Source organism: Herbaspirillum sp. Her3 (assembly GCF_057961275.1).
The window spans coordinates 685,893-742,444 of record NZ_CM176328.1 but is presented as its reverse complement, the minus strand read 5'-3'; the positions used below and the strand labels follow the sequence as shown (position 1 = coordinate 742,444).

The following is a 56,552-nucleotide window of genomic DNA, read 5'->3' as shown; positions in this document are numbered from 1 at the left end:
GCGCAACTCTCCGAAATATTCACCGCCCTGTGCGTCAAGCTGGCCGGCGACCTGGAGCGCAAGGGCTATGTCGGACGCACCATCGGCATCAAGCTCAAGTACGCCGATTTCCGTGGCGTCACGCGCGACATGACGCTGCCCTCGCCCACCGGCGACGCTGCCACCATCCGCCAGGCCGCAGGCGAATGCCTCAAGCGCGTGCCGCTGGAAAAGAAGCTGCGCCTGCTGGGCGTGCGGGTCGGTGCGCTGTCCAGAAAGGATGAGCTTGCCGTTACGGCACCGGCGCTGCAGGCGGAGCTGCCTTTTGCTGACTGACATGTTTTGTGCGTTTCGTCGAGCCCGCGCCACAAGAGAAAATTTAGACGCAAGCATGGACAATCCGACATCGCTTGCCAGGGAACGGGCGTGTAAAATCTCCCCCTTTCCCTCTTTCCCTGCTCCGGAAGCCTATGTGGTTCAAGAATCTCCAGATCTACCGTCTGCCCGCACCGTGGGCGATCACCGCCGACGAACTCGAATCCCATCTCGCACCGCAGGCCTTCACCGCCTGCTCCAGCCTGGACATGCAGAGCCAGGGCTGGGTGCCGCCGCGCAACAATGAAAAACTGGTGCACGTGGTCAACCGCCAGTTGCTGATGAAGCTCGACACCGAAAAGAAACTGCTGCCTTCTACCGTCATCAACCAGGTCACCAAGGCCCGCGCTGCCGAGCTGGAAGAACAGCAAGGTTTCCCGCCGGGCCGCAAACAGACCAAGGAACTGAAGGAGCAGGTCACCGATGAGCTGCTCCCTCGCGCCTTCTCGGTGGTGCGCAGCACCTGGGTGTGGATCGATCCGGTCAATGGCTGGCTGCTGGTCGATGCCGGCTCGCCCTCCAAGGCCGAGGAAGTGTTGAAGCTGCTGTTCAAGGCCATCCCCAAGTTCCCGCTGGAGACCTTGCGCACCGTGATGTCGCCGGCTGCCGCCATGACCGACTGGCTGGCCAGCGACGAAGCGCCCAACGGCTTCACCGTGGACCAGGATACCGAACTGCGCTCCACCGCCGAAAGCAAAGCCACCGTGCGCTACGTGCGCCACACGCTGGAAGCCGAAGACATCCGCCGCCACATCGAAGCCGGCAAGCAGTGCACGCGCCTGGCGCTGACCTGGGCGGACAAGGTGTCCTTCGTGCTGACCGAGAACCTCTCGGTCAAGCGCATCGCGCCGCTGGACGTGCTCAAGGAAGATAGCGAAATCGCCGGCAAGAATGACGACGAGCGCTTCGATGGCGACTTCATGCTGATGGCGGGTGAGCTGGCCAAGCTGCTCTCCGCGCTGGTCGATGCACTGGGAGGCCAACTGAAGGAAAACGACGGAACGCTGGCGCAGGCAGCCTGAGCGGCAGGCCGCGTTTCTCGCAGCATGACGACGGGAGCCCACGGGCTCCCGTTTTTCATGGGCGCAACACTGATAATGGATCAGTGATCCTGGCAGGAAGGCGCGACCAGCACGTTTTCCAGCGGCAGCATCGCGTGCTCCAGCGTCGCGGCCAGCCGCGCATTGGAAACGCCATCGCGCGCACCCAGCGCCATCCCGTTGAGAAAGCTGGTATAGAAATCTCCCAGGGCCGTGACGTCGGCATCGGCGCGGATCTCCCCTTCACGCTGGGCCTGCAGCAGGCGTGCGCGGATTTCATTGCGGCGCTTGTGGCGGCGTTGCGAGAGGGCATCAGTGAGCTCGCTGTTCTCGGAGGAACAGTTGATGGCTGCAATCACCACCATGCATCCTTTTCCTGCCGGCATGCCCGGTACGGTTGTCTTGCCCGAATACATGCGCACGCTGGCGCGCAGCATGGCGTAGAGGTCTTCGCGGATGCCCTTGCCGGCCTGCAACAGCCGCAGCGGTTCGGCGCTGATGGTGCGCGAATAGAGCTCCACGGCTTCCCGGAAAAGCGCATCCTTGTCACCAAAGGCAGCATAGAGGCTGGGTGCCTTCACGCCGATGGTCTCGGTCAGGTCGGCCAGGGTGGTGCCCTCAAAGCCCTTGCTCCAGAACAATTGCAGGGCCTGGTGCAGCGCCTGTTCACGGTCGAAGCTGCGCGGCCGTCCGCGGGTTTTTATCATCGGTATCCTTTGCGGGGTATTACCCCTGGCGGTAATGGTATTGCCTGGCAGTGTAGTTTATTTTAGCAATGGTTACAAAAATAAATCGCCAGCCCTTGAAGTTTGGCAATGACATTCCTATTATCTAAGGCTCGCTACATAAATAAACGGTGGCGAGCAATATCATTAATCAAACATTAACCCGGCAGTACTGAACCCAGCATTTGACGGCACCCATCGAAAGGACATGCCATGAGCCGCAAGACCCGAATAGAAAACTACCGCAACATCGGTATCAGCGCGCATATCGACGCGGGCAAGACCACGACCACCGAGCGCATTCTTTTTTATACGGGTGTGAACCACAAGATCGGTGAAGTGCATAACGGTGCGGCCACCATGGACTGGATGGAGCAGGAGCAGGAACGCGGCATCACCATCACCTCGGCCGCCACCACGGCCTTCTGGAAGGGCATGGCCGGCAATTACCCCGAGCATCGCATCAACATCATCGACACCCCGGGCCACGTGGATTTCACCATCGAGGTGGAACGGTCCATGCGCGTGCTCGATGGCGCGGTGATGGTGTATGACTCGGTGGGCGGCGTGCAGCCGCAGTCCGAGACCGTCTGGCGCCAGGCCAACAAGTACAAGGTGCCGCGCATCGCCTTCGTCAACAAGATGGACCGCATCGGCGCGGACTTCTTCCGCGTGCAGAAGCAGATCGAGGAACGCCTGAAAGGCAAAGCCGTTCCCATCCAGATTCCGGTGGGTGCGGAAGACCATTTCTCGGGCGTGATCGATCTGGTCAAGATGAAAGCCATCATCTGGGACGAGGCCAGCCAGGGCGTGCTGTTCAAGTACGAAGACATCCCGCTGGAGCTGGAGGACACCGCACGCCAGTGGCGCGACCATATGGTCGAGCAGGCCGCCGAGGCCAATGAGGAACTGCTGGAGAAATATCTCTCCGGCAATCCCCTGACCGAAGACGACATCAAGCGCGGCCTGCGCCTGCGCACGGTGGCCAACGAGATCGTGCCGATGCTGGCCGGCAGCGCCTTCAAGAACAAGGGCGTGCAGGCCATGCTGGATGCGGTGATCGATTACCTGCCCTCGCCCGTCGACGTGCCGGCCATTGCCGGGCATGGCGAAGATGACAGCGAGATCGAGCGCCATCCCTCGGACGAGGAACCGTTCTCGGCGCTGGCCTTCAAGATCATGACCGATCCCTTCGTGGGGCAGCTGACCTTCTTCCGCGTGTATTCCGGCATCGTCAATTCGGGCGATACGGTCTACAACCCGGTCAAGGGCAAGAAGGAACGCCTGGGCCGCATCCTGCAGATGCACGCCAACGAGCGCAAGGAAATCAAGGAAGTGTTTGCGGGTGACATCGCCGCCGCCGTGGGCCTGAAGGACGTGACCACCGGCGACACGCTGTCGGACCCGGAACATCCCATCATCCTGGAGCGCATGATCTTCCCCGAGCCGGTGATCTCGCAGGCGGTGGAACCGAAGACCAAGGCCGACCAGGAAAAGATGGGCATCGCCCTGAACCGCCTGGCGCAGGAAGATCCGTCCTTCCGCGTGCATACCGACGAGGAATCGGGCCAGACCATCATGTCGGGCATGGGCGAGCTGCACCTGGAAATTTTGGTGGACCGGATGAAGCGCGAGTTCAACGTCGAGGCCACGGTGGGCAAGCCGCAGGTGGCTTATCGCGAGGCGATCCGCAAGGCGGTGGAAGATGTCGAGGGCAAGTTCGTCAAACAGTCCGGTGGACGCGGGCAGTACGGCCACGTGGTCATCAAGCTGGAACCGCAACCGGCCGGCAAGGGCTATGAATTCGTCGATGCCATCAAGGGTGGCGTGGTCCCGCGCGAATTCATCCCGGCGGTTGACAAGGGTATCCAGGAATCGCTGAAAGCGGGCGTGCTGGCGGGTTATCCGGTGGTGGACGTGAAGGCCACGCTGACCTTCGGTTCGTACCACGACGTCGACTCCAACGAGAACGCCTTCCGCATGGCCGGCTCGATCGCCTTCAAGGAAGCGATGAAGCGCGCCGGTCCGATGCTGCTGGAGCCGATGATGCAGGTCGAGGTGGAAACGCCCGAGGAATTCATGGGCAACGTGATGGGCGACCTGTCATCACGGCGCGGGATGGTGCAGGGCATGGAAGACATGGTGGGCGGCGGCAAGCTGGTGCGTGCTGAAGTCCCGTTGTCGGAAATGTTCGGCTACTCGACCACGCTGCGCTCACTCTCGCAGGGGCGTGCGACGTACTCGATGGAGTTCAAGCACTATGCCGAGGCGCCGCGGCAGGTGGTGGAGCAGTTGTCGGGGAGCAAGGCGAAGAGCTGATTGGACAGGCGGCAAGAGGGCTGCGAACTTGCTGGCCTGATCAACCTGAAACCGTTCGGACTGAGTAGGCCCGTTAGGGCCGTATCGAAGACGCGCTGACGGTGCGCCCCGTCGGCGAGCTCAGGACAGGCTTCGATACGCGGCGATGCCGCTACCCAGGACGAACGGCAGTAAAAGCGCAAAAACAAAAACGCCCCATTCTTTCGAATGAGGCGTTTTATCTGGCGGAGCGGACGGGGCTCTCTCTCTTACACAAGCGCAGGCGGCTCCCTCCACTCCGCAGTTTTTGCTTCGCAAAAACAAAAATGCCCCGTTCTTGCGAACGGGGCATTTTATCTGGCGGAGCGGACGGGGCTCTCCTACACAAGCGCAGGCCGCGGAATCGCTTGCAAGCGATTCCCTTCTCGCCCCGCCGGGAGCCGCGCAGGCGGCTCCCTCCACTCCGCAGTTTTTGCTTCGCAAAAACAAAAATGCCCCGTTCTTGCGAACGGGGCATTTTATCTGGCGGAGCGGACGGGGCTCGAACCCGCGACCCCCGGCGTGACAGGCCGGTATTCTAACCAACTGAACTACCACTCCTAAAACCGTCTCAGCTGTCGTTGCTTGCTGAAAGATCGCTATTATAGGAGAGGCTTTTTAAAAAAGCCAGGCCTTTTTTAGAAAATTGCGAAATATTTTACGAGCAGGCCTTATGCCTTGAACTTGCCCTCGAATGCCAGCTTCGAGAGCGGTTCGCGCGGGCTCGGGACTTCGCGGGCCTGCAGGCCTTCCGGCAGGATGGACTTGTCGCCCAGCTTGCCCACCACCACCATGGCTTCCACCGAGAATTCGGCCGGCACGTTCAACTCGGTACGAGCGCGGTCCTTGTCGAAACCGGCCATGCCGTGCGCATGCCAGCCGGACAGCGACGCCTGCAGCGCCAGGTAGCCCCAGGCCGAGCCAGTGTCGAAGGAGTGGGTCGGCGCAGGAACGGCTTCCGTGGCGCCCGGAGGAACCATCACGGTACGCGACAGCACCACGATCAGCGCGGACGCATTGGCGCACCAGCTACGGTTGAATTCGTTCAACAGACCCAGCAGGCTTTCCCAGGCCGGGGTGCCACGGCGGGCGTAGACGAAGCGCCAGGGCTGCGCATTGTAGGCCGAGGGCGCCCAGCGGGCGGCTTCCAGGAAAGTCAGGACGGTTTCTTCGGAGATCTCGGCACCGTTGTAGGCGCGCGGGGACCAGCGGTTCAGGAATTGCGGATCAATGGGATAGTCGGCATTGCGCGGATTGGCGGACATGTTCTTTTTCCTGTGAAGAGAGTTGAAGGGATGAATTCAGGCAGCAGGCATATTAGCAGCGCCGTCCCTTTGCTGCAGAGCCTGGACAAAACGGTATGGACATAAAAAAACCCGCGCACCTTGCGGTGGCGGGTTAAATCCAATTCTCAGGGGTGATGAATTGGAGGGGGAGGAACTTCAGAATAACGATGCCCCTTCGCCCCCTCCAACCTTTTTACATGCTGTAACACTCGTTGCAATTGTGCAGTGGAATGTGGGGAAGCTGTCAGGAAGCGCTTCCCGCCTCCTTGATCAGCTCGCCCTACTTGCCGATACAAAACCGCGAAAAAATCACCCCCAGCAAATCATCCGGCGTGAACTTGCCGGTGATGCTGGACAAACGTTCCTGCGCCAGACGCAGCTCTTCCGCAAACAGATCCAGCGCATGCTCGCCGGCCTCGTTGTCCAGCGCCGCATGCGCGGCCGCTTGGGCCAGATGCTCATCAGCTGCCTTGAGCGCCAGCAGATGGCGCTCACGCGCGAGGTAGCGCGACTCCACCGTCTGCTGCCAGCCCGCAATGCGCAGCAGCTCGGCGCGCAGCAAGTCCACGCCCTGCCCTTCGGCCGCCGACAGATAGACGTGGGTGGCGTCGTGCATCTTGTCCACCGCCGGCTTGTGGCCGGAGCGGTCGATCTTGTTCCAGATGCGGATGATGGGTACGCCTTCAGGAAAGCGCGCGGTGATCTTCTCATCTTCCAGCGTAGGGCCACGGTCAGCGTCCAGCATGTGCAGGATCACGTCGGCCTTGGCCACCTCGGCCCAGGTGCGCTCGATGCCGATGCGCTCGACCTCATCCGGGCCGCTGCCATCTTCGCCGGCTTCGCGGATACCGGCCGTGTCGATGATGTTGAGCGGCATGCCTTCGATCTGGATGGTCTGCGTTACCTTGTCGCGCGTGGTGCCGGCGATGGGCGTGACGATGGCCACGTCGGAGCCGGCCAGCACGTTCAGCAGCGAAGACTTGCCCACATTGGGCTTGCCGGCCAGTACCGCATTCAAGCCATCCCGCAACAAGGCGCCCTGGGCCGCATGCTTGAAGACGTCTTCCAGCGTGGCGCGGATGGTGGCCAGCTGGCCACGGGCATCGCTCTGCTTCAGGAAATCAATCTCTTCCTCGGGAAAATCCAGCGTCGCTTCCACCAGCATGCGCAAGCGCGTGACCTGATCCACCAGTTCGTGGATCACTTTGGAGAAGGCGCCCGAGAGCGATTCGGAGGCCGACTTGGCCGCTGCCTCGGTGGTCGCTTCGATCAGGTCGGCCACGGCCTCGGCCTGGGCCAGATCGATCTTGTCGTTGAGGAAGGCGCGCTGGGTGAATTCGCCCGGCTCGGCCAGGCGCAGGCCGATCTCGCCGCCGGCCTGCACGCAGCGCGCCAGCAGCATCTGCATCACCACCGGGCCGCCGTGGCCCTGCAGTTCGAGCACGTCCTCGCCCGTATAGGAATGCGGCGCCGGGAAATGGATCGCCAGGCCCTGGTCGATGGCGCTGCCGTCTTCATTGAGGAAGGGCAGATAAGTGGCATGGCGCGGCGCCAGGCTGTCGCGGCCGCACACGGCGCGGATCACCGGTGCCAGGTTCTTGCCGGAGATGCGGACCACGCCGATGCCGCCGCGGCCGGGTGCGGTAGCGATGGCGGCAATGGGAGAAGAATCGAAAGTCATCTGCGAATACTTGTTGTTGTGTTGAGGTGAGCCCGCCGCTGCATCCCCCTCGGAGCAGCGGCGTAAAGCCATGTTAAACCTGCTTGCGCTGTACGACCGAAAAAAAACCCGTGGATTCCACGGGTTTTTCTCTTGATGGGCTGCAAGAACCGGCTTACTTGGTCTTGCCGCTCTCGATGTTGCGGGTGATCACCCATTGCTGCGCGATCGACAGGATGTTGTTGGTCACCCAGTACAGCACCAGGCCGGACGGGAAGAAGAAGAACATGAACGAGAACACCAGCGGCATGAACATCATCACCTTGGCCTGCACCGGATCCGGCGGGGTCGGGTTCAGCTTGGTCTGCAGGAACATCGACGCCGCCATGATGATCGGCAACAGGCCGATAGGCATGTTGAAGTAGGGGATGGTGCCGAACAGACGGTCAGGCGCGGTCAGGTCATGCACCCAGCCCAGCCACGGCGCGCCGCGCATTTCCACCGATGCCAGCAGCACCGAGTACAGCGAGATGAACACCGGAATCTGGATCACGATGGGCAGGCAGCCGCCCAGCGGGTTGATCTTCTCGGTCTTGTAGAGCGCCATCATCTCGCGGTTCATGGCCTGCGGATCCGCCTTGTGGCGTTCGCGGATGGCCTGCATCTTGGGCGAGACCGCCTTCATCTTGGCCATGCTGCGATAGCTGGCGGCCGACAGCGGGAAGAACACCAGCTTGATCAGCACGGTCAGCAGGATGATGGTCCAGCCCCAGTTGCCCACCAGGTTGTGGATGTGGGTCATCAGCCAGAAGATCGGCTCGGCGATCACGGTCAGGTGGCCGTAGTCGCGCACCAGGTCCAGGCCCGGGGCAATCGCCTGCAGGGTCTTGGAGATGGTCGGGCCGGAATACAGCTGGCTGTCCATGGTCACGCTGGCGTTGGGGGCCACGGTACCCAGCGGCAGGATGGAACCGACCGCGTACAGGTTGTCGCCGACCTTCTTGCTGAAGATGTCGCGCTGCGCGTTCTCGGGCGGGATGAAGGCCGAGACGAAGTAGTGCTGCACCATGGCGATCCAGCCATTGTCCGCCTTGTTGACGTGCTGCTGCTTGCCATTGGCGATCTTCTCGAAGTCCAGCTTCTCGAAGTGCTCGGCGTTGCTGTAGACCGCAGGACCGGTGAAGGTGCTGTAGAAGTGCGATTCGCCGCCCGGCTTGTTGCCGTCGCGCACCAGTTGCAGGTACAGCGAAGGATTGATGGCCGCGCCCGTGGTGTTGGTCACGGTGTGCTTGACGTCGATGAGGTAGCTGTCGCGCTTGAAGGTGTAGGTCTTGGTCAGCTTCACGCCACCTTCCTCGGCCACCAGCACCAACTGCACTTCATTGCCGTTGTCCAGCGAACGCGGGCCCGGCTGTGCGGTGAAGATGGTCTTGTGGTTGGGGAAGGGACCGCCGATCAGGCCCGATTCGGCCAGGTACATGTGGCCGGGTTCGGAATCGAACAGCACCACGTTCTTGGTGGGGTCCACCACGTCGGGTTGCTTCAACAGTTCCAGGCGCTTCAACTCACCGCCCACGGTATCGATGCTGGCCTTGACCAGGTCGGTGGTAATGGTGATGGTTTCACCCTTGGTGGCGGCAGCCACGTCAGCACCGGGGACGGCACCAGGTGCCGGTGCCGGCGTGCCGGCCTGCGGCACCGGGGAGCCGGTCGGGCTGGCGGTCGGTGCGGCCGGATTGGCGGCGGCTTGCTCCTGAGTCGGGGTGGCCGACGGGAAGAACATCGACTGATGTCCGTTATGGCGCATCCAGCCATCCCAGAGCAGCAGCAGGGAGAAGGAGAATACAACCCACAGGACGGTACGTTTGATATCCATATGCGTATTGATGAGTTCAGGAGTGGCTGCAACCGTCAGCGGCCACAGGGGGAGACATCCGCGCCACCGAAGCCGGTAGCGCAGTGGTCGGGGAATCGGGAACGGCAGTCGACGAAGACGGACCTCTTGCCTCTGCCTCGGCCTGCGCACGTGCCTCGGCCGAGCCCGGCACGAAGTCCAGGCCACCGGCATGCCAGGGATGGCACTTGCACAGGCGCTTGCCGGCCAGGAGGCTGCCCTTGAGCGCGCCATGCAGACGCACGGCCTCGGCAGCATAGTCGGAACAGCTGGGATAGAAACGGCAATTCTGCCCCAGGAAAGGGCTCACTCCCAGCTTGTAGGCACGTAACAGCAGGAGCAAAGGCGTCTTCATCACTTCCTGTTTCCTGGCTATTTCCTGGCGAACGCGGGGGCGCTCGGCAGGAAGGCGAACAATTGCGTCAGTTCAGCCCGTAGCAGGGCCTTGACGGCCGCGCTGCGGGCGGGATCTTTCCTGGTGTTGACCGGGCGCGACAGGCGCACGATGCAGTCCACGGCAGGCAGTTCAGCCTGGCGAAACAGCTCGCGCGTGGCCCGCTTGATCGTGTTGCGGGTGACCGCACGCGGTGCCAGCCGCTTGGCCGCCACGACGCCCAGACGGGCCTGCGACAGACTGTTGCGGCGTGCGTACAACACGAAATGCTCGGTACGATACACGGGGCGCAAACGAAAAACGGATGAAAACTCATCCGTTTTAACGATTCGCCGATCGCGTGGGAAGTCGCCTGCTTGACGTGCTGGAAGCGGTGAACGGACGTCCGTCACACGAAACGGCAGCGCAAAGCCCCGGCTTAAACTGCAGCCAGACGCTTGCGGCCCTTGGCGCGACGGGCGTTGATCACGGCACGGCCGCCACGGGTGGCCATACGGGCACGGAAACCATGGGTACGCTTGCGACGCACGACGGAAGGTTGGTAAGTACGTTTCATGTTGGACTCGCTAAGTTGGGCTGCCTTGGAGCAAACAGCAAAAATAAATCGGAATTCTGGAACCGCTTTCGGTGTGCCTGTTCCGCATCACCGATGCCCTGCCGCCCACCAAGCCGGCAGCCCCTGCATCGCTGACACCATTAACTCTGTTGGCCTCTGCCGCCTCCCGGTGGCTACCTGGGTAATCGACCGGTGGGCAACTGAAACAGCACTGCGACGGCACCGCGCGCAATTCTTCAGATGGTGAACCCTGAATTAGACTGCATTTTCTACTTAGCTGTCAATGACTTATGCGCTTTTGCACCCTCCCCGGCGCGCCCGACGGCCGGGTTCGGCCCCGCAGCGTGGCGGAATTGCAAAAATGCCCGGAAACAGGCCCTATGAAGTTGCTTGCAGGAAATCACCCCGGATTCAACACAAGCCTTCAGCTCATGCACATCCCTCATGAACAAAACGGGGACAGCCCATGCGCGCCGCGCATGAACAAATCTGTAAATCATCTAAAGCATTTTTGCAGCGCCGCTGAACGTCCTTGCACGCCAGCCGGGATGAGGCGGATCAGCAACAGAGAGGCAGCCCAATCGCCCCCGTTACAAAAAAGATGCTTCGCGCTGGCTGCACCCTGCAATATGTCAACCATGGCTGGCACGATTCCAGCTATAAGGGGATATGAAGCAAAGAGATCGGTGCGAGGGAAATGCGAATTGCACCGGCAGGAGGAGAACGGCAGCATCGGCAGGACCAGCCTTCCTGGCCTGCTCAACCGCCCTGCAGGCATTGTCCGCCTGTTTTCTCCCGCCGGCTATCAGGGTTTTCACGATGGCGCGCTGCGCGAAAATAGCGCACCGTGAGGTCAACCGCTGAAGCAATCCGCACATTGAAAGAGCATGAAGTGAAACTCTCTTTGCGTCTGCCTGCGCAGGCCAAGGATCAAGACTTCACCCCAATGGGCGGGAAAGCGCAAAAAAATCCTGGCTCTGATGAACAAAGCTGCACTAGAGGGATCATCAAGCACAGACAAAAAAAGGAATAGAATAAAACCACGATGTGAAAACATCTTCACATCGTGCTGTAGAAGCTACGGCTTTCAAAGAACACACCGGCAATGACGCAGTACAGAGTCACCGACGCGTTCTTCGATAACCGCAGATGGCAAGTCCAGACATATGAATCTGTTTCGTACTTTTTTGAGAGCGACGGAGGTGGTATGGATATCTACAGCAGCTTTGCAAGCCGGTTCGACAAGACCAGAGAAGAAGAATTATCGCTTGAAGAGTATCTGAATCTTTGCAAGAACGACCCGGCAGTCTATGCATCGGCTGCCGAACGGATGCTGATGGCCATCGGCGAGCCGGAGAAGGTCGATACCCGGGAAGATCCGCGCCTCTCGCGCATCTTTGCCAACAAGGTCATCAAGGTCTATCCCGCCTTCAAGGAATTCTATGGCGCGGAAGAAGTGATCGAGCAGGTTGTTTCGTATTTCCGCCATGCCGCGCAAGGCCTGGAAGAGAAGAAGCAGATCCTCTACCTGCTGGGTCCGGTCGGTGGCGGCAAGTCCTCCATCGCCGAACGTCTCAAGCAGTTGATGGAGCAGGTGCCCTTCTATTCCATCAAGGGTTCGCCGGTCAACGAATCCCCGCTGGGCCTGTTTGATTACGACGAAGACGGCCCCATCCTCGAAGAGCAGTACGGCATCCCGCGCCGCTATCTCAAACCCATCCTGAGCCCCTGGGCGGTCAAGCGCCTGCACGAGTACAACGGCGATATCCGCCAGTTCCGTGTGGTCAAGCGCTATCCGTCCATCCTGCGCCAGATCGGCATTTCCAAGACTGAGCCGGGCGATGAAAACAACCAGGACATCTCCACGTTGGTGGGCAAGGTCGATATCCGCAAGCTGGAACAATATTCGCAGGACGATGCCGACGCCTACAGCTATTCGGGCGGCCTGTGCCTGTCCAACCAGGGCCTGCTGGAATTCGTGGAAATGTTCAAGGCGCCCATCAAGGTGCTGCACCCGCTGTTGACGGCCACGCAGGAAGGTAACTTCAAGGGCACCGAAGGTTTTGGTGCGATCCCCTTCGATGGCGTCATCCTGGCCCACTCCAACGAATCGGAATGGAAGGCCTTCCGCAACAACAAGAACAATGAAGCGCTGCTGGACCGCATCTTCATCGTCAAGGTGCCTTACTGCCTGCGCGTATCCGAAGAAATCAAGATTTACGAAAAGCTGATCCGCAGCTCTTCGCTGGGCAAGGCGACATGCGCCCCCGGCACGCTGAAGATGATGGCGCAGTTCTCGGTACTGACGCGCCTGAAGGAACCGGAAAACTCCAGCCTCTTCTCCAAGATGCAGGTCTATGATGGCGAGAACCTGAAGGATACCGACCCCAAGGCCAAGTCCTATCAGGAGTATCGAGACTATGCCGGCGTCGATGAAGGCATGAACGGTATCTCCACGCGCTTCGCCTTCAAGATCCTTTCGCGCGTGTTCAACTTTGATACCACCGAGGTAGCGGCCAATCCGGTGCACCTGATGTACGTGCTGGAGCAGCAGATCGAGCGCGAGCAGTTCCCGCAGGAAGTCGAGCAGAAATATCTCTCCTTCGTGAAGGACACGCTGGCCTCGCGCTATGCCGAATTCATCGGCAAGGAAATCCAGACGGCCTATCTGGAGTCGTATTCGGAATATGGCCAGAACGTCTTCGACCGTTACGTCACCTATGCCGACTTCTGGATCCAGGACCAGGAATACCGCGATCACGATACCGGCGAGAGCTTCGACCGCGCGGCCCTGAATGCGGAACTGGAAAAGATCGAGAAGCCGGCCGGCATCAGCAATCCCAAGGACTTCCGCAACGAGATCGTCAACTTCGTGCTGCGTGCGCGGGTCAACAACGGTGGCAAGAATCCGCTGTGGACCAGCTATGAAAAACTGCGCGTGGTGATCGAGAAGAAGATGTTCTCCAACACCGAAGACCTGTTGCCGGTGATTTCCTTCAACGCCAAGGGCTCCACCGAAGAAATGCAGAAACACGAAGACTTCGTCAACCGCATGGTCAGCAAGGGCTACACGCCCAAGCAGGTACGCCTGCTGTGCGAATGGTACCTGCGCGTGCGCAAGTCCTCGTAAGCGCCGCTGTTGCGCATCGCCCGCTGCATGCGTGGCGATGCGCGCGGCGACCCTTCGGCGCCGTGCGCCTGGCGCACCGCCGACCACTAGCAGGAGAACCGAGTGCTGCATCAGATCATCGACCGCAGGCTGGCTGGCAAGAACAAGAGCATCGCCAACAGGGAGCGCTTCCTGCGGCGCTTCAAGGGGCATATCCAACGTTCGGTGGCGGACGCCGTGCGCGACCGCAGCATTACCGACCTGGAAAAATCGAAGAGCATCAGCATCCCGCGCAAGGATGTCTCTGAGCCCTTCTTCCATCACGGCAAGGGCGGCAAGCGCGAAGCCGTGCATCCGGGCAACCAGGATTATCTGCAGGGTGACCGCATCCCGCGCCAGAACGGGGGCAGCGGCGGCGGTGGCGGCAGCAGTGCCAGCAATGACGGCGAAGGCCAGGACGATTTCACCTTCGAACTGACCCGCGAAGAATTCATGCATTACTTCTTCGAGGATCTGGAACTGCCGCGCCTGGTGGAAACCAACCTGCTGCAGGTCCCCAACTGGAAGAACCAGCGCGCCGGTTATTCGGTCGACGGTTCGCCCAACAACATCGACGTGGTGCGCTCGCTGCGTTCCTCCCTGGGCCGCCGCATCGCCCTGGGCGGGCCGCTGCAGCGGCAGCTCGATGCGGCCGAAGAAGCGCTGGCCGAGATGAAGCGCAAGCCCGGGGAGCACAGCGCCGATATCCCGCTGCTGGAAGAAGAGGTGAAGCACCTGCGCGCCCGCATCCTGCGCATCCCCTTCATCGATCCCTTCGACCTGCGCTATGTGAACCGGGTGCGCCAGCCGCAACCGTCCAGCCGCGCGGTGATGTTCTGCGTCATGGACGTGTCGGGCTCGATGGATGAGCAGCGCAAGGATTTGTCCAAGCGCTTCTTCATCCTGCTCTATCTGTTCCTGACACGTAACTACGAACACATCGAAGTGGTCTTCATCCGCCATCACACGCGCGCCGATGAGGTCGATGAAAACACCTTCTTCCATTCGCAGGAAAGCGGCGGTACCGTGGTCTCCAGCGCCCTGGAGCTGATGCACGACATCATCACCAAGCGCTATTCGCCCAGCGAATGGAACATCTATGGCGCACAGGCCTCGGACGGCGACAACTGGAACGACGACTCCCCCAAGTGCCGCGAACTGCTGGAGTCCGCCATCCTGCCGCTGACGCGCTACTTCGCCTACATCCAGGTGGCCGAGCCGGAACAGAACCTGTGGACCGAGTACATGCAGCTGATCGAATCGCATCCGCACTTCGCCATGAAGAAGGTGCAATCGGCCGCCGAGATCTACCCGGTCTTCCGCGAACTCTTTGAAAAGCAGGTGCACGCATGAACAGCCGCTTCAAGCATGACCCGCTGCCTTGCCCCTCGGACTGGAGCTTCGAGCTCATCGAGCGCTACAACGAGGAAATCGCACGCGTAGCCAAGGGTTACGAGCTGGACATCTACCCCATCCAGCTGGAGATCATCTCGGCCGAACAGATGATGGACGCCTATGCCTCGCACGGCATGCCGGTCAATTACCGGCACTGGTCCTACGGCAAGCATTTCATGCTGACCGAGCGCGACTACAAGCGCGGACAGATGGGCCTGGCCTATGAGATCGTCATCAATTCGGACCCCTGCATCGCCTACCTGATGGAAGAGAACACGATGACCATGCAGGCGCTGGTCATCGCGCACGCGGCCTATGGTCACAACTCCTTCTTCAAGGGCAACTATCTGTTCCAGCTGTGGACCGATGCCAGCGCCATCATCGATTACCTGGTGTATGCGCGCAATTACATCGCCGAGTGCGAGGAACGGCACGGCTTTGAACGCGTGGAGGAATTGCTGGACTCCTGCCACGCGCTGATGAATTACGGCGTGGACCGCTACAAGCGCCCGCAACGCCTCTCGCTGGCGCAGGAAAAGGCGCGCCAGCGCGAACGCGAAGCCTACATGCAATCGCAGGTCAACGAACTGTGGCGCACCTTGCCGGCCAAGAAGGAAACGGCGGCCGCCGCCGTGGAAGGCCGCTTCCCGTCCGAGCCGCAGGAGAACCTGCTGTATTTCGCGGAGAAGAATGCGCCCCTGCTAGAGCCGTGGGAACGCGAGGTCATCCGCATCGTGCGCAAGGTCGGCCAGTATTTCTATCCACAGCGCCAGACCCAGGTGATGAATGAGGGCTGGGCCACCTTCTGGCATTACACGCTGTTGAACACGCTCTATGACCAGGGCCGCCTGACGGATGGCTTCATGATGGAATTCCTGCATTCGCACAGCAATGTGGTGTTCCAGCCGCCCATCACCAAACCGTATTACAACGGCATCAATCCATATGCACTGGGCTTCTCGATGATGAGCGACATCCGTCGCATCTGCGAGAACCCCAGCGACGAAGACCGCGAGTGGTTCCCTGACATTGCCGGACGCAACTGGCTCGACACCCTGCAATACGTGATGCGCAACTACAAGGACGAGAGCTTCATCGCGCAATATCTCTCGCCCAAGCTCATGCGCGACATGCGCATGTTCGCCGTGCTGGATGATGAGGCCCGCAGCGAGATCGAGGTCTCGGCCATCCACAACGAGCGCGGTTTCCAGTACGTGCGCCAGGCGCTGTCACGGCAGTACGACATCAACCATCGCGAACCCAACATCCAGGTCTGGTCGGTCAACACGCGCGGCAACCGCAGCCTGACGCTGCGCCACTTCCGCAGCGATGGCCGCTCGCTGGGCGACAGTACCAATGAAGTGCTGCGCCACATGGCGCGGCTGTGGCAGTTCGACGTCTATCTCGAAAGCGTGGACGACAACGGCTACATCGTGCAGCGCTATGAATGCGTGGCCGAGAACCGGTATGCGCTGCGTTCATGACTGAAATCCGTCAGGAGTGAAGATGCCCGCTGCCCCTGCCACCCCGCGCCCGCCGATCTCGGCACTGACCATTCCGCTGTTTCCGCTGGCCAGCACGCTCTTTCCGGAAGGGCGGCTGCCGCTGCAGATCTTCGAGGTGCGCTACCTGGACATGATCCGCAAGTGCATCGCCGAGGGCAGCAGCTTTGGCGTGGTGGCGCTGACGGATGGATCGGAAGTGCGGCGGCCCGGCCAGACCGAGCGCTTCGTCGGTGTGGGCACGGTGGCGCGCATCCAGGAATGGAGCACGCCCTCCCCTGGCCTCATGCGCATTGCCTGCCTGGGTGGCGAGCGTTTTCGCATCCTGCAGGCCGAGCAGCAGAAGCATGGACTGTGGACGGCACAGGTTGAAATGATGGAAGCCGACCACGCCGTCGCGGTGCCCGATGAATTGCGCAATACCGCACAGGCACTGGAGAACCTGCTGCAATCGGTGCTGCGCCAGGGCTTGCCGGACAGCGAAGTGCCCATTGCCGCGCCTTACCGGCTGGATGACTGCGGCTGGGTCGCCAACCGCTGGGCCGAGATGATGCCAATTTCCGTGAACCTCAAGCAGAGCCTGCTGGCGCTGGACAATCCGCTGCTGCGGCTGGAGCTGGTGCAGGATGCGCTGGATGAATTGGGGTGGTTGAAATAGTTAGTGTTTGCTGTAGAAAAACTTAGTTTTCCGTTTTCCGATTCTTAATTCTTAGTTCTTAAATATGGAAATAGCGGACTGCCGGTTCATCTCCCCCCGTTCAGACTGAGTAGCGGCGCAGCCGCGTATCGAAGACGCACTGCCCGTGCTGCGCCTTCGATACGGCCCTGGCGGGCCTACTCGGTCCGAACGGGAGTCTGAAATCCCCAACTCTTCAATCTTCACGGCGACACGCCGCTGATCCCCGCCTCGGCCAGCAAGGCCGCCATGCCTGACCAGAAGATCTGGATCCCGATACACAGCAGGATGAAGGCCGACAGCCGCAACACCACCATGGTGCCCAGTCGGCCCATCAGGTTGACCAGCTTGTGGGCATAGTTGTAGCAGAGAAAGATCACCAGCGCGGTCAGTGCAGCGCCCAGTGCGGCGCTGCCCACCGAGATCACCCAATCCAGCAGGCGCGTGGGCGTGTTGGCGCCCAGGGTGATGGAGGCGGCGATGGTGCCGGGACCGACGGTCAGGGGAAAGCTCATCGGGTAGAAACTGCGCGCCTTGATTTCTTCATCGGGCAGGTCTTCGTCATAGGACTTGGCCACCTGGGTGGGAATGGCGCTGTCCTGGCTGTTGTCGTTCAACAGCTTCCAGCCCGAGACCGCCACCAGCAGGCCACCGCCCACACGCACGATGGGCAGCGAAATGCCGAAGAAGGTCAGCACGTGCGAACCGATGAAGATCGCCGCCACCAGCATGAACCAGCAATTGATGGCGACCTGGCGCGCGATGCGCTTTTCGGTGCTGCGGCTGACGTTGCCCAGGAGGTTGGCGAACACCGGCGCGATGCCCAGGGGATTGAGGATGGGCAGCAGCGTGACCGGGATCAGCAGGACGGCCTTGAGAAAGAGGATGAACATGGCGCAATCGGAAAAAACGGCATTGAGGGTGTGACCCGGCAGCGTAGCGGAAAGCTGCTGCGCTGCCAACCACGGGCGTCTGCACACGATGCGGCGCGGATCGAGCAGGCAACAGCCTCAACCAACGTGATACAGGTGTACTTGCCGGAACCCCAGCCGCTCCTTGTGCCGAGCAATCTTCTGCAGCATCAGCAGCCCCTCTTCATGCCCGGCCACCACCACGCGGCGCACCGCGCTGCGGCCTTCGATGCCATCCCAGGCCTGGGTGAGCACCCAGTCGCCCAGCAGGTCCTGCACCAGGTCCACCGTGAAGATGGCGCGTGTCTTGCCGTCGGTGAAGTGCAGGCGCGTGGCCACGGTCACGGGCAGTGCATGGGTGACGTGGTCAGCGGAATCGATCATGGCTAAAGCAAGGCTACGGAACGGCGGGCGTGGATGATAGCAGGACGGCTGGGGAATACAAGGACAAGCAGCAAAGGGCTGAAACAACCGTCCGGCACAGGCCGGACGGTCATTGCGCAAATCATTTACAGATTCGGCGCCAGCCAGCGTTCCACCTCTTCCTTGGGCACATGACGGCGCTCTGCCATGTCGGCCACCTGGTCTTCGCCGATCTTGCCGACCACGAAGTACTTCGATTGCGGATGGGCGAAGTAGAAGCCCGACACCGAAGCACCGGGGAACATGGCATAGGATTCGGTGAGCTGCATGCCGATCTCGTCGCATTGCATGACGCGGAAGGCGTCGGCCTTCACGGTGTGCTCGGGGCAGGCCGGATAGCCGGGTGCAGGGCGGATGCCAAGGTATTTTTCCTTGATGAGATCGGCACTGCTCAGGTTCTCGTCAGCCGCATAGCCCCAGAGGTCCTTGCGCACGCGCTCATGCAGGTATTCGGCGAAGGCTTCGGCCAGACGGTCGGCCAGGGCCTTGAGCATGATGGACGAGTAATCGTCATGCGCATCTTCGAAGCGCTTCTCGTATTTCTCGATACCGAGGCCGGCGGTCACGGCAAACATGCCGATGTAATCCTGCACGCCCGACTCCTTGGGCGCGATGAAGTCCGACAGGCACTGGTTGGGACGGGCCACGCCATCGACCACCGGCTTTTCGGTCTGCTGGCGCAGGCCGTAATAGGTGAAGGCGACCTGGCTGCGGCTGTCGTCGGTGTAGATCTCGATGTCGTCGTCGTTGACGGTATTGGCCGGCAAGAGCGAGATGACGCCATTGGCGGTGAGCCAACGGCCGTCGATGATCTTTTTCAGCATCGCCTGGGCTTCCTGGAAGACCTTGGTGGCGGCTTCGCCCACGACTTCATCGGTGAGGATGGCGGGGTAAGGGCCGGCCAGGTCCCAGGTCTGGAAGAACGGGCCCCAGTCGATGTAGTTGGCCAGCAAACCCAGGTCCACATTCTTGAACAGGCGGCGACCGATGAACTTGGGCCTGACCGGGGCGAATTCCAGCTTGGTCTTGTTGGCGCGGGCTGCCGCCAGCGATAGCATGGGCGCGGCCTTCTTGCTGGCGTGCTGTTCGCGGATGCGTTCGTAGTCGGCGTTCAGTTCAGCCACGTACTGGGTCTTCTGCTCGTCGGCCAGCAGCGATTGCGCCACCGACACGGCACGCGAGGCGTCCGGCACATAGACCACCGGGCCCTCGTAGTTGGGGGCGATCTTCACCGCAGTGTGGGCGCGCGAGGTCGTCGCACCACCGATCATCAGCGGCATCTTCAGACCCGCGAAATACGGATCGCGCTGCATCTCCTTGGCGACGTAGGCCATCTCTTCCAGCGACGGGGTGATCAGACCCGACAAGCCGATGATGTCGGCCTTCTCTTCCTTGGCCTTGGCCAGGATCTCGGCGCAGGGCACCATCACGCCCATGTTGACCACTTCGAAGTTGTTGCACTGGAGGACCACGGTGACGATGTTCTTGCCGATGTCGTGGACGTCGCCCTTGACGGTGGCAATGACGATCTTGCCCTTGGGCTTGGCGACTTCGCCGGTGGCGATTTCAAGCTGGCGCTTCTCTTCTTCGATGAAGGGGATCAGGTGCGCCACCGCCTGCTTCATCACACGGGCCGACTTGACCACCTGCGGCAGGAACATCTTGCCCTGGCCGAACAGGTCACCGACCACGTTCATGCCATCCATCAGCGGACCTTCGATCACGTGGATGGGACGGCCGCCATCGGCGGCGACCTGCTGGCGTACCTCTTCGGTGTCTTCCACGATCCATTGCGTGATGCCGTGCACCAGCGCATGCGAGAGGCGCTTGGCGACCGGCAGGTTGCGCCATTCCAGGGTGGCTTCTTCCTTCTTGTCGCCAGCCTTCAACGTGGCGGCGTATTCGATCATGCGCTCGGTGGCGTCTTCGCGGCGGTTCAGCACCACGTCTTCCACGCGCTCGCGCAGCTCGGCCGGCAGGTCGTCATACACGCCGATCATGCCGGCATTGACGATGCCCATGGTCATGCCGGCCTTGATGGCGTGATACAGGAAAACGGTATGGATCGCTTCACGCGCCGGATCATTGCCCCGGAAGCTGAAGGAGACGTTGGAGACACCGCCGCTGATCTTGGCGTAGGGCAGGTTCTGGTGGATCCAGCGGGTGGCTTCGATGAAGTCGACCGCGTAGTTGTTGTGTTCTTCGATGCCGGTTGCGACCGCGAAGATGTTGGGGTCGAAGATGATGTCTTCGGGCGGGAAGTCCAGCTTGTCCACCAGCAGGCGATAGGCGCGTTCGCAGATCTCGATCTTGCGCGCAAAGGTATCGGCCTGGCCCACTTCGTCGAAGGCCATGACGATGACGGCGGCGCCATAGCGGCGGCACAGCTTGGCTTCGCGCAGGAATTTCTCTTCGCCTTCCTTCATCGAGATGGAGTTGACGATGGACTTGCCCTGCACGCACTTCAGGCCCGCTTCGATCACCTCCCATTTGGAAGAGTCGATCATGATGGGCACGCGCGCAATGTCGGGTTCCGAGGCGATCAGGTTGAGGAAGCGCGTCATGGCGGCGACCGAATCGAGCATCGCTTCATCCATGTTGATGTCGATGATCTGCGCACCGTTCTCGACCTGCTGGCGCGCAACCGCCAGGGCTTCGTCGTACTGTTCGTTGAGGATCAGGCGGGCGAAGGCCTTGGAACCGGTGACGTTGGTGCGCTCACCGACGTTCACATACAGCGAATCGTCATTGATGGTGAAGGGCTCCAGGCCCGACAGGCGCATCTCGTGGGTCGGCTCCGGCACCTTGCGCGGCGCGATCCTGGCGACCGTCTCGGCAATCGCCTTGATGTGCGGCGGCGTGGTGCCGCAGCAGCCGCCGGCGACGTTGACGAAACCGCTCTCGGCGAATTCCTTCAACAGTGCCGAGGTGACGTCCGGGGTTTCATCAAAGCCGGTGTCGCTCATCGGATTGGGCAAGCCGGCGTTCGGGTAGATGCAGACGAAGGTGTCGGCGATCTTGGACAGCTCTTCCGCATAAGGACGCATCAGGGCCGCGCCCAGTGCGCAGTTCAGGCCCACGGTCAGCGGGCGGGCGTGGCGGATCGAATTCCAGAAGGCGGTCACGGTCTGCCCCGAGAGGATGCGGCCGGAGGCATCCGTCACGGTGCCGGAGATCATGATGGGCAGACGCTTGCCGCTTTCCTCGAAGAAGGTATCGATGGCGAAGAGCGCGGCCTTGCAGTTGAGCGTGTCGAAGATGGTCTCGACCAGCAGCACGTCGGCACCGCCTTCGACCAGGGCGCGGGTCTGCTCCAGGTAGGCCGCCACCAGTTGATCGAAGGTGACGTTGCGGGCGGCCGGGTCGTTGACGTCCGGCGAGATGGAGGCGGTCTTGGGGGTGGGGCCGAGGGCGCCGGCCACGAAGCGCGGCTTGTCCGGGGTCGAGTACTTGTCGCAGGCGGCGCGTGCCAGACGGGCCGACTCCAGGTTCATCTCGTAGACCAGATGCGCCATGTGGTAGTCGTCCTGGGCCACGCTGGTGGCGCCGAAGGTATTGGTCTCGATCAGGTCGGCACCAGCGGCCAGGTATTGCTCGTGGATTTCCTGGATGACGTGCGGCTGGGTCAGCGAGAGCAGTTCATTGTTGCCCTTGACGAAGAGCTCCTTGCCGGGAACGCTGAAGTCGGCGAAACGCTGGCCGCGATAATCCTCTTCAGTCAGCTTGTAGCGCTGGATCATGGTGCCCATGGCGCCATCGAGGATGAGGATGCGCTGCGACATCAGGTCGCGCAGCAGCAATTCGGTCTGGCACAGTTCGTTCGGCTTCATCTGGCGTTTTTCTCTGGTTACGGCAACAATGCAGAGCCTGCCCCCGCGCACAAGCGCGCTGCGGATAAAAAAACCGGCCAGGAAAGGACCGGTTCAGCAGGCAAAAAGTGATCCCGATTATACGCCAAAGCACCCTCCCGCCGCCTCCGGGGAGGCTTTGCGGGCAGGGCTTCGTTGCAAACCGTTAACTATTTACACAGATGCCAGATCAACAGCCCATCCTCATCCTGACCGCCCTGGAAAGTGAACTCAATGCCGCTGCTGCGCCGGCGGGCGTGCAGGTAGTCTATTGCGGCGTCGGCAAGGTCAATGCCGCGCTGCATACGACACAGGCCATCCTGACCCATCGCCCGCGCGCAATCATCAATTTCGGCACGGCCGGCAAGATCGATCCCCTGCATGATGGCTTGCTGGAAGTGGCCGCCGTGCTCCAGCGCGACATGGATGCGATGCCGCTGGCACCGCGTGGCGTGACGCCGCTGATGGACCCGCTGCAGCAGCCGGCCCGGCTGGAATCGGGCTATCCGGGCGTACTCTGCGGCACCGGCGACAGCTTCGTGACGGCGGCCGATGACTGGCTGCTGGAACAGAAGGTGGATCTGGTGGATATGGAATTGTTTGCCATCGCCCGTGTCTGCAGCCACTTCGGCGTGCCGTGGCGCGCCTTCAAGTTCATCACCGATGGCGCCAATGACGACGCTGCCGATGACTGGCAGGCACGGGTGCACCTGGGCGAGGAATTGTTCTGGCGGCATCTGCCGCACGTGCTCAAGCAGGTCGGCTGAGGCAGATCGGCGCGGAACGGCTCAGTCCAGCCGTCCGCCTTCCATCGGAAAACCCTTCAGGAATTCCGCCGCCGGCAGACGCTTGCCGCCGGGCTTTTGCAGCTCGGTCAGCAGCAGCGCGCCTTCGCCGCAGGCCACCACGATGCCGGCCTGGGCATCGGCCGACAAGACCTGGCCGGGTGTGCCCTGCTGCGCCACGCTGACCGGACGCGCCTGCCACAGCTTGACCACGGTGTCGCCAAAGCGGCCGGTGGCGCCGGGGAAGGGATTGAAGGCGCGGATGCGGCGCGCCAGCTGCACGGCGCTCTGGCTGAAGTCCAGCGCAGCCTCTTCCTTGGCGATCTTGGCGGCATAGTTGGCACCCTCTTCCGGCTGAGGTGTCGCGGGCAAGGCGCCACGCTCCAGCTTCTCCAGCGCTTCCACGATCATCCTGCCGCCCAGCGCGGCCAGCTTGTCATGCAGGCTGCCGGTGGTGTCATCCTCAGCGATGGGCAGGCTTTCGATCAACATCATGGGGCCGGTGTCGAGGCCCTCTTCCATCTGCATGATGGTGATGCCGGTCTCGCTGTCGCCCGCCTCGATGGCGCGATGGATGGGCGCGGCGCCGCGCCAGCGCGGCAGCAGCGATCCGTGGATGTTGATGCAGCCGTAGCGCGGAATGTCGAGCACGCTGCGCGGCAGGATCAGGCCATAGGCGGCCACCACCATCACGTCATGCGGGGTCGATTGCAGCAGGGCATGGGCCTCCTGTGCCACCTCCGGATACTTGCCGTTCAGGCGCAGCGAGACTGGCTGTGCCACCGGGGTGCCGTGCTTGATCGCGCACTGCTTTACGGGCGACGCCTGCAGCTGCATGCCGCGTCCGGCCGGGCGGTCGGGCTGGGTCAGCACCAGGGTGATCTCGTGACCGGCGGCGTAGAGCGCTTCGAGCGCGACGGCGGCGAATTCCGGCGTGCCGGCAAAAATGATCTTCATGAAAAACTCCAGGGACGGCCACGGCCGCCAGATTTACGGATTGCGTTTCTTGTGCGGGGCGCGGGCGAAAGCCATATCGTACAGCCAGTTCGGCAACAGCCTCAGCAGCTTGGCCACCACGCCCATCTGCCAGGGAATGACGCGATAGCTCACGCCCTCGGCAATGCTCTGTACGGCGCACTCGGCAAAGCGCTCCACCGGCATCAGGAAGGGCATGGGATAGGTGTTCACGCGGGTCATCGGGGTATCGATGTAGCCGGGCGCGATGGTCACGACCTTGATGCCGCTGCCGTGCAATTCCACCCGCAGCGATTCGCAATAGCTGATGACGGCGGCCTTGGAAGCGCTGTAGGCGCCCGCCCCCGGCAGGCCGCGAATGCCCGCCACGCTGCCGATGCCGACCAGGCGGCAGCGGCGGCGCTGGTCCTCGGGCGCTGCCTTCATGCGCGCCACGAAGGGCGTGAAGGTGGCAAAGGTGGCCGTGACGTTGACGGCCAGGATGCGTTCGAAGGCGGCCAGGTCTTCCTGGTATTCGGTCAGCGTGCCCTGCGAGATGCCGGCATTGGCGATGACCACATCGGCCCCGCCGAATTCGGCCAGGAAGGACGCGGCGGCAGCGGCCAGCGCCGCATGGTCGGTCACGTCGAGGGCATAGACGCGGTGGCGCTCAGGATGCGGCAGGCTGGCGCGCAAGGCTTCCAGCTCGGCGCTGCGGCGTGCCACCAGGCCCAGGCTGGCGCCACGGCGGGCGTAGGCATGGGCCAGGGCCATGCCGATACCGCTGGAGGCTCCGGTCAGGAAGACGCGTTCCTGTGCTGTAACGGCGGGAAGGTTGGCCATGCCTGCTCCTGGGGCGATATGAAAGTGTGTAAACGGCAGGGTTCAAATGACAACGGTCCGCGGCCTTGCGGACGCGGACCGTGCAAAACGGGTGAAGCTTATTTCTTTTTGGCGATGGTGCTGCCAGCAGCCTTCTCGGCGGCGACCTTGGCCACCAGGTGATCCATCACCTGCAGGGCGGCGGCTTGCTGCATTGATTCCGGCTGGTTGGCCAGGGCCACGCCGACCACGGCCGGCGAGGTGACGTAGCGGCCATCGATGGCGATCATCGGCACGCCATCGACCTTGTAGGCTTCCTGCAACTGGGCGGCACGGCGCACCTTGGTCTGCACGCCGAAGGAATTGTACAGGTCGAGGAATTTCTGCTTGTCCAGGCCGATCTTCTCGATGTAGGCCAGGATGGTCTTGTCGGTATTGATGCGCTGGTTTTCCACGTGGATGGCGTGGAAGATCTTGGGCGACAGTTCTTCGGCCTTGCCCATGGCTTCCAGCGTGTAGTAGAGCTTCTGCTGCGGCACGAAGCTGTCGCGGAAGGCCACCGGCACCTTCTTGAAGTTGATCTTGTCACCCTGCTTCTTGACCCAGGCGGTCAGCGTCGGATCCCAGGCCGCGCAGTGCGGGCAGTCGAACCAGAAGAATTCGGTCACTTCGACCTTGTTGCCGGAATCGGTCGGCTGGGCCTGCTCCAGCACGCGGTAGTCGCTGCCCACTTGCGGATTGGCCGGGGAGGCCGAGGCGCCGACGCTGGCGGTGAAAGCCAGCACGCCGAAGCTGACCGCAGCCAGCAGCTTTTGATGGAAACGCATGGTATTACCCTCTCTGATGGATAGTCGGTGGAATCGGCCGGTGGCCGTTCCAGGCCCGTCGTGCCGGTCGGTTATCCCCTGCCGCCGGCATCCACGGTGCGATCTGGTTTATTTGGGGATGCGCACGATGGCGGCATCGACCCCGTTATCGGACAACTTGCTGCGCGTGCGGTTCATGGCATCGGCATGCTCGAAGGGACCGATGCGCACGCGGTAGAGCACACCGCTGTCGGCAGTGCGCTCGGTGACCTTGGCCTCGAAGCCCAGCAGGGCCAGCTTGGCGCGGGCACTTTCGGCATCGGCCTGGTCGCGGAAGGCGCCGGTCTGCAGGAAGTAGGTCCACTTGTCATCGTTGGTGTCGCTCTTGGAGGCCGAGGCCGGCGGCGTGGCGGCCGATGGCTTGGCGTCAGCCGTCCTGGTCTCGGACTTCGACGGTGCCGGGGTGGCCGAAGCCGCCGGGGCGCTGGCCTGCGGGGCCGGTGCAGTCGGCGGCACCGGCTGCGCTGCAGCCGTATTGGGCGGCACCGGTGTCTGCGACTGCTGCTGGTCACGCGCAGCGTCGCGGGCAATGTCGCGATTACCGTAGAGCGGACGGTTGGGGTCGGCCGCCTGGGCCGGGGTCGGGTCGGCGCGCTCGGGGCGTGCCACCTTGTTGACGAAGGGGATGGGCGACTTGGTGATCATCAGTGCCACACCCACGGCGATCCCCAGGCCGACGATCAAACCCAGGATCAGGCCGAGCAGCGTACCGCCGGCCTGCTTGTGATATTTCGCGTTCAACGGTTTCACGTTTCTCTTTAGCTGCTTGTTTTAGCTTGTTTTACATTCTGGCCGGAGCCGACACGCCCAACAGTGCCAGGCCGTTGCGCAGCACCTGGCGGGTGGCGGACAACAGCGCCAGGCGTGCGGACCTGGTTGGGACATCATCGACCAGCACGCGTTCCGCATTGTAGTAGCTATGCAGTTCGCCTGCCAGATCGCGCAGGTAGAAGGCGACCTGGTGCGGTCCCAGCTCTTGCAGGGCGTGCGCCAGCATGTCCGGATACTCGGCCAGCTTGGCCAGGAGCGACGCTTCGCGCGGGGCGGTCAGCAGCGACAGGTCAGCCGTGGTCTTGAGCGCCTCTTCATCCACGCCCGACTTGCCCAGCACGGTGCAGATGCGGGCATGCGCATACTGGACGTAGTAGACGGGGTTTTCGTCGGACTGCGCCAGGGCCAGGTCGACGTCGAAGACGAACTCGGTATCGGCCTTGCGCGAGATCAGGAAGAAGCGCACCGCATCGCGGCCGCGCGTCAAGTCACGTTCCTGGCCTTCGACCGGCTCGCCGGCCGACCATTCGATCAGGTCGCGCAGGGTGACGTAGGAACCGGCGCGCTTGGAAATCTTGACCTCTTCGCCATTGCGCATGACGGTGACCATCTTGTGCAGCACGTAGTCGGGATAACCCTGGGGGATGCCCACGCCAGCGGCTTGCAGGCCGGCGCGCACGCGCGCGATGGTGCCGTGGTGGTCGCTGCCCTGAATATTGATGACCTTGCCGTAGCCGCGTTGCCACTTGTTGATGTGATAGGCGACGTCGGGCACGAAGTAGGTATAGGTGCCGTCGGTCTTCTTCATGACGCGATCCTTGTCGTCGCCATAGTCGGTGGTGCGCAGCCACAGCGCGCCATCCTGCTCGTAGGTCTTGCCGGCAGCGACCAGCGCGTCCACGGCGGCGGCCACCTTGCCGTCGGCGTAGAGCGAGGATTCGAGATAGTAATTGTCGAACTTCACGCCGAAGGCCTGCAGGTCCAGGTCCTGCTCGTGGCGCAGGTAGGCCACGGCAAAGCGGCGGATCGATTCGATGTCTTCGACGTCGCCGCTGCCGGTGACGGGTTCGCCATCGCTGGCCGAGACGGTCTTCTTGTCGAGGAAGTCGCGTGCGATGTCGGCGATGTAGTCGCCGTTGTAGGCCGACTCGGGCCACTCGGCGTCACCCGGCTTGAAGCCGCGCGCGCGCGCCTGCACCGAGGTGGCCAGCGTGGCGATCTGTACGCCGGCATCGTTGTAGTAGAACTCGCGCAGCACGTCGTAGCCCTGTGCTTCCAGCAGCGACGAGAGCGCATCGCCCAGCGCGCCCTGGCGGCCATGGCCCACGTGCAGCGGGCCGGTGGGGTTGGCGGAGACGAACTCGACCAGCACCTTCTGGCCGGCACCGGCCGTGCCACGGCCGAAGGCCTCGCCCTGCTCGTGGATCACCTTGACCACGGCCTGCTTGGCGGCAGCGGCCACGCGCAGGTTGATGAAGCCCGGACCGGCGATCTCGACGGATTCCACCAGGCCTTCGCGCGCCGGGTCGGCCATGACGGCGGCCACGATGGCTTGGGCCAGTTCACGCGGATTCTTTTTCAGCGGCTTGGCCAGCTGCATGGCGATGTTGCAGGCGACGTCGCCGTGCGAGGCGTCGCGCGGACGCTCCAGGGTGATGGTCGGCGTCAGGCCGCTATCAGCCAGCAGCGGCTGCAAGGCGGACGAGAACAGGTCGGAGATGCGTTGTTTCTGTTGTGCGAGCATGGGAATGAGGGGTAAAGCGGAAGCGGCCGAGGCGCTGGTCTGGCAGGCTGCGCCGCGCGGAGGGATCGCTTGCAATTGGTTGAGCAGCCGAGATTATACCGGCTAGGCGGACCATGTTGACTGCCCGAGCAAGCAGCTTGCATGCGGGCAAGCTCTCTGCTTCTGAAAGATGCCTCAATCACAACAAACCTGTTTCCTCAAATTTGGCAGAAAACTTCACCCCCACTTTCACGATCAGCCCGGGGGCCGCCTGCTGCAGCCCTGCCTTCATATATCGACCGGATCGACCTCCAGCGACCAGCGGGCGCGGGTTTTCAGCTGCCGCAGTGCGGCCAGCCATTGCTTGAGGAAGCCCTGCAGGGCCGGCCGGGACGGGCACTCGATGAGCAACTGCGCGCGCTCGACGTTGGCCACCCGCATCAGGGTCATCGGGATGGGTTCGTTGATGGTGATGGCGGGCGCCTCCAGCAGGGTGGCGGCTTCCTTCAGGAAGGCCAGGGCCGTCTCCAGCTCGCGTGCCTCGGCGCGCAGCAGCGCCTGGTACATGAAGGGCGGGAAATGGGCCTGGCGGCGCTCCTCCAGCAGGTCGCCGGCAAAGCCGTCGTAGTCATGGCGCATCACCGCCTGGTACAGCGGATGATGCGGATAGCGGGTCTGGATCAGCACCTCGCCCGAGCTGCCATCGGCCGACAGCCCGGCCCGTCCGGCGCGGCCGGCCACCTGCATGAGCTGTGCGAAGAGCCGTTCGCTGGCGCGGTAATCGTGCGAGAACAGCGCGGTATCGGGATTGAGCACACCGACCAGGGTGAGCTTTTTGAAGTCATGCCCCTTGGCCACCATCTGGGTGCCGACCAGGATATCCACCTCGCCCCGGTGCACGCTGTCGAAGGCGCTCTGGGCCGAGCCCTTCAGGCGGGTCGAATCGGCATCGATGCGCAGCACGCGGGCGCCGGGGAAGATCGCCTGCAAGCCCTCTTCGACCCGCTGGGTGCCGCGTCCCAGCGGTTGCAGGTCGACGTTGCCGCAGGTCGGGCAGGCGCGCGGGATGGCCAGTTCCAGGCTGCAATGGTGGCAGCGCAGGCGCCGCTCGGGACGGTGCACCACCATGAAGGCATCGCAGCGCATGCAGTTGCTGATCCAGCCGCAGGCATCGCAGGCCAGCACCGGGGCATAGCCGCGGCGGTTGAGGAACAGCAGCGACTGCTCGCCCTGCTCCAGGCGCTTGCGCACGGCCGCGACCAGGCCGGCGGTGAGGCCATCGACGGGCTTGTCGCGCTCCATGTCGATCACCTTGACGGTGGGCAGCACCGCCTGCTCGGCCGCGCGCTGGCGCAGTTCCAGCCGGCGGTAGCGGCCGGCCTGGGCGTGGTGCCAGGTTTCCAGCGAAGGCGTGGCCGAGCCCAGCACCACCGGAATGCCGAGCTGGTGCGCGCGCCACACGGCCAGGTCGCGGGCGGAATAACGCAAGCCTTCCTGCTGCTTGTAGGAGGGATCGTGCTCCTCGTCGATGACGATGAGCTTGAGCGCAGGCAGCGAAGACAGGATCGCCAGCCGCGTGCCCAGCACGATGTGGGCCTGGCCCAGGTGCGCGGCCAGCCAGTTGCGGGCGCGCTCGCCCTCGGCCAGGCCGCTGTGCAGCGCCACCACGTTCAGATGCGGGAAGCGCGCGCGGATGTTGCCTTCCAGCTGCGGGGTCAGGTTGATTTCCGGCACCAGCACCAGGATCTGCGCCGGGGCCGCATCTGCGGGCGCGGCGGGCTGTGCCGCCGCCTCGTCGGCCGCGCGGCGCAGGATGGCGGCGGCGGCTTGCAGGTAGACCTCGGTCTTGCCGCTGCCGGTCACGCCGTACAGCAGCAGCGGCGCAAAGCCGCGCGCACCGGCAATGGCATCCACGGCCTGCTGCTGGGCCGGGTTCAGGGGCGGCGCCGCGCCCAGTTGCAGCGGGTCCGGTGCGGCCAACGGTTCAGTCCCGGCCACCTCGACGGGGCTGGCGTCTTCCCCGGCGCGGGCCTTGCGCCTGGCCTTGGTCTTCTTGGGCGCGGCCAGGCGGCCCAGGGCCTTGAGCGCCTTGTCCAGCGCCACCGTGGTCAGCGCGCGCAGGTTCTTGGGCAGGCCGGGCAGCATCACCTCGCCCAGCGGGCGCTGGTAGTAGTCGGCGGCGAAGCAGCACAGTGCCAGCCAGTGCGCCGACATCGGCGGCAACTGGTGGCGCACCGCAATGACGTCCTTGATCTTGTCGGCCTGCAGGTCGGTCTGCTCCGCATGGCCGACCACCACGCCCACGGCTTCGCGACGGCCGAACGGCACCACCACCAGCTGACCGATGGCCGGCATGGGCTCCTCCGGCGTGGCAGCCTGCCAGCGGTAATCGAAGACGGTATGCAGGGGCGTATCGAGCGCCACCTGGAGCAGACGTTGTTCCACGAACTTAATGTAAATCCTGAAAAACCCGGCTAAGCCTCGGTTTCATCGTCATTTTTGGACCTATCCACATGGTTTGTGGATAACTTTGGGGACAAGTACCTCTTGACATGGCCCCGCGCAGTCTGGCTGCGGCTTGCGATGCGCTGCCCAAATGAAGGGCAAAAAATTAGCCTATTGAAATCAATGACTTACAAAGACGATCTCAAGCAGGAAAAATATTTTTACATAGAATCTTTGCGCATGTGCCAAATGCATCCTGTGTGCATAAGTCCTCGCCCGGAGACCACGGCCCGGGCGTTTGTCAAGCCTTGACCGACAAAAATTTGTCGACTTTGACCGGCAGTAAGTCGCCTCGCTGTCCTACAAACTTAAAGTAAACCTTCAAAGATTTCGATAAGCGGCGGTTTTGTAAACGCTTTTGGGTCTTATGCACAGCGCTTGTGGATAACTTTGTTGACAAGTGGGTCTTGACAAGTGCGAAGCCCTCGGCCAGTGCGGTTTCCAGCCATATCGAGCTTGACCGGTCAAAAAATAAACCCAACAAAATCAATGACTTGTGCGGCGCAAGCTTCACAAACCTTCATATTCCAATAAATTTGATTCTCAGTTGGAAAATGCGCCGAGATGTGCATAAGTCCCGGCCCAATGGCAAGGATGTGCATATGGAATTGCCCATCCGCACAAATACGAACAGATAGCGACAGATACGCGCATGTTCAATTACGCAGGGACCGGCTGATTTCATGCACCGCCTGGGCCAGGGTGGCCACCGCCTCGGGCGGGGTGTGCTGGGAGATGCCATGGCCCAGGTTGAACACGTGGCCGCTGCCGGGGCCAGGGCGGCCGAAGGACTCCAGCAGCTTGCGCACTTCGGCCTGGATGGCCTGATCGCCCGCGAAGAGCACATTGGGGTCGAGGTTGCCCTGCAGGGCCACCTTGTCGCCCACACGGCGCCGCGCTTCGCCCAGGTTGACGGTCCAGTCCAGGCCCACGGCGTCGGCGCCGATGGCGGCGATCTGTTCCAGCCACAGGCCGCCGCCCTTGGTGAAGACGATCACCGGGATCTGCTGGCCATCCTGCTGGCGCTGCAACTGGCTCACCACCTGCTGCATGTAAGCCAGCGAGAATTGCTGGTAGATGCCATCGGCCAGGGCACCGCCCCAGGTGTCGAAGATCATCACGGCCTGGGCACCGGCAGCGATCTGGGCGTTCAGGTAGGCGGCCACGGCATCGGCATTGATCTTGAGGATGTGATGCATCAGGTCCGGGCGGCGATAGAGCAGGCTCTTGACCAGGCGGAAATCATCCGAGCCGCCGCCTTCGACCATGTAGCAGGCCAGCGTCCACGGGCTGCCGGAGAAGCCGATCAGCGGCACCCGGCCGTCGAGCTCGCGGCGGATCTGGGTGACGGCCTTGAAGACGTAATCCAGCTTGCCCAGGTCGGGCGCCTGCAGCGCCTGGATGGCGGCCTCGTCGCGCAGGGGACGCTCGAACTTGGGGCCTTCGCCATCGGCGAAATACAGGCCCAGGCCCATGGCGTCAGGTACGGTGAGGATGTCCGAGAACAGGATGGCGGCGTCCAGCGGATAGCGTTCCAGCGGCTGCAGCGTGACCTCGGTGGCGTAGTCGGGGTTGGTGGCCAGGCCCATGAAGGAGCCGGCGCGGGCGCGCGTGGCGCGGTATTCCGGCAGGTAGCGGCCGGCCTGGCGCATCAGCCACAGCGGCGTGTACTCGGTGGGCTGGCGCAGCAGTGCACGCAGGAAGGTATCGTTTTTGAGCGGAGCGAAGGTGGACATGGAAGAAGAAGAGGGCATGGTCGGCCTGCAATGCGGTCTGACGACAATCCGGCATTATCTCATCCTCCGCGCATGGCTTTCCGGCTAATTGTCATGAACGGCGCGCACCAATATTGATGTAGGTCGTGGCACACGTTTTGCTATGATCTGGCGGCTGCCACCAGCCGGTCCTTCGCATCGACAAGAAGGGACCGAATCCCACGCTCAACACCATCCACGAGGAGGCTCCATGAAGTCCATCATCCGCACCGCCCTGCTGGCGGGCCTGGCGGCCCTGTCACTTGTCCTGTCGCTGTCGGCCGCCCGCGCCGACGAGGCCGTCCCCGCATCGCGCCTGGACCAGGTGCTCAAGTCCGGCAAGCTGCGCATCTGCATGACCGGCGACTACAAGCCGTTCACCTACTATCGCCCCGACCAGACCTTCGAGGGCATGGACGTGGAGCTCGGCCAGTCGCTGGCCAAGTCGCTGGGCGTGGAAGCGCAGTTCATCAAGACCACCTGGAGCACCCTGATGAACGACTTCATCGCCCAGTGCGACGTCGGCATGGGCGGCATCTCCGTCACCCTGGACCGCGCCCGCAAGGCGGCCTTCTCCGAGACCGTGATGGTCGATGGCAAGGCGCCCATCATCCGCTGTGCCGACAAGGACAAGTTCCGCAGCTTCGACATGATCGACCAGCCCGGCACCCGCGCCATCGTCAACCCGGGCGGCACCAACGAACGCTTTGCCCGTTCCGGCTACAAGCACGCCACGCTGCTGCTGCATCCCGACAACGTGACCATCTTCCAGCAGATCATCGATGGCAAGGCCGACGTGATGGTGACCGATGCCAGCGAAACCCTGTGGCAATCCAAGATGCATCCGGAACTGTGCCCGGTGCAGCCGGACCAGCCGCTGCAGTTCGCCGAGAAGGCTTACCTGCTGCCGCGTGGCGACGTCGCCTTCAAGGCTTACGTGGATACCTGGCTGCACCTGGCCAAGGCCACCGGCGAATACCAGCGCATCTTCGACAAGTGGCTGAAGTAAGCTGAGGGCGCGCTGCCCCGGCCTGTGCCTCAATCGAACTTGAGTTCCTTCAGTTCAGGCTTGGGATCGGGGAAGCGCAGTTTGAGCTTTTGCAGGGTCTCCAGGATCACATTGGCCACCAGCAGGTTGCGATGGGTCTTGGAGTCGGCCGGCACCACATACCAGGGTGCATGTAGCGTGCTGGTCTGGCGCAGCACCTCCTGGTAACGCAGCTGATAGGCATCCCAGAACTTGCGCTCGGCCAGGTCCTGGGGGTCAAATTTCCAGTGCTTGTTGGGATCGTCGATGCGCGATTGCAGGCGTGACTTCTGCTCGGCCTTGGAGATGTGCAGGAAGAATTTCAGCACCACGGTCCCGGTTTCCCACAGCATGCGTTCAAAGTCGTTGATCTGGCGATAGCGACGCTTGCATTCCTTGTCATCGATCCAGTCATGCACGCGTGTGATGAGCACGTCCTCGTAGTGACTGCGGTTGAATACCGCGATCTCCCCCGCCACCGGTACCTGCGCATGCACGCGCCACAGGTAGTCGTGCGCCAGCTCGATGGCGGTCGGCCCCTTGAAGTTGGCCACGCGGATGCCCTGCGGATTGACGGCTGCGAAGACGTCATTGACGGTGCCATCCTTGCCGCTGGTATCCATGCCCTGCAGGATCACCAGCACCTTGTGCTTGTGGCCGGCGTAGAGCATCTGCTGCTGCAGGCCGATCTCTGCGGCCAGGCGCTGCACGGTGGCGCGGTCGGTTTCCTTGTTGCCGCTGGAGAGTGGTTTGGTCGAGGCGTCGCTTTCCTTGAGGACGAACTTGGGATGGACCATGAATTGCGGGCCGGTTTTCTTTGCCATGCTGTCTCGCTTTTTTCGTTATAAATGATTTCCGGATTTCACCGCCCCGACATTACAACACGCCATGCGACTGCCCCATGGCATGTTCGATCTTGATGCACTTGTCCATGACCACCTTCAGCCCGGCTGCACGCGCACGGACGGCGGCCTCTTCGTGAACGATGTCGAGCTGCATCCACACGCATTCGGCGCCGATGGCGATGGCCTCATCGACGACGGGCGGGATGTCGGCCGACTTGCGGAAGCAATCGACGATGGCGATGCGCAGGCCTTCCTGGGCCAATGCCGCGCTGGCCTCCTGCAGGCTGGCATGGCAGTGCTCGCCGAGGATGGTCTGGCCGGCGTACATGGGATTGACGGCGACGATGCGGTATCCCGCTGACTGCATATAGGCGGCCACGTCAAAGCTGGCACGCTCGGGGCGGTTGGACAGGCCCACCACGGCAATGATGGGCTTGCCATGCTGACGCGCTGTGGTCGAAGAGGGCGATGCGGAAGATGCGGGTGCAGCTGACGACATGGGGGCTCCTGTCCGGCTGGATTGAGATGAGGCTAATGCTATAAATGATTTGGCGGGACAGAATTGGTTCTGTCCTTCACGTCCGCGCACTTTACCCGAGGATGAAAGTTGCCGCAGCGCCAGTATGCGCGACATGTGGGCAAACTTGATGCAGGTTAATTCATACGGGCTGGAAGCCGCCAGATCTGGTCAGCCTTGGCGCCGCAGACGGGCCCCGGATCTGCAAGGAGGAACTCATTACGCGCATCAGAGGAACTGTGCGCACATGAAAAAAGGCAGCCGAAGCTGCCTTTCATCTACTGCTGTACTGCTGTGCTGCCGTGCCGGAGCGCTCTTCGCCGGGAAGAACGCTACCAGCGATCAGCGCTTCTGACGCAACTTCTGGATCGCGGCCAGCTGTGCCACAGCGGCGGCCAGTTCGGCCTGGGCTGCAGCGTGGTCGATCTTGGAGTCGCGGTTGACCAGCGCTTCCTCGGCCAGACGCTTGGCTTCGGCGGCCTTGGCTTCGTCCAGGTCGGCACCACGGATGGCGGTGTCGGCCAGCACGGTCACGGCGTCGGGCTGCACTTCCAGGAGGCCACCGGCCACGAACACGAATTCCTCGTGCGCCTGACCCGAGACCTTGATACGGACAGCACCTGGCTTGATGCGCGTGATCAGCGGGGTGTGACGGGGATAGATACCCAGCTCACCCGCTTCGCCCGGCAACGCGACGAATTCTGCCTCGCCGGAGAAGATTTCCTCTTCCGCCGAGACCACGTCCACGTGAATAGTATGTGCCATGTCGTTTCCTAGTCGATTGACCGCCCCTGCGAACAGGGGCGGCGCCAATGAATCAATGATTACTTACCTGCCATGGCTGCATCCGGTTGTGCACCGCATGCCGTCCACGGCATGGTCAGTCTTAGTTGATCTTCTTGGCCTTTTCGATTGCTTCGTCGATGGTACCGACCATGTAGAACGCTTGTTCCGGCAGGTGGTCCAGTTCGCCGCTGGCGATCATCTTGAAGCCCTTGATCGTGTCCTTGAGCGAAACGTACTTGCCCGGGGAACCGGTGAACACTTCGGCGACGTGGAAGGGCTGCGACAGGAAACGCTGCATCTTGCGAGCGCGTGCGACGATCAGCTTGTCTTCCGGTGCCAGTTCGTCCATGCCCAGAATCGCGATGATGTCACGCAGTTCCTTGTAGCGCTGCAGGGTGCCCTGAACAGCGCGTGCGGTCTCGTAGTGTTCCTGGCCGACCACTTGCGGGTCCAGCTGGCGCGAGGTCGAGTCCAGCGGATCGACGGCGGGGTAGATACCCAGCGAGGCGATGTCACGCGACAGAACGACGGTCGAGTCCAGGTGGGCGAAGGTGGTTGCCGGCGACGGGTCGGTCAAGTCATCCGCAGGGACGTACACGGCCTGGATCGAGGTGATCGAGCCAGTCTTGGTCGAGGTGATACGCTCTTGCAGGCGGCCCATTTCTTCGGCCAGCGTCGGCTGGTAGCCCACGGCGGACGGCATACGGCCCAGCAGTGCGGACACTTCGGTACCGGCCAGGGTGTAACGGTAGATGTTGTCGACGAAGAACAACACGTCCTTGCCTTCGTCACGGAAACCTTCCGCGATGGTCAGGCCGGTCAGCGCCACGCGCAGACGGTTGCCCGGCGGTTCGTTCATCTGGCCGTAGACCATGGCGACCTTGGAATTGGTCGGGTTTTCCAGGTCCACCACCTTGGCTTCTGCCATTTCATGGTAGAAGTCGTTACCTTCACGGGTACGCTCACCAACACCGGCGAACACGGACAGACCGCTGTGCGCCTTGGCGATGTTGTTGATCAGTTCCATCATGTTCACGGTCTTGCCCACACCGGCGCCACCGAACAGACCGACCTTACCACCCTTGGCGAACGGGCACACCAGGTCAATCACCTTGATGCCGGTTTCCAGCAGCTCTTGCGAGGGCGACAGTTCGTCGTACGCGGGAGCCTTGCGGTGGATCGAAGCGGTTTGCTCGTGCGAGACCGGACCGCATTCGTCGATCGGGTTGCCCAGCACGTCCATGATGCGACCCAGGGTCGCGGTACCGACAGGCACCGTGATGGGCTTGCCGGTGTTCGAGATGGTCAGGCCGCGGCGCAGACCGTCCGACGAACCGAGCGCAATGGTACGAACCACGCCGTCGCCCAGCTGTTGCTGGACTTCCAGGGTCAGATCCGAACCTTCCAATTTCAAGGCATCGTAAACCTTGGGCATCGCATCGCGCGGAAACTCCACGTCCACCACAGCGCCGATACACTGAACGATTTTGCCATCAGCCATTTTCGTTCCTTCAATAGATAAAATTTAAATTCTGTTTCGCTACGCTACGCCAGCTGATCAGCCGACCGCAGCCGCACCGGCGACGATTTCCGACAGCTCTTTGGTAATGGCGGCCTGGCGAGTCTTGTTGTAGACCAACTTCAACTCACCGATCACGCTACCTGCGTTGTCGCTGGCGGCCTTCATCGCGACCATGCGCGCCGATTGCTCGGAGGCCATGTTCTCGGCGACGGCTTGATAGATCAGCGCTTCGACGTAACGCACCAGCAGTTCGTCCACCACGGATTGCACATCGGGCTCATAGATGTAGTCCCAGGAGTGCGCACCCTCGTCAGCCTTGAGCTTGTCGCTGGTCAGCGGCAGCAGTTGCTGCAGGGTGGCTTCCTGCTTCATCGTGTTGATGAACTTGGTGTACACCAGGTACACCGCGTCCAACTTGCCTTCCTGGAAAGCGTCGAGCAGCACCTTGACGGGGCCGATCAGCTTTTCCAGGTGCGGCGTATCACCCAGTTGCGTCACGTTGGCGGCCACACGGGCGCCGATGCGATTCAGAAAACCCAAACCCTTGTTGCCAATGGCGACGGTTTCGATGGCCTTGCCCTGGCCTTCCAATTCACGGAACTTGTTGGTCAACAGACGCAGCGAGTTGGTGTTCATGCCGCCGCACAGACCCTTGTCGGTCGTGACGACGATGAAACCAACGCGCTTGGCCGTGTCTTGCTGGACCATGAACGGGTGCACGTACTCCGGATTGGCCTGCGACAGGTTGGCCGCAATGTTGCGGATCTTGTCGCTGTACGGGCGGGCTGCGTGCATCCGGTCCTGCGCCTTGCGCATTTTGGATGCCGCGACCATTTCCATCGCCTTGGTGATCTTCTTCGTATTTTCTACGCTCTTGATCTTGCCACGTATCTCTTTACCTGTAGCCATGAGTAAGACTCCTTATAGCTTCAGTAAGAATTAGTACGCGCCGGATTTCTTGAAGTCAGCGATGGCGGCTGCCAGGGCTGCCTCAGCATCCTTATCCAGTTGCTTGGTGTCTTCGATCTTCTTCAACAGCTCAGCGTGGCTGGTCTTCATGAAGTTGTGCAGAGCCGACTCGAAGGCCAGGATCTTCTTCACTTCGACGTCATCCATGTAGCCCTTGTTGACGGCGAACAGGGTGACGGCCATGATCGAGATCGATTGCGGGGTGTACTGAGCCTGCTTCAACAGTTCGGTCACGCGCGCACCGCGGTCCAGCTGCTTGCGGGTGGCTTCGTCCAGGTCGGAAGCGAACTGCGCGAACGCAGCCAGTTCACGGTACTGTGCCAGGTCGGTACGGATACCGCCGGACAGGCCCTTGATGACCTTGGTCTGGGCAGCGCCACCGACGCGCGACACCGAGATACCCGCGTTGATCGCAGGACGGATACCGGCGTTGAACAGCGAAGTTTCCAGGAAGATCTGGCCGTCGGTGATCGAGATTACGTTGGTCGGAACGAAGGCCGACACGTCACCTGCCTGGGTTTCGATGATCGGCAGTGCGGTCAGGGAACCGGTCTGGCCCTTGACTTCGCCGTTGGTGAACTTCTCGACGTAGTCGGCGTTCACGCGGGCTGCACGTTCCAGCAGGCGGCTGTGCAGGTAGAACACGTCGCCAGGATAGGCTTCACGGCCCGGCGGACGGCGCAGCAGCAGCGAGACCTGACGGTAAGCCACGGCTTGCTTGGACAGATCGTCATAGACGATCAGGGCGTCTTGACCGCGATCGCGGAAGTATTCGCCCATGGCGCAACCCGAGTAGGCCGACACGTATTGCATCGCTGCCGATTCGGAGGCGGTCGCGGCCACGACGATGGTGTATTCCATCGCGCCGTGCGCTTCCAGTGCGCGCACCACGTTCTTGACCGACGAAGCCTTCTGGCCGATCGCGACGTAGATGCAGGTCATGTTCTGACCCTTTTGATTGATGATGGCGTCGATCGCAACTGCGGTCTTGCCGGTCTGGCGGTCGCCGATGATCAGCTCGCGCTGGCCACGGCCGACGGGCACCATGGAGTCGATCGACTTCAGGCCAGTCTGCATCGGTTGCGACACGGACTGACGCGCGATCACGCCCGGGGCGATCTTTTCGATCGGGGCGGTCAGCTTGGCGTTGATCGGACCCTTGCCGTCGATCGGCTGGCCCAGTGCGTTGACGACACGACCCTTCAGTTCAGGACCGATGGGCACTTCCAGGATGCGGCCGGTGCACTTGACCAGGTCGCCTTCGGAGATGTGTTCGTATTCGCCCAGGATAACGGCGCCCACCGAGTCACGCTCCAGGTTCAGCGCCAGGCCGAAGGTGTTGCCCGGGAATTCCAGCATCTCACCTTGCATCACGTCGGACAGACCATGGATACGGCAGATACCGTCGGACACGGAGATGACCGTGCCCTGATTGCGAATCTCAGCGGTATCGCCAAGGCCTTGGATCCGGCTCTTGATCAGCTCGCTGATTTCAGATGCGTTGAGTTGCATACTAACTCCTAAAAATTGTTCTTTCGCTTAGCCAGCCAGAGGCACTTACGCGGCCAGAGCAGCTTGCAGCTGCTGCAGCTTCGCGCGCACGGAGGTATCGAACACTTCGTCGCCGACCACGACGCGCACACCGCCAATCAGGCTGCTGTCAACCGTCACGGAGGGGTTCAGCTTGCGGCCGAACTTCTTCTCCAGTGCCGAGACCACATCCTTGACCTGGGCATCGCTGAGCTCAAAGGCGCTCACGATGTTGGCATCGGCCGAACCTTCCGACGCGTTCTTGAGCGCGTGGAATTGTTCGGCGATCTGCGGCAGCAGCACCAGGCGGCCGTTGTCCACCAGCGTCTTGACGAAATTGGTCGCCTCGACGGACAACGGGGTCTTCACGGCGGCGGCAAACACTTCAGCCAGCTTGTCGTGCGTTACGGAAGGATTCTGCGCCAGGGCCTGCACCTCGGGATGCGCTGCCACCTGGGCCATCTCGTCGATGAGATCGGACCAGGCTGCCAGGCTGCCTGCCTTGGCCACACGGAACAAGGCTTCGGCGTAAGGACGAGCGATCGTTGCGAGTTCGGCCATATTACAGCTCTGTCTTCAGTTGATTCAGCAAGTCGGCATGAGCAGCCGCATTCACTTCGCGCTTGAGGATCTGTTCCGCGCCCTTGACGGCGAGCGTTGCGACCTGGCCGCGCAGTTCTTCGCGCGCCTGGTTCACTTGCTGTTGAGCGTCTGCACGGGCGTTGGCGATGATGCGGGCAGCTTCTTCAGCAGCCGTTTTCTTGGCTTCTTCGATGATCAGCTGAGCGCGCTTCTCGGCTTCGCCGATACGCTTCTGGCCTTCATCACGTGCCGATGCCAGTTCGCCCTGGATACGCTTTTCGGCGGCGGCCAGATCGGCGCGACCGCGGTCAGCGGCTGCCAGCCCGTCCGCAATCTTCTTGGCGCGTTCGTCGAGCGCCTTAATCAACGGCGGCCACACGAATTTCATCGTGAAGCCGGCGAGGATGAAGAAGACCACGAACTGTGCAATCAATGTTGCATTTAAGTTCACGGTAATTTCCTTCTCAGAATAACGAGTGCCGGAACCAATCGTCCGGCAGATGAGAATCGGCTATGAAGCGCGAATTACTTGGCGATGAACGGATTTGCGAATGCGAACAGCATGGCGATACCAACGCCGATCAGGAAGGCGGCGTCGATCAGGCCAGCCAGCAGGAACATCTTGGTTTGCAGGGTGTTCATCAGTTCAGGCTGACGTGCGGATGCTTCGAGGTACTTACCGCCCATGATCGCGATACCGATACAAGCGCCGATAGCACCCAGGCCAATGATCAAACCGCAAGCCAGAGCAACGAAAGAGACATCAGTCATGACAATTCCTTAAGAAAAGTTAAATTAAATACAAAACCAAAAAACAAACTGAAAAACAGGTACTGCAAGCCTTGTGTTAGTGCGCTTCGTGCGCCTGGCCCAGGTAAACCAGTGTCAACATCATGAAGATGAATGCTTGGAGCAACACGATCAGGATGTGGAAAATTGCCCAGATAGAACCGGCGATCACATGGCCGATGAAGCCGAATGCGGTCGCGGTCGATCCCAGCAATGCGATCAGCAGGAACAACAGTTCGCCTGCATACATGTTGCCGAACAGTCGCATGCCCAGGGACACGGTCTTGGCGGCGAATTCGATGATGTTCAGCAGCAGGTTGAACGGCGCCAGCCAGATGCCGAAGGGTGCTGCGAACAGTTCGTGGATGAAGCCGCCGGCACCCTTGATCTTGACGCTGTAGTACAGCATCAGGGCCAGCACGCCCAGGGCGATGCCCAGGGTGCCGTTGAGGTCGGCGGTCGGAACGATGCGGTGGTGCATTTCACCCAGGCCGAACAGGCCCAGGATGCCGGAAGCCAGGTCGACCGGCAGGAAGTCCAGCGAGTTCATCAGGGCCACCCAGACGAACACGGTCAGCGCCACCGGGGCGATGAAGGTGCGGTCGCCATGGACGATGGCCTTGGACTGGTCTTCGACCATTTCCACGACCATCTCGACGAAGGCCTGGAAACGGCCCGGCACGCCCGAGGTCGCCTTGCGGGCGGCCAGGTACATGAAGAAGCAGGCGACCACGCCACAGAACACGGACCAGAAGATGGTGTCCACGTTCAGGATGGAGAAATCGACGATCTTGGTCTGGTGATGGGTGGAGAAGTGTCCGAGGTGGTGGACGATATATTCAGAGGCTGTCGGCGCGTGCTCTGCGGCTTCTACGGTCATGGTCGGTGTCTAAACAGTAAAATGAAATAACTCTTAAGCACCACGATGAAGCTCAGCAAAAATGCGAGCCAGTGAACACCGTGGTACAACCAAACGATTGCGCCCATGAGCGCAAAGGTCGTAGCAATCTTGATAAATTCCCCGAAGAAAAACGTCATCGGGTTGGTACCACCGGGTTTCTGCGCACTGACATGAAGTCGCAGTGCAAACAGGGCATTGGGAACGACACAGCAGACGCCTCCCAACAATGCGGACCACAGCGCCGGAAGTCCGCCCAGCATGCCCGCCACCAAGGCGGCGACGACCGTGGTTACGAGCTGCAAGAGAATGATGCGCAGCATATCTATCCAATATCGTGCATGCGCCGCACCCTTTACGAGCAGACGGCATCTTAAAAGCCCGGCGATTATAAAGGTTCGTTTTCTGGTAAGTCAAACCTTTTGCAGCCAGATCAAGGGCTTATCTGGGGCACTTCGCGGCGAGTTGTGGCAAATAAGCAGCCACTTCGATTTTTTGCGGCGCAACAAGGAAACTTTGCCGCCGCGCGCTTGTCCGCCGTCCGCTTTCCCTGCTTGAGGGATTTTCCCTTCCCGCCTATTTATTCATCTTTGTGCATCCCGCCATGAAGTGGCGCGAATGAAGGCCGTGCTGACCGGATATAACGCCGATCTTCAAGGCAGCGCACAATTTAATCAAAAATGGCGTCCAGCGCTAGCGAAATATCCCGCAAATTCAATGATTTACGGAAACTCGCAGGGCGCTCGCAAACGTTTTCAGGGTCCACTGACATTTTGTCAGGAAATCCACAGAGATCAGACGACCTGGCTCGCTTTTCTGCAGGCCATGTTGCAGTACAGCGAAGATCGGTAAAAAAGTGAGCTGGCTCACCAGACCGGTGCAATGGTCGGACCAGTGACACCCGGATATCCGGGATCAGATCAGACCCAGGTGCAGGCCCTTGAGCGTCGCGGCAGCCCGCGTGGAACACTGCAATTTGCGAAAGATGCTTTCGACGTGGGTACGCACGGTCGAGGGGCTGATCTGCATGGCGCGCGCTGCTTCCTTGTTGCTGTCGCCCAGGCTGATGCGGCGCAGCACTTCGCGCTCGCGCTCGGACAGCAAGCCCTTGCGCGCGGACGGTGACGACTGATCTCCGGCAGCGGCAAGAACCCAGCGTAGGGCCTCTGCATCGAGCCGGCCTAGGTGTACTTCGTTCTCCAGCATCTCGGCCACGATGGCGGCCGGCCAGGCAGCACGCCAGGGCCGCGGTGCACCCAGTGCGGCATGAACCGCCGCCACCGCCAGCAGGCGTGCGGGCAAGCCGAGCGCCTCCTGGCTGAATCCACGGAAGTAGCCGCTGCCATCAAGCCGCTCATACAGTTGCGATGCGAGGTCGGCTTCCTCGCGCAGGGCGGGAATCAGGGCGCCGGCGCGCGAGGTCCAGTACGGTGCCAGACGGACGCGTTCCCAGTCTGCCGTGCTGGGCCGCCCAGGTCGCTCCCAGATGGTATTGGGCACGGCCGCACGGCCAATGCCATGGATCAGCGCGGCGCGGGCCAGGCGTTGCTGTTGCCGCTCAGGCAAGCCCGCCAGCGCGGCGGCGTGCCGCACCAGTTCACTGACGCGGCGAGAATAGCCGGTCAGCCAGGGCAGCTTCAGTTCGATGATCTCGGCCACGATGCGCAATGGCACTGCATGCGCGGGCAAATCCGCCAGCGCCGCGCCGGACTCGTCATCCAATGCCGCCAGCCAGGCAGGCGCATGGCGGGCGGCGCGTTCGGCCAGTTCGGCCGGGTATTTGATGCCACCGTAGCGGCGAACCATGTGCACGGCCACCTCCGGACCATGCGTGCGCGCGTAGATCTCCAGATCGCCGGCCAGGCTGGTGTAGTAGACCGCAGGCGGCACCGCCGGCCCGCGCAGTTGGTCAGGTGCACCGCTGCCGTCATGGTGCTCCCAGACATGGCGCAAGGCGGTTTCGACCCCGGCCGGCAAGCCCAGCAGGCTGGCCACCTCCCCTGCCACTTCGCAATGAATGCGGGCTAGCGGAGCGATGGTTGTGAAGTTCAATGGATGATCGGCCGGCAAGCCATCGCGCAGCATCGCCTCGCGCCCGCCGACATCATCCCCCAGCAGGCTGGCAAAGCCGGCCGCATTGGCGGTGCAGCCGGACCAGCGCAACCAGGACACCAGTTGAGCCTGCTGAACCAAGGCCGGTGCCGCTCCTTCCAGCTGCGCCACCTGCGTGGCCAGCGCAGCGGTGCGCCGCGACTGATCGGGAGGCTGGCCCATGCTGAGATCGCCCACCAGCGCCAGCACCTGTACAGCGGTGCCCGCAGCAATCATCGGCTGCGGCGTGTCGGCAACGGCCTGGTCGGCCGGGTCGCCAGAATGCGAGGAAGAAGGGGATATCGGATCGGCGTCGGGAAGCATCCCGACACTGTAGCGGCAAGCGCCAGCCTGCCGCAATCAACTCTTCGGTTAATGGGCAGGCCTGCGATGATCGGCCACAATCGCGGCGCCTGTCGCAACGCCTCATGGCCATGCTCCCGGGGTCGGTCAATTGACCGATACCGGCGCCAGAACCGCATTCCTATACTGGCCTCACTGCAGCACACCCCACCTCACACCCGTTTTTGAACAGGAGAACACCATGAAAACCACTTCGCCCCGCTTCCGCCTCAAGACCGGCCTTGGCATGCTGGCCCTCGCCACCGCCTTCACCGGTACCAGCGCCATGGCTGCCGACCAGGCCGAAAAGCCCTCCGTGGTGATCGTCCACGGCGCCTTCGCCGATGGTTCGGACTGGGCCAAGGTCATCCCGCTGCTGCAAGCCAAAGGCATCAAGGTGACCGCCGTCCAGAATCCGCTGACCTCGCTGGCCGACGACGTGGCCGCCACCAAGCGCGCCATCGACAACCAGCCGGGCAAGGTGGTGCTGGTCGGCCACTCCTGGGGCGGCACGGTGATCACCGAGGCGGGCAACAATGAGAAGGTGGCCAGCCTGGTCTATGTGGCCGCCTTCGCACCGGACGCCGGCCAGGCCACCGGCGACCTGGGCAAGGACTTGCCGGTGCCCCCGGGCATCGCCAAGCTGTCCGTGGACAAGGCCGGGTTCGCCAGCCTGCCGCCGGCCGCGCTGGCCGCAGACTTTGCCCAGGACGTGTCGGCCAAGCAAGCTGCCGTGATGGCTGCCACCCAGGGCCCGATCGCCATGAAGGCCTTCGGCGACAAGATCGAGACGGCTGCCTGGAAGACCCGGCCCAGCTGGTACATCGTCAGCACCAAGGACCGCATGATCCAGCCCGCTCTGGAACGCGCCTTCGCCAAGCAGATCAATGCGAAGACCACTGAACTGGCGGCCAGCCACGTGCCGCAGCAATCGCGTCCGGCAGAAGTCGCCAAGGTGATCCTGGAGGCGGTGGCCGCCACCAAGTAAGTCTGCACGGCTTGCTGCCTCCCCCCAAAAAGCCGTCGCCCGCTTCTTGCCGGCGACGGCTTTTTGCCTTTTCGCTACAGGAGCACGCCAAGTTGCCGAAATAGAAGGATATGAAGAAAAAGTCCGGCTGATCCCCGCTTGGGCGGCCAGATTCCCGTGCTCTAATCTGTGGGGACCCGGCAGAGTCTGACATAATCACGACGTTGCCAACTTATCAAGCGAAGCTCACATGAATATTCTCGTCACCGGCGGTGCCGGCTATATCGGCTCCCACACCTGCGTGGAGTTGCTGAAGGCAGGTCATGAAGTCATCGTTTTCGACAATTTTTGCAACAGCAGCCCGGAGTCAGCCGCCCGGGTGCAACAGATTACCGGCCGCAAGCTCTCGCTGGTGAAGGGCGACATCCGCAACCGCGAGCAGCTGGAAAGCGTGCTGCGTGAATTCAAGTGCGAGGCCGTGATCCATTTCGCCGGTCTCAAGGCCGTGGGCGAGTCGGTGGAACAGCCGCTGATGTACTACGACAACAACGTGGTGGGCACCGTACGCCTGCTGGAGGCGATGGAAGCCACGGGCGTGAAGACCATCGTCTTCTCTTCCTCGGCCACGGTGTATGGCGATCCGCAATATCTGCCGCTGACCGAATCGCATCCACTGTCGGCTAGCAATCCCTATGGCCGCAGCAAGATCGTCATCGAAGACATGCTGCGCGATTACCATCGCGCGCACCCCGACTGGAAGATCGCCCTGCTGCGCTACTTCAATCCGGTGGGCGCGCATGAGAGCGGGCTGATCGGCGAAGACCCGGGCGGCATCCCCAACAACCTGATGCCCTACGTGGCCCAGGTGGCCGTCGGCCGCCGCGAAAAACTGAGCATCTGGGGCGGTGACTACGCTACCCCCGACGGTACCGGCGTGCGCGATTTCATCCACGTGGTCGACCTGGCTACCGGCCACCTGGCCGCCCTGCAGGCGCTGACCGAACCGCAGTGCTTTGCCGTCAACCTGGGCACCGGCAATGGCTACAGCGTGCTGGATGTGGTCAAGGCCTATGAGAAAGCTGCCGGCAAACCCATTCCCTACACCATCGCGGCACGCCGCCCGGGCGACATCGCCTCCTGCTATGCCGACCCGGCCGAAGCGCGCCGCAAGCTCGGCTGGGAAGCCAGGCTGGGGCTGGACGCCATGTGCGCCGATTCGTGGCGCTGGCAGCAGATGAATCCTAACGGGTTCAAGTCCTGATCCGGCACCTGCACCTGATGCGTAACGCTGCGCGTTGAGCGCTCACCGTTGACCGAGAGACGTCCATGGCGACCCATATCTACCAAATCTTTTATAACGAAGCCACGCGCCGGCAGGTCGATCCCGGCTTCATCCCCCTGGAGAACCAGGGCAACCCGCGGCCGGACTGGCGCGAATATTGGCCGATCCGCAATTTCTTCCTGCAGAACGTGCTTAATGAGGACGATCTCTATGGTTTCTTCTCGCCCAATTTCTTTGGCAAGACGCAATTGCAATCGCAACGGGTGCATCGCTTCATCGAGGACAATCCGGGCAACGAGGTCTACACCTTCACGCCCTTCCTGCAGGACTCGACCTGCTACCTGAGCATGTTCGAGCAGGGCAACCGCTACCACCCCGGTATGGTGCCGCTGATGCAGGCCTTCCTCGCCTCCATCGAGCTCGACGTGGATCTGTCGCGCCTGGCGATGGACTTCCGCAGCACCATCTACTGCAACTTCCTGGTGGCCAAGCCTTCGTTCTGGAGCAAGTGGTTCGCCATCACCGAACGGCTGTACGAAGACGTCGAAAACGGCAACAGTGATTTTGCCCGGCGCATGAACGCGCTGACCACCTATCACAAGATGCCGCTGGACATGAAAGTGTTCGTCATGGAGCGCATCGCCTCGCTGATCCTCGCGCTGGACCACAGCATTCCGGTGGCGCATTTCGACATGGGCCAGATGCCCTGGTCCGATCCCATGTACTACCCCTGCCGCGACGACATGTTCGTCCTCAACGCATTGAAGATGGCCTACATCGCCAGCGCGGATGAACGCTATCTCAAATTGTTCTACCCCCTGCGCAACCAGGTGCTCAAGCGCTGTGACCGCCAGTACGGCGACGAGAAACGCGAGACCTTCTTCCAATGAGAGCTGATTGATTCCATGAACAACGCCCCCCTGTTTTCGGTCATCGTCACCACGCACCATCGACCCCTTCTGCTGGAGCGCGCACTGAAGTCCGTGCTGGCGCAGAGCTTCCCCAACTTCGAGATCGTGCTGGTGGCCGACGAAGGCAGCGCCGAGACAAAGAACGTGGCCACCGCACTGCTGCGCGCGCACGATATCTTTTGCGCATTGCCCGGCGCCAAGGGCCCCGGCGAGACGCGCAACGTGGGGGTGGACCTGGCGCGCGGCCGCTACATGCTGTTCCTCGATGACGATGACAGCTACCACAGCCATTATCTGCAGGGCCTGGTCGATTGCGGCAAGCTCTCGCCGGAAGCGGTCAACTACGCCAACTTTACCGAGGTGCGCGAATCCCGCAACGATGGCGCCATCCAGACGATATCTTCGCGCGAAGTGGAGATCGGCAGCACCGAGATCGCCGTCCTGCTGGTGCGCAACTTCATTCCCAACAATGCCGTCATCCTGCCGGCCGCCATCGCCCGTCGGCACAAGGTCGATACCAACCTGCAAAGCCACGAGGACTGGGATTACCTGATTGCGCTGCTGTTCCAGCATTCCTTCAACTTCATCGGCGTGGCTGGTCCCGTGGTGCATGTCAACCTGGGTAGCAGCCGCAACAACGATGCCAAAAGCAATGGTTCCATGGGATTGGATTACCTGTCGATCTATCGCAAGTGGCCACTGGCCAACGACAGCATCCGCAACGCCCGCAAGGAATCGCTCAAGAGCATGGGACTGGACTTGCCGGCCGTGCTGCTTTGAAACCGCCGTAGTGCTGGAGACAAAACGGCCCGTCCATGGACGGGCCGTTTGCTTGTCGGGCTTGTTGCACCAGCCAGCGGGCCGCTGGCCAGGCGCCTGCATCAAAGGAAATTGTGATGCAGGGGCTTCGGATCGGTGCCCGGCTGGATGCGCTGAATCCCCTTGGCATGATTGTCCAGCGCCACGCTGACGTAGTGCTGGATGGGCAGCGTCCCCATCATCTTGGGCGCATCGAAGGCCGGCGAGGCCAGGTAGTTCATGGCACGCCAGTAGCGTTCGGACTTCCAGATGTCCTTGAAGCGCTCCTCGGTAAAGTTGCCGATGTGCAGCTTGGAGTAACGTGCGTTGAAAAACATCCCGGACGGCGCCACCAGGCCGCTGCCGCTGATCTGCAGCAGGAACTGCGGTCCATAGAAACGGCTGTACGAAGCCTGGTCGCCATCACGGATCTTGGACCACTTGACGATGACCTTGGTGGTGTCGTTGCTCATCGCCTCGGCCTGCTCGAGCACGCCATAGAGGGCTGCATACTGGGAGTAATCGATGCCCAGCGTACCTTGCTCGTCATCCGAGCAATGCTTGATGACCGCGTAGTCCACGCCAAGATCGAGCCCCAGCTGGGCGAACGGAATGATCTCATCCTTGAGATCGGGTGTCAGCACCATCTGGATGCCCAGCGTCACCGACAGGCCCAGCTTGCGCTTGAGATCCACGGCGTACTTGATGTTCTTGATGGCGCGATCATAGACCTCCGTATGCTCGGGCCCCTTGTACATGATGCGTGCATAGCTTTCGGCACGGCCGGCGGCCACGGTAAAACGGATCCAGGTCATGTGCGGCAAGATCTGGTCGACCTTCTCCGGCCCCCATTCCCAGGCATTGGTAGCGTTACCAACATCGATGCCCAGCGAGGCCGCGTGCTGGATGAACGGCACGTAGGCCTTGGAGAGCGTACTCTCGCCATCGGACACCAGCGACACGCTGCGAATGCCGATTTCGGCGAAGTCATCCAGCAGGTTCAGCGCATGCTGGACCTTGATGCCGGTACGCGCCTGCGACTCCTGCATCATCGCGTAGCAGAACGAGCACATGGCACCGCAGCCACGGGTCAGCGCCATGTCAACGCTGACCGGTGCGATCCGCTCGCCGGCTTCCCAGGCCTGCACGCGATCATAGTGATAGGAAAGCTTGTGGGAATCGAGGATCAGGGCCCCGTCCTTGGTCTGTACCGCGTTACTCATGATTTCACCTCGATACCGCGCAGATTGCGCAGAGAGTTCTTGTCACCCAGCGATTCGCCCCATACCGTGATGCCGTCGTCGATGGCCTGCTTGAGCAAGTCTTCGTAGTCCAGCAGCAAGGTACCGCGTTCGGCCGGACCGCAGGACTGCAACAGGCGCACGATGACCTGGCCATCGGCACGTGCCGACAGCGCGGTCAGCTTTTCATTGAAGACCGGCGCACGCGCGGTGACTTCTGCAGCAATTCGCGCCAGGCGCTGGGATTCGGACAGGCTGCTCCAGGCCTCCGATGGGCTGGGGGTTACCGCTGTTGCGTGGGGAAATGGCATATCGGCTTTTCTCGTTGCTGTGTGCTAGTCGTGCTCGGGTCAGAAGGGGCCGGAAAAATCACGATTGGGAACGTCATGCGGACCATTGCGCCGGGTCGCCTCGACCAGGCGATTCATGGTGTCGTTATCGGCAGCGCGGTCCAGCATCTTGAGGGCGGCTTCAACGATCATCAGCGGCGTGGGATAGTAATGTTCCGTCATCGAGGGCGCGGTGGGCGTCGGATAATCGGGCGAACAGATCCGCACCGGCGCCTTCTTCAGGCTGCCGAAGGCCTGCTCGGTTACGGCCGCCACCAGTTCCCCGGCAATGCTGCCGGTCTTGTAGGCGGTATCGGCCACGATCAGGCGCCCGGTCCGGCGCACCGAGGCCAGCACCGCATCGACGTCCAGCGGCCGCACGCTGCGCATGTCGATCACTTCGGCCTTAATACCGGCCACACTGGCCAGCGCACGCGCGGCAATGAGCGACTCGAAGCTCATGTAGGAGAAAGCCGCGATGGTCACATCGTCACCCTGATGGATGGACTTGGCCTTGTCCAGGTCGACGCGATAACGGTCTTGCGGCACCTCATCGCTGACGTGGTGCAGCCAGCGGTGCTCCAGGAAAATGACCGGTCCGTTGTCTTCAATGGCGGCAATCATCATGCCCTTGGCGTCATGCGCCGTGGTCGGCATGACCACGCGCAGGCCGGGGATCTGGGCAAACATCGCCTGCAGACTCTGCGAGTGCTGCGGCCCCTGCCCCCAGCCACGGCCGACGATCATGCGCACCACCAGCGGCACGGTGGCCTTGCCGTTGAACATGTAATGCCATTTGGCGGCGTTGTTGACCAGCTGGTCCATGGACAGCAAGGCAAAGTCCACGCGCTGGTGGATCATCACCGGCCGCATGCCCGCGATGGCCGCGCCGATACAGGCACCGGTCAGTCCGTTTTCGGACAGGGGCATGTCGAACACCCGCTGCGGACCGAATTTCTCACGCAAGCCCTGGGTCGAGGTGAAGATGGCCTTGGGATCCGGAACGCCTTCACCGATGACGATGACACGTTCATCGTGCGCCATGCTCTGCTCCAACGCTTCGCGGATGGCTTCCACATAGGTCAGTGTGCGGCTCTGCTGCTCATGCATAGACGTAGGTACTTGCTTCATCGTTGGTCGGCTTGCGTGCCAACAGCGCTGCCGAAAAGGCGGTTTCGATTTCGTCGCGAATGGACTGCTCCATCTGCCCAATATCGTCCTGCTGCAGCGTACCGCTCACCAGCAGCCTCGACTTGTAGCGCTCGATGGGGCAGTCGAGTTTGCCGGAGGCGATCTCGGCGGCGCTGCGGTAATTTAGATGATCATCGTAATCAGGACCGCAGTGTTCGCGCCAGCGATAAGCATCGAATTCCAGGAACCAGGGCCCGCGGCCCGCGCGCAGATCGGCCACGGCACGGCTGACCATGGCCTGCACCTGCTCGACGTCATTGCCATCGCCTTGCGCGGCCGACATGCCGTGTGCCTCGGCAATGCGATAGATCGGGCGGTCGGCCTGACGCTCGTTGCGGCGCGTGTAGACGGAGAAATCATTGTTCTCGCACACGAACAGGATAGGCAGGCGATGCAGCGCCGCGAAGTTCAGGGACTCATGGACCACGCCCTCTTCGAAGCAGCCATCGCCAAAGAAGATCACCGTCACCGTATCGCGCTTCTGCAAGGAAGCCGCCCAGGCCGAACCAACGGCCAGGGGCACGGTTCCGCCCACGATGGGCGTGGAACCCATGAAGGCCACATCGGTATCAATGAGGTGCATGGAGCCGCCCCGGCCACCGCAGCAGCCGGTCTGCCGGCCATACAGCTCGGCGATCATCGCCGTGAGATTGCCGCCCTTGGCCAGGTAGTGGCCATGCGCACGGTGGTTGCTGTACATGCAGTCATCGGCGCGCAACGCGGCGGCCACGCCGACGGCGATAGCTTCCTGGCCGATGCACAGATGCATCGGGCAGCGCATTTCCTGTTCTTTGTAGCGATCGGCCAGCGCTTCTTCGATACGCCTGATGCGCAGCATCGATTGCAGCAGAGCCGGTGGATGAGTTTGATTCGTCACAGGTCTATCCTGATGGGAGGTGCTTTATTTGAGCAAGGTCGACACGTACTTCTTCAGGCCGATGGAGCTCACGGGTTCGCGGTTACAGACGATCTGCACGTCCATGGCTGCGGCCACACTGCCGACGAAATTGGCGACCTCGGATTCCAGGCCACCGGCCAGGCAGAGCGCGGACAAGGACAGGAACGCATCACCGGCGCCGATACGGTCGATCACCCGGGAGGACAGTGCCGGCACGCGGCTATATTGGTCATGCCCGACGTCACGCATGAGCACCCCCTTGGTGCCGCGCGTGACGGCCAGATGCCCGGCGCCCAGCTTGTCGGCGATGCGCGCGCAGACCTCTTCCAGCGAGCTGTGCTTGTTATGGGCGGCCAGCCGCAGTTCGGGCTCGTTGAGCGAGATGAAGTCGGCGCGCTGGTAGCGGTCGATCACATGGAAACCGCGATTGCCGCTGTTGATCTGCGTATTGACGGCCAGGTAAGCCGACTTCTCGGTCAACTTCTTGACCATCTTCTCGGAGATGAAACCGTTGCCGAAGTCGGCGGTAATCACCACATCGAATTCCGAGAGGTGCTCGTCCAGCCATTGCAGCACGAAATCGCCCCCATCGACGAATTCCGGTTCTTCCTTGAAGAAATAGATCTCGAAGAATTTAGCCAGGTCGTTGTCGACGAAGCGGCGTTTGGTGACGGTCGGTGCGCCGGAGAAATAGGTGAACACCGGCGTGACGTTTTCCTTGAGCTTGCTGCGGATGAAGTCTTCGTGGCTGTCATGGTCACCCAGGGCGGTCAGCAGGGTCACCTGCTTGGCGAACTGGGAGACGTGGTTGACCACGGCCAGCGAGCCGCCGGCAAACTGTTCTTCGTTGCGGTACTGCACCGCCAGCACGTTGCCTTTGCCGGTCTGGCCCAGCGGCGACACGTAGTGGTACTGGTCGATGATGGCATCGCCCACGACCAATACCTTGAGATCGGCCAGCGAGTCGATCAGGGAATGGATCTTCTTGTCGCTCCACTTCTTGGCAAACTCCTGCAGGAAGGCACGGGTATCGGGTGGGAACACGCCGAAGTGCTCGTTGAGCAGGCTGGTGGAGCTGAAGGTGATCTCGTCGGTATAAAAGATTTCGCCGCCATGCCGTTCGACTGCTTCCTTCTCGCGTGCGATGTTGCCGGTCACGTCGCCCGCATGGTCACGGTATTCACCGCCTTTGGCGTAGACCGCCGGGCGCAGCTGATCCAGCAGTTCAATGGCCGTGAGCGCGAAATTGATGGCCACGTAGTCGACGCATTCCAGCGCGGTCAGGTTCTCAGCGCGCATCTGCTGGTTGAAGACCGGACGCCCCGGGCCCTTGTTGACGAACTCATCGGCCGTCACGGTGGCGATGAGGACATCGCCCTCCTTGGCGGCCCGCTGCAGATAGCGGATGTGACCGGTATGCATGAGGTCGAACGTGCCATGGCACAGAACAATGCGTTTGCCTTGCGCCCTCAGGGTCTCCGTGATGGCGGCCAGTTCGGCCAAAGGCAGGATCTTGTGCGTACTCATCATTGTCCCTTCAGCTTGTCGTTGAAACGGTCTGCCAGGTTGTGCAGGATGAACTGATGGCCGATCTCGACGAAGCCATAGTCTTGCGAATCGAGCCAGACGTTGGAATCCCCCATGGCGCGCAGCGGATTGTTCTCCTTGAACCCGCTCAGGGTCAGCGTGAAGGCGCCGATCTCGCGTGCCGCAGAGACAGCGTTGCGGATATTGAGCGAATTGCCCGAGCTGCTGATGGCGATGAGCATGTCCTCGGGCGAAAGCACCTGCGAGAGCATGCGGGCGAAGGCGTTTTCGTAGCCGTAGTCGTTGGCCATGCAGGTCAGCAGGGAACTCTCATGCAGGGTGCTCGCGCGCAGCTGCGCCACGTTGAAGAAATCGGTCACGGCATGGGCGGCCACGCCGGCACTGCCGCCGTTGCCGATGATGTAAAGCTGACCCCGGCGTTCTCGCAAGCGGGCCAGTTGCTGGCAGAGGGAATCCATGCCCGCTTCCAGCGGCAGGGGAACGCTGCTGCGATCACTGATGGCCGTTTGGGCGATGATGTCTCGAAAGCGTTCCAGACGCGAGAGCAGGGTCAGTACCGTCATTTCTCCTTGCCTCCAAGATATTGGAACCAGACTTCCGTGGCCTTGCCGATGCTCTGGGCGTCCCACACCGGCGCATCGCGCCAGTCATTGATGTTGGCCAGCATGGTGGCCACCCCTTCTTCAAAGCTGATCTGCGCCTTCCAGCCCAGCAGCCGCTCGATCTTGCCGGTGTCAGCGAAAGTGCAGTCGGGCTCGCCGGGCCGCTTGGGAATGTATTGCACCTCGCCGCCCAACAGCTCAACCAGACGGTTGACGCTGTAATGGTCGCCGCTGCCCACGTTCATCGCCTCGCCGCTCACCTCCGATTGCGCAGCGGCCAGGAACGCGCGCGCGACGTCAGTGACGTAGGTGAAATCGCGCGTCTGGGTACCGTCGCCAACCACCGTCAAGGGCTTGCCCTTGAGGATCTGCGCCAGGAACACGCCGAACACGGCGCCATAAGCGCCGGTAGTGCGCGAACGTGTGCCATAGACGTTGAACAGGCGCAGCGACACCGTAGGCAACTTGTAGACCTTGCCCCAGTGGAGCACGAGTTCTTCGCCCATGTACTTGGTCAGCGCATACGGATATTGCGGCTGGATCGGGGCGGTCTCGGCGGTGGGGTAATGATCGGGAATGCCGTAGCTCGACGAGGACGCCGCATAGACCAGGCGCTTGACCTGATTGGCGCGGGCGCATTCGAGCACGTTGAAGGTGCCCGACACATTGGTGCTGTAATACTCGTCGGGCTTGTTGATGGAAGGCACGATGTCCGCCATGCCGGCCAGATGAAATACCCAATCAACGCCCGCGAATGCCGGTGCGATGGCGGCCGGCTCACGGATGTCGGCATGCACGAAGGAAAAACGCGGATTCTCGCGCAGCGCCTCGATGTTCCTCAACTGGCCGGAGACCAGGCTATCGAGGGCCACCACTTCATGACCCTCGGCGATGAGCAGCGCGCTGAGATGGCTACCGATGAATCCGGCACCGCCGGTGACTAGACATTTCATAAGTTAAGTTATTCGATCAGACGAGAATCGGAAATCGGAAAATCAGATGAAGTTGACGTGCTCGATCAAGCCTTCCTTGAGGTTGAACAGGTAGCGATTGACCTCATCCATGCGGCAATTGACGCGGCACTGCTTGATGTCCAGCTCCGTGCGGATGTAGCGGAAATTCTCTTCGCGCTTCTTGCCTTCCCAGATGGCCTGGAAGGATTCCTCGTTCAGATTCCCGTACATGAAGCGCTTGTCCAGCAGATAGGCACTGCAGCCGTAGACATCGCCGTCGGCCATGACGTAGGCCCAGAAGAAGGGTGTGGCATTGCACTTGCTGTAGCGGCTCTCCGCTTGCAGGGTCTTGCGCATGGTGTTCTCGCGGAACACCACCTGGAAGCTGTCGGTGCTGAGCGAACGCAGCTTTTCAGCCTGCTTGAGCGATTCGTTGTAGTTGATGTCCTTGTAGACCTGGGTCTGGCTGAACATATGCTGCGAATAGGGCTTGATGACCAGGTAGTCCAGGCCGATCTCATCGCGGCAGATCTGTGCCAGGGTCTGCATCTCATGGGCGTTTTCAGGCAGCAGCAAAGCTTGCGCGCCGATCACGCACTTGAGCCCGTTGGCCTTCTTGTGGGCAACGGCGCGCTGCAGGTTGGCGATCACGCGGCCAAAGTCCTTTTCCTTGGTGCGGTGGACCTTGGCATAGGTCTCGGCCGTGCCGGCGTTGAGCGAGACCTTGATCCACGAGGTCAGCTCCAGCGAGCGCTGCACGAATTCCTCGTTCAAGACCGTGGCATTGGTGGTGAAGGAGACATCGATGCCGGCCTCCTTGGTAGCGCGCACCATCTCATTGATCTTCTTGTGCAGCAGCGGCTCGCCTTCGCCGGCGAACATGATGCTCTTCACGCCCAGGCGCCCCATCTCGCTCACGCGCTGCGCAAACAGATCGACGTTGAGCATGTTGCTCTGATAGCCGATGTAGTCCACCGCGCAGAAGGTGCAGCGGTGGTTGCATGCGCCCACGGGGGAGACTTCCACGTAGATCGGATAGACCGACTTGGCCTTTTCCCACTCGTCGCCCGCCTCCAGGAACTGCGCCACTCGCTTGGGATGGTAGATCAGCTTGTGACTGTCAATTGCGTACTTGTCCATGTTGCTTCAGATAAATTGTTCGTGCGTTATTAACGAATGGCGACGCCTGATGCCGGCGCGGCCCGGAGCTTACTGACCTTGTATACGGCTGTTTTTCCCAAAAATACAGCGCATGCCCGCCAGCGCTCGTGGGAGCGGCGGACTTACATATTGCTCAACAGTGCGTTGGCGGCCAGCAGGACCGGTTTGTAGATCTCGTGGAAATTGCGGCTCTCGCGCGCTTCGGCGGTCATCTGCGAGAATTTTGTGTAGAACAGGTTCTGTACCGCAGTCATGAAGGCAGGGGCCTCCTTGAGACGCCGGCGCAGCGGATAGTTCGACAGATGGCGCAGCACCAGCAGCGCCATTTCATACGCACCACGTCCGGTGTGGGTATAAAGCGCATCGGACGACAATTGCGATGCCACCTTGCGGAAGGTGCCGCAATATTCGTCGAGGAAGTGGATCCGGTCGGGATGGGCAATG

General features: G+C 61.7%; 53 protein-coding genes and 1 tRNA gene (2 of these 54 cut by a window edge). 15 read left to right on the top strand and 39 right to left on the bottom strand.

All coding sequences use genetic code 11. The annotated features are described in order from the left end of the window. Positions 1–315, top strand: the end of a protein-coding gene (dinB, locus tag ACVC5H_RS03415; protein WP_489621009.1) for a DNA polymerase IV. Its footprint begins 840 nt before the window's first position; the window shows 315 of its 1,155 coding nt (coding positions 841–1,155); its start codon lies off the left edge, out of view; it ends in the stop codon at positions 313–315. Positions 316–449: 134 nt separating this feature from the next. Then, positions 450–1,376 carry a recombination-associated protein RdgC gene (locus ACVC5H_RS03410; RefSeq protein WP_489621008.1) on the top strand — a complete coding sequence of 309 codons (927 nt, stop codon included), beginning with the start codon at positions 450–452 and terminating at the stop codon, positions 1,374–1,376. A gap of 80 nt (positions 1,377–1,456) precedes the next feature. Here the strand turns inward: ACVC5H_RS03410 and ACVC5H_RS03405 are convergent, their stop codons facing one another. Beyond that, on the bottom strand, positions 1,457–2,101 hold the full coding sequence (locus ACVC5H_RS03405) for a TetR/AcrR family transcriptional regulator (protein WP_489621007.1): 645 nt from the start codon (positions 2,099–2,101) through the stop codon (positions 1,457–1,459). A 231-nt stretch (positions 2,102–2,332) separates the two neighbouring features. Between ACVC5H_RS03405 and fusA the strand changes: the two genes are divergently transcribed. Continuing rightward, positions 2,333–4,438: an elongation factor G gene (fusA, locus tag ACVC5H_RS03400; RefSeq protein ID WP_489621006.1), complete on the top strand. Its 2,106-nt coding sequence runs from the start codon at positions 2,333–2,335 to the stop codon at positions 4,436–4,438. 502 nt (positions 4,439–4,940) lie between these two features. On the opposite strand, the gene ACVC5H_RS03395 is transcribed toward fusA, so the two are convergent. The 7 genes from ACVC5H_RS03395 to rpmH all read right to left on the bottom strand — a co-directional run bounded on the left by ACVC5H_RS03395 (position 4,941) and on the right by rpmH (position 10,246). Continuing rightward, a tRNA-Asp gene (locus tag ACVC5H_RS03395) sits at positions 4,941–5,017 on the bottom strand. A gap of 110 nt (positions 5,018–5,127) precedes the next feature. Continuing rightward, the gene (locus ACVC5H_RS03390; protein ID WP_489621005.1) at positions 5,128–5,721 is read right to left on the bottom strand and encodes a nitroreductase family protein; all 594 of its coding nucleotides are present in this window, start codon (positions 5,719–5,721) and stop codon (positions 5,128–5,130) included. 301 nt (positions 5,722–6,022) lie between these two features. Then, positions 6,023–7,423, bottom strand: coding sequence for a tRNA uridine-5-carboxymethylaminomethyl(34) synthesis GTPase MnmE (gene mnmE, locus ACVC5H_RS03385; RefSeq protein ID WP_489621004.1), 1,401 nt, complete (start codon positions 7,421–7,423; stop codon positions 6,023–6,025). Positions 7,424–7,577: 154 nt separating this feature from the next. Further along, positions 7,578–9,278, bottom strand: a complete 1,701-nt coding sequence (gene yidC / locus ACVC5H_RS03380; RefSeq protein WP_489621003.1) for a membrane protein insertase YidC — start codon at positions 9,276–9,278, stop codon at positions 7,578–7,580. Between the two features lie 16 nt (positions 9,279–9,294). After that, the gene (yidD, locus tag ACVC5H_RS03375; RefSeq protein ID WP_338716899.1) at positions 9,295–9,651 is read right to left on the bottom strand and encodes a membrane protein insertion efficiency factor YidD; all 357 of its coding nucleotides are present in this window, start codon (positions 9,649–9,651) and stop codon (positions 9,295–9,297) included. Positions 9,652–9,668: 17 nt separating this feature from the next. Next, positions 9,669–10,082 (bottom strand): ribonuclease P protein component, encoded by a 414-nt coding sequence (gene rnpA / locus ACVC5H_RS03370; protein ID WP_489621002.1) that lies wholly within the window; start codon positions 10,080–10,082, stop codon positions 9,669–9,671. A gap of 26 nt (positions 10,083–10,108) precedes the next feature. Continuing rightward, positions 10,109–10,246, bottom strand: a complete 138-nt coding sequence (gene rpmH, locus ACVC5H_RS03365) for a 50S ribosomal protein L34 (RefSeq protein ID WP_006461360.1) — start codon at positions 10,244–10,246, stop codon at positions 10,109–10,111. A 380-nt stretch (positions 10,247–10,626) separates the two neighbouring features. On the opposite strand from rpmH, the gene ACVC5H_RS03360 reads away from it, so the two are divergent. The 5 genes from ACVC5H_RS03360 to ACVC5H_RS03340 all read left to right on the top strand — a co-directional run bounded on the left by ACVC5H_RS03360 (position 10,627) and on the right by ACVC5H_RS03340 (position 16,949). Continuing rightward, positions 10,627–11,097, top strand: a complete 471-nt coding sequence (locus ACVC5H_RS03360; RefSeq protein WP_489621001.1) for a hypothetical protein — start codon at positions 10,627–10,629, stop codon at positions 11,095–11,097. A 356-nt stretch (positions 11,098–11,453) separates the two neighbouring features. Beyond that, positions 11,454–13,376, top strand: coding sequence for a PrkA family serine protein kinase (locus ACVC5H_RS03355; protein ID WP_008332931.1), 1,923 nt, complete (start codon positions 11,454–11,456; stop codon positions 13,374–13,376). A 102-nt stretch (positions 13,377–13,478) separates the two neighbouring features. Continuing rightward, the gene (locus ACVC5H_RS03350) at positions 13,479–14,747 is read left to right on the top strand and encodes a YeaH/YhbH family protein (protein ID WP_489621000.1); all 1,269 of its coding nucleotides are present in this window, start codon (positions 13,479–13,481) and stop codon (positions 14,745–14,747) included. Next, positions 14,744–16,273, top strand: a complete 1,530-nt coding sequence (locus ACVC5H_RS03345; protein WP_489620999.1) for a SpoVR family protein — start codon at positions 14,744–14,746, stop codon at positions 16,271–16,273. Before ACVC5H_RS03350 ends, ACVC5H_RS03345 begins: the two co-directional genes overlap by 4 nt. Before the next feature lie 22 nt (positions 16,274–16,295). Beyond that, positions 16,296–16,949 carry an LON peptidase substrate-binding domain-containing protein gene (locus ACVC5H_RS03340; protein ID WP_489620998.1) on the top strand — a complete coding sequence of 218 codons (654 nt, stop codon included), beginning with the start codon at positions 16,296–16,298 and terminating at the stop codon, positions 16,947–16,949. Positions 16,950–17,170: 221 nt separating this feature from the next. Here ACVC5H_RS03340 and ACVC5H_RS03335 read toward each other — a convergent pair whose 3' ends face one another. The 3 genes from ACVC5H_RS03335 to metH form a co-directional block, all read right to left on the bottom strand. Beyond that, complete coding sequence (locus ACVC5H_RS03335; protein ID WP_489620997.1) at positions 17,171–17,860, bottom strand: MarC family protein; 690 nt, start codon at positions 17,858–17,860, stop codon at positions 17,171–17,173. Positions 17,861–17,977: 117 nt separating this feature from the next. Next, positions 17,978–18,262: a hypothetical protein gene (locus tag ACVC5H_RS03330; RefSeq protein ID WP_058897034.1), complete on the bottom strand. Its 285-nt coding sequence runs from the start codon at positions 18,260–18,262 to the stop codon at positions 17,978–17,980. Between the two features lie 125 nt (positions 18,263–18,387). Further along, on the bottom strand, positions 18,388–22,131 hold the full coding sequence (gene metH / locus ACVC5H_RS03325; protein ID WP_489620996.1) for a methionine synthase: 3,744 nt from the start codon (positions 22,129–22,131) through the stop codon (positions 18,388–18,390). Positions 22,132–22,331: 200 nt separating this feature from the next. Here metH and ACVC5H_RS03320 point away from each other — a divergent pair, with 200 nt between their 5' ends. Next, a complete protein-coding gene (locus tag ACVC5H_RS03320) occupies positions 22,332–22,916 on the top strand; it encodes a 5'-methylthioadenosine/S-adenosylhomocysteine nucleosidase (protein ID WP_489620995.1) in 585 nt (194 codons plus the stop codon). A 21-nt stretch (positions 22,917–22,937) separates the two neighbouring features. Here the strand turns inward: ACVC5H_RS03320 and fmt are convergent, their stop codons facing one another. The 7 genes from fmt to hemE form a co-directional block, all read right to left on the bottom strand. Further along, entirely contained in the window at positions 22,938–23,891 is a 954-nt protein-coding gene (gene fmt, locus ACVC5H_RS03315; RefSeq protein WP_489620994.1) for a methionyl-tRNA formyltransferase, read from the bottom strand. Between the two features lie 33 nt (positions 23,892–23,924). Then, positions 23,925–24,731 carry an SDR family oxidoreductase gene (locus tag ACVC5H_RS03310; protein WP_489620993.1) on the bottom strand — a complete coding sequence of 269 codons (807 nt, stop codon included), beginning with the start codon at positions 24,729–24,731 and terminating at the stop codon, positions 23,925–23,927. 98 nt (positions 24,732–24,829) lie between these two features. Next, positions 24,830–25,537 carry a thiol:disulfide interchange protein DsbA/DsbL gene (locus tag ACVC5H_RS03305; RefSeq protein WP_489620992.1) on the bottom strand — a complete coding sequence of 236 codons (708 nt, stop codon included), beginning with the start codon at positions 25,535–25,537 and terminating at the stop codon, positions 24,830–24,832. Positions 25,538–25,645: 108 nt separating this feature from the next. Then, positions 25,646–26,326, bottom strand: a complete 681-nt coding sequence (locus ACVC5H_RS03300) for an SPOR domain-containing protein (protein ID WP_489620991.1) — start codon at positions 26,324–26,326, stop codon at positions 25,646–25,648. A gap of 31 nt (positions 26,327–26,357) precedes the next feature. Further along, positions 26,358–28,091 (bottom strand): arginine--tRNA ligase, encoded by a 1,734-nt coding sequence (argS, locus tag ACVC5H_RS03295; RefSeq protein WP_489620990.1) that lies wholly within the window; start codon positions 28,089–28,091, stop codon positions 26,358–26,360. A 267-nt stretch (positions 28,092–28,358) separates the two neighbouring features. Next, positions 28,359–30,515, bottom strand: a complete 2,157-nt coding sequence (locus ACVC5H_RS03290) for a primosomal protein N' (RefSeq protein WP_489620989.1) — start codon at positions 30,513–30,515, stop codon at positions 28,359–28,361. Positions 30,516–31,231: 716 nt separating this feature from the next. After that, a complete protein-coding gene (gene hemE, locus ACVC5H_RS03285; protein ID WP_489620988.1) occupies positions 31,232–32,329 on the bottom strand; it encodes a uroporphyrinogen decarboxylase in 1,098 nt (365 codons plus the stop codon). A 211-nt stretch (positions 32,330–32,540) separates the two neighbouring features. Between hemE and ACVC5H_RS03280 the strand changes: the two genes are divergently transcribed. After that, positions 32,541–33,338, top strand: a complete 798-nt coding sequence (locus tag ACVC5H_RS03280; RefSeq protein WP_489620987.1) for a transporter substrate-binding domain-containing protein — start codon at positions 32,541–32,543, stop codon at positions 33,336–33,338. 29 nt (positions 33,339–33,367) lie between these two features. Here the strand turns inward: ACVC5H_RS03280 and ACVC5H_RS03275 are convergent, their stop codons facing one another. From ACVC5H_RS03275 to ACVC5H_RS03225, 11 genes are all read right to left on the bottom strand, one after another. After that, the gene (locus ACVC5H_RS03275) at positions 33,368–34,180 is read right to left on the bottom strand and encodes a polyphosphate kinase 2 family protein (protein WP_489620986.1); all 813 of its coding nucleotides are present in this window, start codon (positions 34,178–34,180) and stop codon (positions 33,368–33,370) included. 52 nt (positions 34,181–34,232) lie between these two features. Next, complete coding sequence (locus ACVC5H_RS03270; protein ID WP_489620985.1) at positions 34,233–34,700, bottom strand: CoA-binding protein; 468 nt, start codon at positions 34,698–34,700, stop codon at positions 34,233–34,235. A 360-nt stretch (positions 34,701–35,060) separates the two neighbouring features. Further along, positions 35,061–35,483, bottom strand: coding sequence for a F0F1 ATP synthase subunit epsilon (locus tag ACVC5H_RS03265; protein ID WP_006461340.1), 423 nt, complete (start codon positions 35,481–35,483; stop codon positions 35,061–35,063). Between the two features lie 121 nt (positions 35,484–35,604). Further along, positions 35,605–37,005, bottom strand: coding sequence for a F0F1 ATP synthase subunit beta (atpD, locus tag ACVC5H_RS03260; RefSeq protein ID WP_008332979.1), 1,401 nt, complete (start codon positions 37,003–37,005; stop codon positions 35,605–35,607). Between the two features lie 57 nt (positions 37,006–37,062). Beyond that, on the bottom strand, positions 37,063–37,935 hold the full coding sequence (gene atpG, locus ACVC5H_RS03255) for a F0F1 ATP synthase subunit gamma (protein ID WP_489620984.1): 873 nt from the start codon (positions 37,933–37,935) through the stop codon (positions 37,063–37,065). Between the two features lie 30 nt (positions 37,936–37,965). Beyond that, positions 37,966–39,507, bottom strand: coding sequence for a F0F1 ATP synthase subunit alpha (gene atpA / locus ACVC5H_RS03250; protein WP_008332982.1), 1,542 nt, complete (start codon positions 39,505–39,507; stop codon positions 37,966–37,968). Between the two features lie 45 nt (positions 39,508–39,552). After that, positions 39,553–40,086, bottom strand: coding sequence for a F0F1 ATP synthase subunit delta (locus tag ACVC5H_RS03245; protein WP_489620983.1), 534 nt, complete (start codon positions 40,084–40,086; stop codon positions 39,553–39,555). A gap of 1 nt (position 40,087) precedes the next feature. Then, positions 40,088–40,558, bottom strand: a complete 471-nt coding sequence (locus ACVC5H_RS03240; RefSeq protein ID WP_008332985.1) for a F0F1 ATP synthase subunit B — start codon at positions 40,556–40,558, stop codon at positions 40,088–40,090. A 74-nt stretch (positions 40,559–40,632) separates the two neighbouring features. Then, entirely contained in the window at positions 40,633–40,878 is a 246-nt protein-coding gene (atpE, locus tag ACVC5H_RS03235) for a F0F1 ATP synthase subunit C (protein WP_006461334.1), read from the bottom strand. Between the two features lie 76 nt (positions 40,879–40,954). Continuing rightward, entirely contained in the window at positions 40,955–41,776 is an 822-nt protein-coding gene (gene atpB, locus ACVC5H_RS03230; RefSeq protein WP_489620982.1) for a F0F1 ATP synthase subunit A, read from the bottom strand. Further along, the gene (locus ACVC5H_RS03225; protein ID WP_338716928.1) at positions 41,773–42,117 is read right to left on the bottom strand and encodes an ATP synthase subunit I; all 345 of its coding nucleotides are present in this window, start codon (positions 42,115–42,117) and stop codon (positions 41,773–41,775) included. Before ACVC5H_RS03225 ends, atpB begins: the two co-directional genes overlap by 4 nt. 295 nt (positions 42,118–42,412) lie before the next feature. Between ACVC5H_RS03225 and ACVC5H_RS03220 the strand changes: the two genes are divergently transcribed. Then, positions 42,413–42,646, top strand: a complete 234-nt coding sequence (locus ACVC5H_RS03220; protein ID WP_489620981.1) for a hypothetical protein — start codon at positions 42,413–42,415, stop codon at positions 42,644–42,646. A gap of 63 nt (positions 42,647–42,709) precedes the next feature. On the opposite strand, the gene ACVC5H_RS03215 is transcribed toward ACVC5H_RS03220, so the two are convergent. Further along, complete coding sequence (locus ACVC5H_RS03215) at positions 42,710–44,209, bottom strand: HD domain-containing phosphohydrolase (RefSeq protein WP_489620980.1); 1,500 nt, start codon at positions 44,207–44,209, stop codon at positions 42,710–42,712. 220 nt (positions 44,210–44,429) lie between these two features. Between ACVC5H_RS03215 and ACVC5H_RS03210 the strand changes: the two genes are divergently transcribed. The 4 genes from ACVC5H_RS03210 to ACVC5H_RS03195 all read left to right on the top strand — a co-directional run bounded on the left by ACVC5H_RS03210 (position 44,430) and on the right by ACVC5H_RS03195 (position 48,167). After that, complete coding sequence (locus ACVC5H_RS03210) at positions 44,430–45,215, top strand: alpha/beta fold hydrolase (RefSeq protein WP_489620979.1); 786 nt, start codon at positions 44,430–44,432, stop codon at positions 45,213–45,215. A 229-nt stretch (positions 45,216–45,444) separates the two neighbouring features. Further along, complete coding sequence (gene galE, locus ACVC5H_RS03205; RefSeq protein ID WP_489620978.1) at positions 45,445–46,455, top strand: UDP-glucose 4-epimerase GalE; 1,011 nt, start codon at positions 45,445–45,447, stop codon at positions 46,453–46,455. A 65-nt stretch (positions 46,456–46,520) separates the two neighbouring features. After that, the gene (locus tag ACVC5H_RS03200) at positions 46,521–47,366 is read left to right on the top strand and encodes a hypothetical protein (protein ID WP_489620977.1); all 846 of its coding nucleotides are present in this window, start codon (positions 46,521–46,523) and stop codon (positions 47,364–47,366) included. A gap of 15 nt (positions 47,367–47,381) precedes the next feature. Next, positions 47,382–48,167: a glycosyltransferase gene (locus ACVC5H_RS03195; RefSeq protein WP_489620976.1), complete on the top strand. Its 786-nt coding sequence runs from the start codon at positions 47,382–47,384 to the stop codon at positions 48,165–48,167. Between the two features lie 101 nt (positions 48,168–48,268). Here ACVC5H_RS03195 and ACVC5H_RS03190 read toward each other — a convergent pair whose 3' ends face one another. The 9 genes from ACVC5H_RS03190 to ACVC5H_RS03150 all read right to left on the bottom strand — a co-directional run. Continuing rightward, the gene (locus ACVC5H_RS03190; protein ID WP_489620975.1) at positions 48,269–49,408 is read right to left on the bottom strand and encodes a radical SAM/SPASM domain-containing protein; all 1,140 of its coding nucleotides are present in this window, start codon (positions 49,406–49,408) and stop codon (positions 48,269–48,271) included. After that, entirely contained in the window at positions 49,405–49,737 is a 333-nt protein-coding gene (locus ACVC5H_RS03185) for a hypothetical protein (protein ID WP_489620974.1), read from the bottom strand. Before ACVC5H_RS03185 ends, ACVC5H_RS03190 begins: the two co-directional genes overlap by 4 nt. A gap of 39 nt (positions 49,738–49,776) precedes the next feature. After that, positions 49,777–50,886, bottom strand: coding sequence for an alpha-ketoacid dehydrogenase subunit beta (locus tag ACVC5H_RS03180; protein WP_489620973.1), 1,110 nt, complete (start codon positions 50,884–50,886; stop codon positions 49,777–49,779). Then, positions 50,858–51,823 carry a thiamine pyrophosphate-dependent dehydrogenase E1 component subunit alpha gene (locus ACVC5H_RS03175; protein WP_489620972.1) on the bottom strand — a complete coding sequence of 322 codons (966 nt, stop codon included), beginning with the start codon at positions 51,821–51,823 and terminating at the stop codon, positions 50,858–50,860. The genes ACVC5H_RS03180 and ACVC5H_RS03175 overlap by 29 nt, the downstream gene beginning before the upstream one ends. 24 nt (positions 51,824–51,847) lie before the next feature. Further along, positions 51,848–53,371 carry a PfkB family carbohydrate kinase gene (locus ACVC5H_RS03170; RefSeq protein WP_489620971.1) on the bottom strand — a complete coding sequence of 508 codons (1,524 nt, stop codon included), beginning with the start codon at positions 53,369–53,371 and terminating at the stop codon, positions 51,848–51,850. Continuing rightward, positions 53,371–53,955, bottom strand: coding sequence for an SIS domain-containing protein (locus ACVC5H_RS03165; protein WP_489620970.1), 585 nt, complete (start codon positions 53,953–53,955; stop codon positions 53,371–53,373). The genes ACVC5H_RS03170 and ACVC5H_RS03165 overlap by 1 nt, the downstream gene beginning before the upstream one ends. Further along, a complete protein-coding gene (locus tag ACVC5H_RS03160) occupies positions 53,952–54,947 on the bottom strand; it encodes an SDR family oxidoreductase (protein ID WP_489620969.1) in 996 nt (331 codons plus the stop codon). The genes ACVC5H_RS03165 and ACVC5H_RS03160 overlap by 4 nt, the downstream gene beginning before the upstream one ends. A 42-nt stretch (positions 54,948–54,989) precedes the next feature. After that, positions 54,990–56,087 (bottom strand): radical SAM protein, encoded by a 1,098-nt coding sequence (locus ACVC5H_RS03155; RefSeq protein WP_489620968.1) that lies wholly within the window; start codon positions 56,085–56,087, stop codon positions 54,990–54,992. Between the two features lie 143 nt (positions 56,088–56,230). Beyond that, on the bottom strand, positions 56,231–56,552 hold the 3' end of the coding sequence (locus ACVC5H_RS03150) for a glycosyltransferase family 2 protein (protein ID WP_489620967.1). Its footprint extends 611 nt past the window's final position; 322 of the gene's 933 nt are visible here — the last part of the coding sequence; its start codon lies off the right edge, out of view; its stop codon occupies positions 56,231–56,233.

What these genes read in the sequence shown, in the direction of transcription:
- ACVC5H_RS03280 (WP_489620987.1), top strand. Translation starts at nt 32,541, where the DNA reads ATGAAGTCCATCATCCGCACCGCCCTGCTGGCGGGCCTGGCGGCCCTG.
- ACVC5H_RS03275 (WP_489620986.1), bottom strand. Translation starts at nt 34,180, where the DNA reads ATGGCAAAGAAAACCGGCCCGCAATTCATGGTCCATCCCAAGTTCGTC.
- ACVC5H_RS03160 (WP_489620969.1), bottom strand. Translation starts at nt 54,947, where the DNA reads ATGAAATGTCTAGTCACCGGCGGTGCCGGATTCATCGGTAGCCATCTC.
- ACVC5H_RS03220 (WP_489620981.1), top strand. Translation starts at nt 42,413, where the DNA reads ATGAAGGCCGTGCTGACCGGATATAACGCCGATCTTCAAGGCAGCGCA.
- galE (WP_489620978.1), top strand. Translation starts at nt 45,445, where the DNA reads ATGAATATTCTCGTCACCGGCGGTGCCGGCTATATCGGCTCCCACACC.
- ACVC5H_RS03360 (WP_489621001.1), top strand. Translation starts at nt 10,627, where the DNA reads ATGAAGTTGCTTGCAGGAAATCACCCCGGATTCAACACAAGCCTTCAG.
- ACVC5H_RS03265 (WP_006461340.1), bottom strand. Translation starts at nt 35,483, where the DNA reads ATGGCACATACTATTCACGTGGACGTGGTCTCGGCGGAAGAGGAAATC.
- yidC (WP_489621003.1), bottom strand. Translation starts at nt 9,278, where the DNA reads ATGGATATCAAACGTACCGTCCTGTGGGTTGTATTCTCCTTCTCCCTG.
- rpmH (WP_006461360.1), bottom strand. Translation starts at nt 10,246, where the DNA reads ATGAAACGTACTTACCAACCTTCCGTCGTGCGTCGCAAGCGTACCCAT.
- ACVC5H_RS03305 (WP_489620992.1), bottom strand. Translation starts at nt 25,537, where the DNA reads ATGCGTTTCCATCAAAAGCTGCTGGCTGCGGTCAGCTTCGGCGTGCTG.
- ACVC5H_RS03225 (WP_338716928.1), bottom strand. Translation starts at nt 42,117, where the DNA reads ATGCTGCGCATCATTCTCTTGCAGCTCGTAACCACGGTCGTCGCCGCC.
- ACVC5H_RS03270 (WP_489620985.1), bottom strand. Translation starts at nt 34,700, where the DNA reads ATGTCGTCAGCTGCACCCGCATCTTCCGCATCGCCCTCTTCGACCACA.
- ACVC5H_RS03310 (WP_489620993.1), bottom strand. Translation starts at nt 24,731, where the DNA reads ATGGCCAACCTTCCCGCCGTTACAGCACAGGAACGCGTCTTCCTGACC.
- ACVC5H_RS03335 (WP_489620997.1), bottom strand. Translation starts at nt 17,860, where the DNA reads ATGTTCATCCTCTTTCTCAAGGCCGTCCTGCTGATCCCGGTCACGCTG.
- metH (WP_489620996.1), bottom strand. Translation starts at nt 22,131, where the DNA reads ATGAAGCCGAACGAACTGTGCCAGACCGAATTGCTGCTGCGCGACCTG.
- ACVC5H_RS03185 (WP_489620974.1), bottom strand. Translation starts at nt 49,737, where the DNA reads ATGCCATTTCCCCACGCAACAGCGGTAACCCCCAGCCCATCGGAGGCC.
- ACVC5H_RS03340 (WP_489620998.1), top strand. Translation starts at nt 16,296, where the DNA reads ATGCCCGCTGCCCCTGCCACCCCGCGCCCGCCGATCTCGGCACTGACC.
- ACVC5H_RS03155 (WP_489620968.1), bottom strand. Translation starts at nt 56,087, where the DNA reads ATGGACAAGTACGCAATTGACAGTCACAAGCTGATCTACCATCCCAAG.
- atpG (WP_489620984.1), bottom strand. Translation starts at nt 37,935, where the DNA reads ATGGCTACAGGTAAAGAGATACGTGGCAAGATCAAGAGCGTAGAAAAT.
- ACVC5H_RS03345 (WP_489620999.1), top strand. Translation starts at nt 14,744, where the DNA reads ATGAACAGCCGCTTCAAGCATGACCCGCTGCCTTGCCCCTCGGACTGG.
- argS (WP_489620990.1), bottom strand. Translation starts at nt 28,091, where the DNA reads ATGCTCGCACAACAGAAACAACGCATCTCCGACCTGTTCTCGTCCGCC.
- atpE (WP_006461334.1), bottom strand. Translation starts at nt 40,878, where the DNA reads ATGACTGATGTCTCTTTCGTTGCTCTGGCTTGCGGTTTGATCATTGGC.
- ACVC5H_RS03405 (WP_489621007.1), bottom strand. Translation starts at nt 2,101, where the DNA reads ATGATAAAAACCCGCGGACGGCCGCGCAGCTTCGACCGTGAACAGGCG.
- ACVC5H_RS03245 (WP_489620983.1), bottom strand. Translation starts at nt 40,086, where the DNA reads ATGGCCGAACTCGCAACGATCGCTCGTCCTTACGCCGAAGCCTTGTTC.
- ACVC5H_RS03320 (WP_489620995.1), top strand. Translation starts at nt 22,332, where the DNA reads ATGCCAGATCAACAGCCCATCCTCATCCTGACCGCCCTGGAAAGTGAA.
- atpA (WP_008332982.1), bottom strand. Translation starts at nt 39,507, where the DNA reads ATGCAACTCAACGCATCTGAAATCAGCGAGCTGATCAAGAGCCGGATC.
- ACVC5H_RS03170 (WP_489620971.1), bottom strand. Translation starts at nt 53,371, where the DNA reads ATGAGTACGCACAAGATCCTGCCTTTGGCCGAACTGGCCGCCATCACG.
- atpD (WP_008332979.1), bottom strand. Translation starts at nt 37,005, where the DNA reads ATGGCTGATGGCAAAATCGTTCAGTGTATCGGCGCTGTGGTGGACGTG.
- ACVC5H_RS03390 (WP_489621005.1), bottom strand. Translation starts at nt 5,721, where the DNA reads ATGTCCGCCAATCCGCGCAATGCCGACTATCCCATTGATCCGCAATTC.
- ACVC5H_RS03195 (WP_489620976.1), top strand. Translation starts at nt 47,382, where the DNA reads ATGAACAACGCCCCCCTGTTTTCGGTCATCGTCACCACGCACCATCGA.
- ACVC5H_RS03210 (WP_489620979.1), top strand. Translation starts at nt 44,430, where the DNA reads ATGAAAACCACTTCGCCCCGCTTCCGCCTCAAGACCGGCCTTGGCATG.
- ACVC5H_RS03410 (WP_489621008.1), top strand. Translation starts at nt 450, where the DNA reads ATGTGGTTCAAGAATCTCCAGATCTACCGTCTGCCCGCACCGTGGGCG.
- ACVC5H_RS03330 (WP_058897034.1), bottom strand. Translation starts at nt 18,262, where the DNA reads ATGATCGATTCCGCTGACCACGTCACCCATGCACTGCCCGTGACCGTG.
- yidD (WP_338716899.1), bottom strand. Translation starts at nt 9,651, where the DNA reads ATGAAGACGCCTTTGCTCCTGCTGTTACGTGCCTACAAGCTGGGAGTG.
- fmt (WP_489620994.1), bottom strand. Translation starts at nt 23,891, where the DNA reads ATGAAGATCATTTTTGCCGGCACGCCGGAATTCGCCGCCGTCGCGCTC.
- ACVC5H_RS03200 (WP_489620977.1), top strand. Translation starts at nt 46,521, where the DNA reads ATGGCGACCCATATCTACCAAATCTTTTATAACGAAGCCACGCGCCGG.
- ACVC5H_RS03355 (WP_008332931.1), top strand. Translation starts at nt 11,454, where the DNA reads ATGGATATCTACAGCAGCTTTGCAAGCCGGTTCGACAAGACCAGAGAA.
- hemE (WP_489620988.1), bottom strand. Translation starts at nt 32,329, where the DNA reads ATGCCCTCTTCTTCTTCCATGTCCACCTTCGCTCCGCTCAAAAACGAT.
- ACVC5H_RS03190 (WP_489620975.1), bottom strand. Translation starts at nt 49,408, where the DNA reads ATGAGTAACGCGGTACAGACCAAGGACGGGGCCCTGATCCTCGATTCC.
- mnmE (WP_489621004.1), bottom strand. Translation starts at nt 7,423, where the DNA reads ATGACTTTCGATTCTTCTCCCATTGCCGCCATCGCTACCGCACCCGGC.
- ACVC5H_RS03165 (WP_489620970.1), bottom strand. Translation starts at nt 53,955, where the DNA reads ATGACGGTACTGACCCTGCTCTCGCGTCTGGAACGCTTTCGAGACATC.
- ACVC5H_RS03180 (WP_489620973.1), bottom strand. Translation starts at nt 50,886, where the DNA reads ATGAAGCAAGTACCTACGTCTATGCATGAGCAGCAGAGCCGCACACTG.
- atpB (WP_489620982.1), bottom strand. Translation starts at nt 41,776, where the DNA reads ATGACCGTAGAAGCCGCAGAGCACGCGCCGACAGCCTCTGAATATATC.
- fusA (WP_489621006.1), top strand. Translation starts at nt 2,333, where the DNA reads ATGAGCCGCAAGACCCGAATAGAAAACTACCGCAACATCGGTATCAGC.
- ACVC5H_RS03215 (WP_489620980.1), bottom strand. Translation starts at nt 44,209, where the DNA reads ATGCTTCCCGACGCCGATCCGATATCCCCTTCTTCCTCGCATTCTGGC.